The sequence below is a fragment of the Actinomadura gamaensis genome (genome assembly GCF_042652125.1).
In the GTDB taxonomy this organism is placed as follows: domain Bacteria; phylum Actinomycetota; class Actinomycetes; order Streptosporangiales; family Streptosporangiaceae; genus Spirillospora; species Spirillospora gamaensis.
In genome coordinates this window covers 57,268-113,645 of the sequence record NZ_JBHSIT010000003.1, presented here as the reverse complement: position 1 = coordinate 113,645, position 56,378 = coordinate 57,268, and the positions used below count along the sequence as shown (strand labels likewise).

Here is a 56,378-nt window from a genome sequence, read left to right as displayed (position 1 = left end):
CGATCGGCAGCATGACCAAGGTCATGACCGCCTACACGGTGCTGAACAGCGGCATCAGCCTGGACAAGGTCGTCACCGTCCAGCGCAAGCACGTGGAGTACATCACCAAGCAGCACACGGACGCCAGCCGCGCCGGGCTCGTCGCGGGCGACCGGCTGACCGTCCGTCAACTGCTGAACCTGATGATGGTGCCGTCCGGCTGCGACGCCGCGTACGTGCTCGCCGACACCGTCGGCCCGGGCTGGCAGAAGTTCGTCGCCAAGATGAACGCCAACGCCCGCAAGCTCGGGATGAAGAACAGCCACTTCGCCAACTTCGACGGGCTGAACTGGCCGACGGAGACCTCGACGTACTCGACGGCCTGGGACATGACCCGGCTCGGCTACTTCACGATGAAGAACGCCACCTTCCGGGCCATCGTGAAGCAGCCGCGCTACTACCTCGGCGCGACGAGCTCGCACCACGCCTACAGCCCGTGGAACACCAACCGGCTGCTCGGCTCCGGCAAGAACGCCTACAGGGGCGCGATCGGCATCAAGACCGGCCACACCAACGCGGCCGGATACTCGCTGCTGTTCGAGGCCACCCGCGGCAAGAAGACGCTGATCGGCGTGGTCATGGACAGCTCCAAGACCGTCGAGGCCGCCCGCTTCACGGACGCCGCGAAGGTCCTCAACTGGGGCTTCGGCGTCCGCTCCGCCGACGTCTGGGTCGTCCCGCCGGTCCCGGCCGGCGCGAACGTCGACTGACGCGACGCTCCACCACCGGAAGCCCCTCGCGCCGCCTCGGCGCGAGGGGCTTTCCCGTCCCGACGTCAGGACTTCCCCCCTTCTCGACAGCGGGCCTTTCTGCGTTTCGCCGAACCGGTTGCGAAGCCCCGGCGCGCCCGCGAAGCTGCATGAGCTTTCGTCGGACGAGCGAGACGGGGACCGCTGATGCGACGCACGGGACTGCTGGTGGGCACCATCCTCACGATTCCCCTGGTCGCAGCGCCGCCGGCCATCGCCCGGACGGCGACTGACGAGCCCAACGACGTCGCCGCCGTCCCGAGTGGCCTCTCCGATGCCGTGACGCCGGGCAACCCGATCAGCGGCACCAACCCCCGCACACTCTCCAGCGCGGACATCCCGGACGCGCTGACACGCGACGCCGTTCGCTCCGGCACCGGCTCATCCCCCGCCACCGCCCCGGGCACCACCGCATCCCGCCCCGCCGATCGCGGCACCGGCATACGCCGCCCCGGCGCCTCCGATGCTCTCGCGCCCGTCAATCTGGCAAGCGCGCCCGGCGGCTGGGGAAGCGCGGCTGACCGGCTGAGAGGGGGGCGGGGCGGCTCGGGGAGCGCGCTCGGGGACGGCCTGGCAGTCGTGCGGGGCGGGTTGGGGAGCGTGTCCGACGGTTTGGCGGTCGTGCGGGGTGGTTTGGGGGGCTTGCCGGGCGAGTCGGGGTCGGCGCCGGCGGGGGTTCGGGCCAGAGGGGCTTACCTGGCTGCGGGGAGGGCCTCGTGGAGTCACCGGGCCGATACCCGGCGGCCGATCGCCAGCGTGACGAAGCTGATGACGGCGCTCGTCGTGGTCCGCGCCGGACACCTCGACCGGACGATCACGATCAAGCAGAAGTACGTGGACTACGGGGTTCGGCACGGAGCGAGCATGGCCGGGCTGCGCGCCGGGGACCGGCTCACCGCGCGGCAGCTGCTGTACGCGATGCTGCTGCCGTCCGGGTCGGACGCGGCGTACGCGCTCGTCGAGTCGTACGGCCCGACCTGGCCCGCGTTCGTCGCGAAGATGAACGCCACGGCGAGGAAGCTCGGCATGTCGAGGACCCACTACGACAACTTCGACGGCCTGCCCTGGCCGGCCAAGACGGCCGACACCAGCACGCCGCGCGATCTCGTCGTGCTCGCTCGCAGGGCGCTCGCCACGCCGTCCCTCCGCCGCGTCGTCCGCACCCGGACGTACCGGATCGGCAAGTCGCCGACGCACGCCGCCTACGCCTGGACGAACACCAACCGCCTTCTCGGCTCCTACAAGGGCGCGGCCGGCGTGAAGACCGGATTCACGAACACGGCGGGATACTGCCTGCTCTTCACGGCCAGGCGCGGTTCGCGGACCGTCTACGGCGCGCTGCTCGGTGAACCGACGTCCGATGCGCGCTTCTCCGACGCGTCCCGGATGCTCGACTGGGGTTTCGGTCTGCACGCCACCCATGTCCCGCTGTTCCCGCCGACGTCCTCGGACCGGGACTGACATGGCGCGGCGCATTGGAGCCGGGCTCCGGTTCGGGCGCGCGGTGGTCGGCGCGGTGCTGCTGGCGGCGTGCTCGTCCGGCGTCGCGCACTCCCACTCCCCTTCCCACTCCCGCGACGCCACGCCCTTCACCGGGACCTGGCGGACGGATACGACCACGATGACCGTTGCGCCGGACGGCGGGCTCCGGTTCAAGAGCGCCGTCGACTGCTCCGGCCGCGTCGGGCGCGCGGCGTCCGGCGGATACCGGTTCGCGATGACCTGCGGGCCGTCCACGATGACCGGCACCGCGCAGGCGCCCGCCTCCGGGACGTTCACCATCACCTGGGCGGACGGCGACAGCAGCCAGTACACGCGCTGACCGCTGAGCCGAAACGAGCACCCGAGCACCCGAGCAGTCGGGCGGCCGGGCGGCCGGTGACGAAAGCCGGTTGTCACATCCGGCGGATCTCGATTGTCACCGAGTGCGGATCGGCACCCATCGGCGAGCAACACCGCACATGCTCACCGCGAGCCCAGCCCGTCGAGCCAGAACCGATCACACCGAACCAGGGTCGGGGCCGACGAGCCGGCCACTCGACCGTCCATCCAGAAGTTCTGCCGATCGAGCGCCGCGATCAAAACAGAACCGAAGGAGTACTAGCCGCTGGGCTCAGCGCGTGCGCCCCCACAGGCCTGGAAGACCGCCCCGGGCCGCCACGCGCAGCGGAGCGATCAGCGGCGGTTTGGCCGCCGGGCTCAGCGGTATGACCCCTGGGCCAGGTGGCCTCACCAGCGCATATGGCGGTGGGCGGGGTCAGGAGGCGGCTTCCAGGGGGAGGTCGGTGCCGCGCCAGGTGGCGGCCAGATCCTGGAGGGGAACGCCGAGGGCCTCGCCCAGGCAGACGATCGTGCCGAATCCGGGCGAGGGGAGGCGGCCGGTCTCGATCTTGCGCAGGGTCTCCGGCGAGATGCCGGCCGCCTGCGCGACCTCGGCCAGGTCGCGTCCCGCGCGCGCCTGGCGCAGCAGGGCGCCGAGGCGCCGGCCGGCTTCGATCTGCTCGGGGGTGAGCGGTTGGCGGACCATGGCTCCAGGATAGAGCTGGTATTACTATACCGCCACCGGTTAACCTGAAGGTATAGTAATACCGACATTGTGGGACGCGAGGTATTCGTGATCGAGTTGAAGACGCCTGCGGAGATCGAGCGCATGCGGGTGACCGGGCGCTTCGTCGCCGAGGTGCTGTCCGAGGTGGGGCGGATCGCCGACGTCGGCGTCAACCTGCTGGACCTGGAGAACCACGTCCGCGGCATGATCAAACGGCGCGGGGCGGAGTCGCGCTACTGGGACTACGCGCCGTCCTTCGGACGCGGGCCGTTCCGCAACGTGATCTGCCTGTCGGTGAACGACGCCGTCCTGCACGGGCTGCCGCACGACTACACGCTGCGCGACGGCGACGTCCTCACCGCGGACATCGCGGTCGGCATCGACGGATGGGTGGCGGACTCCGCCCGGACGGTCATCGTCGGCACCCCCGCCGAGGAGGACCTGCGGATCGTCCGCGCCACCGAGGACGCGCTGGAGGCGGCGATCGACAAGGCGCGCCCCGGCAACCGGCTGGGCGACATCTCGGCGGCGATCTGGGAGGTGGCCCGCGACTACGGCTACCCGGTCAACACCGAGTTCGGCGGCCACGGCATCGGCCGCACGATGCACGAGGACCCGCACGTCCCGAACCGCGGCCGGGCCGGGCGCGGGCTCGTGCTGCGCCCCGGCCTGACCCTCGCGCTCGAACCCTGGTTCGCCCGGACGACCGGCCGGATCATCTACGACGCCGACGGCTGGACCATCCGCTCGGCCGACGGCTCGCGCACGGCCCACTCCGAGCACACGGTCGCCGTCACCGAGGACGAGCCCCTGGTGCTCACCCGCCGCGAGACCTGAGGCGTCAACCGGGAGTTGACGACCGACTGTCGTCAACCTATGGTTGACGCATGAGCGAACTTCCGGTGCGGCTCGGTGACCTCATCGAGTACGTGAACAGTCAGCATCCGCAGGGCGGCCCGCTCGACCGGCTGTCGGACGCCGTGGTCGTGTCCGAGCAGATCGGCGAGGCCGCCGACCATCTGGTGGGCCACTTCGTGGACCAGGCCCGCCGGTCCGGGGCGTCCTGGACGGAGATCGGGCGCAGCATGGGCGTCACCAAGCAGGCGGCGCAGAAGCGGTTCGTGCCGAAGGCGGGCGGCGGGACCACCGAGGCGTCCGGGCCGTTCTCCCGGTTCACCAAGCGGGCGATCAACTCGGTGCTCGCCTCGCAGGAGGCGGCGCGGAGCGCCGGCAACGACGAGATCCGCCTCGCGCACCTCGTGCTGGGGCTGCTGGCCGAGCCCGAGGGTCTGGCGGTCAAGGCGATCGAGGAGCAGGGCGTCACGGTCGGCGAGGTGCGGGAGGCGGCGGTGCGGGCGCTGCCGCCTCGCGTGGACACGCCGATCCCCGAGAACATCCCCTACGCGCAGGACGCGGCGAAGGTGCTGGAGCGGAGCGTCCGCGAGGCGCTGCGCCTCGGCCACAACTACATCGGCACCGAGCACCTGCTGCTCGCCTACTTCGACGAGGGCAGCCCCCTGCTCGACGCGAACCTCGACAAGGACGAGGCCGAGGAGTGGATCAAGTCCGTCCTGGAGCAGTTCGCGAAGAACAAGAAGGACGGGAACGGCTAGCCCTCCGCCGCCCCGAACGCGCCCGCGAACGTCGGGCGCGGGCACGGAAGGCCGGACGCGGACGCGCCCGCGAACGTCGGGCGCGGGCACGGAAGGCCGGACGCGGACGCGCCCGCGAACGTCGGGCGCGGGCACGGAAGGCCGGACGCGGACGCGCCCGCGAACGTCGGGCGCGGGCACGGAAGGCCGGACGCGGGCCCGGGCGCGGGCTCTAGCGGTCCGCCGCCTCGCCGCGGACGCGGACGAGGGACTGCAGTTCGGAAAGCTGGCGCGCGGCCAGGTGCTTCTCGGCGCCGTTGATGCCCATCGCCCCGAGGGACGTGCCGTCCGCCAGGTCGAGGGTGGGCCAGGGCTCGCCGACGCTCATGGTCACGTCGACGATCTCGGCCCAGTCGAGGCGGCGGGTGCGGAAGGCGTTGACCACCGTCACCCCCGCCTCGTCGGCGGCGACCCGGCAGCGCGCCAGCATGTGCAGGATCCAGGCCACGAGCAGCCCGAACAGCACCATCATGGTGCGGTCGAACGCCTTGAACTGGGGCGCGACGAAGACGGCGAGCAGGACCATGCCGAGCACGCTCACGCCCGCCGTCACGTACGCGACGAGCCGGGTGGTGCGGGGGCGCCACACCACCGGCAGCGCGGGAACGTCAGTCAACGATCTTGCTGATCGGGATCTCGAGGATGTCGTGCGCGCCGGCCGCCTTCAGCGCGGGGATCAGGGTGTTCACCCCGCGCTTGGGGACGACCGACTCGACCGCGCTGGCCTCGCCGCCGGCGAGGGAGGTGACGGTCGGGGACGACATCGCGGGCATGATGTCGAGGACGGCCGCGAGGTCGGGCTGCGCGACGTTCAGCTTCAGCAGCACGTTGCCGCGGGCCCGGATCGCTCCCTGGAGCAGGAGCGCGATGTCCTCCATGGCGGCGCGCTTGTCGGCGTCCTCGTAGGCCTCGCGGTTCGCGACCAGCTCGGTGTAGCTGGTCAGCAGCGTGTCGAGGATGCGCAGGCCGTTCTTGCGCAGGGACGACCCGGTCTCGGTGAGGTCGACGATGGCGTCCACGATGTCGGGCACCTTCGCCTCGGTCGCGCCGTAGGACGGGACGACCTTCGCCTTGACGCCGTGCCGCTCCAGGAAGCGGCGGGTCATCTCCGGGAACTCGGTGGAGATGCGGACGCCCTCGGGCAGGTCGGCGACCGACTGCCAGGGCGCGTCGTTCGGCACGGCCATGATGACGCGGACCGGGTTGGAGGTGGCCTTGGAGTACTTCAGCTCGCCGAGGCCGACCACGTCGGAGTCGGTCTCGGTGATCCAGTCGCGGCCGGTGATGCCGAGGTCGAACAGGCCCTGTTCCAGGTAGGTCGGGATCTCCTGGGGGCGCAGCACGCGCACCCGGTCGATCCTCGGGTCGTCGATGGACGCGCGGTAGTCGCGGTCGGACGAGCGCCGGACGGTGAGGTCGGCGGCGTCGAACAGCTCCAGGGTCGCCTTCTCCAGCGAACCCTTGGGCAGGACGAGAGACAGCACAGCGGTGCCTTTCGGAGAGGTGGACGGTCTGACGGAACCGGGAGGCGCGCTCAGGAGCCCGAATGCTCCGCGCGATGCCCGGTGTGGCCGTGATGCCGCGAACCTCGCAGGGTCAGAACCGTGCCGAGTGCGGTCACCGTCGCCTCCCATCGCTTTGACATCGTCACCTGCTGTAGCAACAAATGACCCTACCATGCCGTCCGCGCGGTACTTCGCGGGCCCGCCGTCCGATAAGCGTTTCGGCGCCGTCCGGAAGACGTTCGCCCACGCGCCCGGCCTGCCCCTGAGGGGCGGCGGAACACCGAACTCGCCTTCCGGTGTGCCGAAGTCGCCTTCGGCACACCGGGAATTCAGCGGACGTTCGGAATTGTCCCGCTATTCGGTGGCCGCGCCGTGAAGCCGCAGCGTGCGCAGGGTGAGGGCGGTGTCGAGGGCCGCGACGACCGATTCCCAGCCCTTGTCCTCGGTGCTGTCGGGGAATCCGGCGCGCGCCATGGCCTGTTCGACGTCGTCGCAAGTGAGAACGCCGTTGCCGACCGGTGTCGATTCGTCCAGGGCGACGCGCGTCACGCCGGCGGTCACGGAATCGCAGACATAGTCGAAATGCGCTGTTTCCCCGCGAATGACCGCGCCGAGGGCGACCACGGCGTCCAGGTCGCGCGCCAGTTGCTGCGCCACGACCGGGATCTCCAGCGCGCCCGCCACCCGGACGACGACCGGATCGCTGACACCGCACTCCTTGGCGGCCTCGACCGCGCGCGCGAGCAACCGGTCGGTGATCGCCGCGTTCCAGCGGGTGCAGACGATGCCCAGGGTCAGCCCGGACGCGTCGACGGTGCCGTCCTCGGGACGTCCGTGGCCGCTCATGCGAGGTCTCCGATCCGGTGGCCGAGGCGGTCGCGCTTGGCGGCCAGGTAGCGGCGGTTGTGCTCGGTGACGACGACCGGCAGCGCCTCCCGGCCCCGGACGTCCAGCCCGAACCCGGACAGACCCGCCAGCTTGGCCGGGTTGTTCGTCAGCACCCGGACGGACCGGACGCCGAGGTCGCGCAGCATGTGCGCGGCGTTGGAGTACTCGCGGGCGTCGACGGGGAGGCCGAGCTCCATGTTCGCGTCCACGGTGTCGGAGCCGTTGTCCTGGAGGGAGTAGGCCCGGAGCTTGGCGAGCAGGCCGATGCCGCGCCCCTCGTGTCCGCGCAGGTAGAGGACGACCCCGCGGCCCTCCTCGGCGATGCGCTCCATGGCGGCGTCGAGCTGGGTGCCGCAGTCGCAGCGCTCGGAGTGCAGGACGTCGCCGGTGAGGCATTCGGAGTGGGCGCGGACGAGGACGTCCTCGCCGTCGCCGATGTCGCCGAGGACGAGCGCGACGTGCTCGCCGCCGTCCACGGCGCTGGAGTACCCGACCGCGCGCCACGCGCCGAACCGGTTCGGCAGCCGCGTCTCGACGGCGCGGGTGACCATGGGCTCGGTGCGCTTGCGGTACTCGACGAGCTGCTCGATGGAGATCAGCTTGAGCCGGTGCTCCTTGGCGAACACCTGGAGCTCGGGCAGCCGCGCCATCGTGCCGTCGTCGTTGACGACCTCGGCGAGGACGCCCGCGGGCGGCAGCCCGGCGAGGCGGGCGAGGTCCACGGCGGCCTCGGTGTGGCCGCGGCGGCGCAGCACCCCGCCGTCGTGGTAGCGCAGGGGGAAGATGTGCCCCGGGCGGACCAGCTCGGCGGGCTCGCTGCCCGGGTCGCACAGCACCCGCAGGGTGTGCGCGCGGTCGGCGGCGGAGATGCCGGTGGTCACGCCGTCGCGGGCGTCCACGCTGACGGTGAACGCGGTGCGCATGCGGTCGCGGTTCTGCGTGGTCATCAGCGGGATCTGGAGCCGGTCCAGGTCCGGGCCGGGCATCGGCGCGCAGATCACGCCGCTGGTGTAGCGGATGGTGAAGGCGAGCAGCTCGGGGGTGGCCTTCGCCGCGGCGAAGATGATGTCGCCCTCGTTCTCGCGGTCCTCGTCGTCCACCACGACGACGGGCTCGCCCGCCGCGATCGCGGCGAGGGCGTCCTCCACGGGGTCGAAGATGCCGGACCGCTCGGGGAAGATCGTCTGGTCGTCGCCGCTCATCGCGCGGTCACCGCCTTGTCGTTGTCGGATCGGACGGACGTCCCGCGCCGGGCCTCCCGGAGCCAGTTGCGGAACCCGGCCATCACCATGAGGAAGAACAGTCCGTAGACGGCCCCGGACACCCAGAGGCCGGACTTCAGCGCCAGCGGGACGCCGACCAGGTCCACCAGCACCCAGATGATCCAGAAGTCGACGAGGGCGCGGCTCTGCGCGAACGTCGCGGCCGCGCTGCCGACGAAGATGTAGGCGTTCGCCCACGGCGACCAGGCGACCTTCAGCCAGGTCAGATGGATGAAGACCTGCGCGACCAGGACGGTGCCGAGCGCGAGCGCGCCGAGCAGCACGGCCCGCTCGCGGCCGGTGGCCTTGCGGATGACGAGGGGTCCGCCGCCGCGCCGTCCGCGCGCCCACATGATCCAGCCGTACGCGCCGAGGAACACGAAGAGCGCCTGCTTGAGGGCGTTGCCGGGGACGTGCGCGTGCAGCGAGGCGGCCAGCAGCAGCGCCGCGCCGGCGATCTGGACGGGCCAGGTCCACAGCGTCTTGCGCATGGCGAGGTAGACGACGGCGAGGGAGAGGATGTTGCCGACCAGGTCCGTCCAGAGGACGTGTTCGCCGAAGAGCGTGAAGCTCGCGTTGAGCCAGTTCACGACGTTCCCTCCGCCGAGAGCGCGTCCTGAGCCGGGACCGGGACCGGAACCGCGGCGGTCGCGCGGTCGGCGGTGAGCATGCGCTCGACGTACTTGGCGACGACGTCCACTTCGAGGTTCACGACGTCGCCCGGGCCCTTGAGGCCGAGGGTGGTCAGGGCGAGCGTGGTCGGGATGAGCGCGACGCTGAACCGGTCGGCTCCGGCCTCGACGACGGTGAGGCTGATGCCGTCGACGGTGATCGAGCCCTTGTCCGCGACGTAGCGGGCGAGGCCGGCCGGGAGCGAGACGGTCACGACGTCCCAGCGCTCGCCGGGCTCGCGGGAGAGGATCGTGCCCACGCCGTCCACGTGGCCCTGCACGATGTGGCCGCCGAGCCGGTCCGACACCCGGACGGGCCGTTCGAGGTTCACCCGCGCGCCGGGCCGGAGCCCGCCGAGGCTCGACCGGTCGAGGGTCTCCTTGATGACGTCGGCGGTGAAGGCGCCGTCGGCGACGTCGACGACGGTGAGGCAGACGCCGTTGACGGCGATCGACGCGCCGTGGACGGCGTCGGACGTCACGAGCGGGCCGTGGATGGTGAGGCGGGCCGAGTCCCCTTCGGACGCGACCTCCCTGATCTCGCCGAGCTCCTCGACGATGCCGGTGAACATGTCCCGGGCCTCCCTTTCGGGGTCAGGCTCCGGGGTTCCTGCCAGCACGACGGTCGCGTACGGCGTGCGGCCCCTTCGCCGCCGGACCGGTCGCTCGACCGGGCCGCCGACGGGCAGGAGCCGTCCGCGCGCTGCCTCCCATCCGGACTTTCACCGTCGGTCCCGGAGTTCCACCGGGTCAACCGGCCGATGGTTTCGGCCGGGTCGCGGACTGTCACCGCCGGTTCGGACTTTCACCGACCCCGGAGCACGCGTTGCACTGCTGACAACCAGTGTGCCACGGCGGCTGTTCCCGAGGGCATGTGAGAACGCCCACGGCCGGATTTGGCCAACCAAGCGCTCGTTAGGGTGTAGGGTGACCGACCAGCGGACCGCGAAGCCGCACGGCACGTCGACCGCGGTCACCGGGTTGCGGATGCACGGCGGGCGGCCGCTCGACGAGCTGCGACCGCACGGCGCGGTGACCGGTCAGCGACCGCGGGCGCACGGCGCGGCGGCCGGTCAGCGGCTGCGGGCGCATGGCGCGGTGACCGGTCAGCGGCCGCGGGCGCACGGCGGGGTGGTCGCTCACTGGGCTGCGGTCGCGCGGTGCGCGAGCCAGCCCGCCATGGCGCGGACGCCGGCGCCGATGGCCCGCTCGTCCGGGTCGAAGGCGCCGAAGTGAGGGTAGGCAGTGGAGAGCTCCGCCCCCGGCCGCCGGACGCCGAGGAACGTGAACGTGCCGGGCACGCGGTTCAGGAAGAGCGCGAAGTCCTCGCCGCTGAACGGGAGCGCGGCGTGCAGGGTGGTGACGCGGTCCGCGCCGAGCATGCGCGACAGGTGGCGTCCGAGTTCGCGTCCCGGACGCGGCGGGCACACCATCGCGGGGAACGGGTCGTCCGGCGGGAACGTGGTCTGCGAGCCCGCGTACCGGCCGGCCAGGCGGCGCAGCTCGGCGCGGATCTCCGGGACACGCTCCTGCGGCCAGCAGCGGTACGCCGTCCGCACCTCGACGCCCCCGAAGACGGGCCGCGTCCCGGCCCGGACGAACACGAACCGGCTCAGCGGCCCGTGCGGCATCTGGAGCTCCCGGACGATCCGCTCCAGCTCGGCCGGCGCCTCGGGGAACGTGACCGTACCGAGCCGGGCGACGTCGGCGACGAGCCGTCCGGCCTGGTCGGCCGCGTCCGGGCCGGTCAGCGTGGTGACGCAGTGGTCCAGGCCGGGCAGTCCCGCGCCGGGCGTGACCGCGAACCCGCCGACCGGGAACGGGCCGCAGTGCAGCGCGTGGATCTCGTCCGGGCGCGTCCGCTCCAGGACGCCGGCGTCGATCATCGCGCGCGCTCCGGTGAGGGCCTCCTCGCCCGGCTGGAAGAGGAACACGAACCGGCCGCGTACCCGGTGCCGCAGCCGCGCCAGGACCTCGGCGACGCCGACGCCGATCGTGGTGTGCAGGTCGTGGCCGCAGAGGTGCGCGGGCGCCGGCCCGCCGTGGATCTGCGAGTCGGGCGGGACGGCGTCCATGTCGGCGCGATAGGCGACCGTCCGCCCCGCTCCCCCGCCCGCGCCGCGGCGTGCGCCGTCTCCCCCGCTCGCATGCGCGCCCGTTCCGCGGCCCGCGCCGCCGTCTCCCCGACCCGCTCCCGCGCCCGCTCCGCGCCGTGGGCCGTCTTCGCCGGGGGACGCCGTGCCCTGCAGGACGGCGACGACGCCGTGGCCGCCCACGCCCGTGGTCACCGCCAACCCGGCGGCGCGCAGGCGGGCCGCGACGAGCGCGGACGTGCGGGACTCGCCGCCCGCGAGTTCGGGATGCGCGTGGATGTCGCGGCGCAGCGCGATCAGGTCGGCGTCGAGCCGCCGGGCGGCGGTGTCGATCGCGCCTTCCAAAGCGCCCACCCCGCCCGACCCGCCGGAACCGGCGCGTCCGGCAGGTCCGGCGCCCCGAGCGGGTCCGTCGCGCCCAGCCCGCCCAGCGCCCCCAGCGGGTCCGTCGCGCCCAGCGCGTCCGGTGCCCCCAGCGGGCGGGCCGCCGGGTGCGGGTGGTTCGGCGGCGCCGGCGGGCAGCGCGGCCGTGAGGGCGCCTCCCGCGCCCAGCGCGGCCGCGACGCCGAGCACGCTTCTGCGGGACAGAGCCGTCTTCTCGTTTCGCTGTTCGGTCACGTCCGGGACGCTACGGAGCCGCGGCCCGGGATCCGATGGACCTAGGTTCCGTCCCGGGGTGTACCTGGCGACACCGGCGCGGCGACCGACAGGCCGCCGGGCACGGCGGTGACGTGCGTCAGGTCGGGGACGACGACGTCCGCCTCGGTCAGCTCCGACGCGTCGTGGCTGGTCGTGACGGCGAGGACGGTCGCGCCGGCCGCGCGGGCGGCGCGGATCCCGGCGGGCGCGTCCTCCACCACCACGCACGCGGACGGCTCGACGCCCAGCTCCCGCGCCGCCAGCAGGTACCCCTGCGGGTGGGGCTTGCCGTGCTCGACCCGCTCGGCGGTGACGACCACGGGCGGGAGCGGCACGCCCGCGGCTTCCGTTCGGATGCGGAGCTGCCCGAGGTCCATCGAGGTGACCACCGCCCACGGCAGGCCGTCCAGCGAGGCCAGCAGGCGGACGGCGTCCGGCAGCGCGGTGATGCCGTCGGCGCGGGACGCCTCCAGCTCGTCCAGCCGCGCGGTCGCGGCGGCGACCCGGTCGGCGGGCAGGTACTCGGCGACGCGGTCGGAGGTCCGGCGGCCGTGCGCGCCGGACATGAACTCCTCGGGATCGATGCCGTACTCGGCCGCCCACTCGCGTCCGGCCCACTCGACCAGCGGGGTGGAGTCGACGAGCGTGCCGTCCACGTCGAACAGGACGGCCGCGCAGGGCAGGAAGGTCATCAGCGGGAGGACCAGGGGGCGGCGGCGGTCGCGGCCTCGGCCTGCGCGCGCAGGTTCCGGACGGCCTCGGCCGGGTCGTCCGCGCCGTAGACCGCGCTGCCGGCGACGAACACGTCCGCGCCCGCCTCGGCGCAGCGCTCGATCGTCTCGGCGCTGACGCCGCCGTCCACCTGGAGCCAGACGTCCAGGTCGCGGCCCTTGATCAGGTCGCGGGCGCGGCGCACCTTCGGCAGCACGACGTCGAGGAACTTCTGCCCGCCGAAGCCCGGCTCGACGGTCATCAGGAGCAGCATGTCGATCTCGCCGAGGATGTCCTCGAACTGGTCGACCGAGGTCGCCGGGTTCACGCCGAGCCCCGCGCGGGCCCCGGCGGCGCGGATCGTGCGCAGCGTGCGGATCGGCGCGGACGCCGCCTCCGCGTGGATGGTGACGCTCTTCGCCCCGGCCTCGGCGTACTGCGGCGCCCAGCGGTCCGGGTCCTCGATCATGAGGTGGCAGTCGAGCGGCAGCCTGCTGGTCTTCAGCAGCGCCTCGACGACGGGCGGCCCGAGCGTGAGGTTCGGGACGAAGTGGTTGTCCATCACGTCGACGTGCACCCAGTCGGCGGCGTCGGCGATCCGCTCGACCTCGGCGCCGAGGGCGGCGAAGTTCGCGGACAGGATGCTGGGAGAGATCTGCGGAGCCATGATGGCCCCAGCTTAGGGAAGCCCGCTGAACCCGCGCGCGGCAGGGCCGGACGTCGCCGCCCGGCCCCCGCCGCGAGGCGCGCTACCGCCCGCGTAGCAGCGCCGTGCGGAGCAGCGCCGGGGATTCGGCGAGGGCGGAGCGGCGCCAGGGGCTCAGTGCTTGCGGAGGAGCGCGAGGAACATCGCGTCGGTGCCGTGGCGGTGCGGCCAGAACTGGGCGTACGGGGTGTCCCCCACGCGGACGCCGTCCAGGGACGGGGCGATGCCGGTCAGGACGTCCGGGGCGTCGAGGCGGTCGACGTCGTCGCGTCCGCGCAGGACGTCGTCCACGACGACGCGGGTCTCGGCCAGGTGCGGCGAGCAGGTCACGTACGCGACGACGCCGCCCGGACGCAGCGCCTCCAGGGCCTTGCGGAGCAGTTCGCGCTGGAGCGGGCCGAGTTCGGCGACGGCCTCCGGGCCGCGGCGCCAGCGCGCCTCGGGACGGCGGCGGAGCGCGCCGAGGCCGGTGCACGGCGCGTCCAGCATGATCCGGTCGAACGAGCCGGGACGCCACGCCGGGACGGTCCCGTCGGCGACGACCACGCCCGCGCGGTCGTCCACGGCGCGGGTGACCAGGGCGGCGCGGTGCGGGGTGACGTCGGCGGCGAGGAGCCGGGCGCCGCGCTGCGTCGCGACGGCCGACAGCAGGCCCGCCTTGCCGCCCGGACCTGCGCAGACGTCGGCCCAGAACGCGTCCCGGCCGTCGATGCCGGCGGCGGCGAGGGCGAGGGCGACGAGCTGGCTGGCCTCGTCCTGGACGGCGGCGCGGCCGTCGCGGACGGCGGCGAACGCGGCCGGGTCACCGTCCGGCAGGACGGCACCGACCGGCGAGTACGGCGCGGGTTCGGTTCCGGCGAGCTCGTCGAGGGCGGCGCGGCCGGGCCGGGCGACGAGGGTCACGCGCGGACGGTCGTTGTCGGCGGCGAGGAGCGCGTCGATCTCGTCCCGGTCGGGGCCGAGCGCGTCGCGCAGCGCGGACACGATCCACTTCGGGTGGCTGCGCCGGATGGACAGCCTCGTGGTGGCGTCCAGGTCGTCCGGCGCGACGATCTCCAGCCAGGCGGCGAGGTCGCGCCCGGCGACCTTGCGCAGCACCGCGTTGGCGAACTTCGACTGGCCCGGCCCGGTCACGTCGCGGGCCAGCTCGACGGCCGTGCCGACGGCGGCGTGCGGCGGGATCCGGGTGGCGAGCACCTGGTGCGCGCCGAGCCGCAGCACGTCCAGCAGCGGACGGTCGATGCGGCGCAGCTCGCGGTCGCTGCACAGCGCGAGGATCGCGTCGTAGGTGCCGCGGCCGCGCAGCGTGCCGTAGGTCAGCTCGGTCGCGAGGGCGGCGTCCCGGCCGGTCAGGCCGCGCTCGCGCAGCCGCGACGGCAGCAGCAGGTTGGCGTAGGCGTCGCGGGTGTCCACGGCCCGGATGACGTCGTAGGCGGTGCGGCGGACGAGGTCCTGCGGGCGGCCGGTGCGGCGCGGCCCGTCCGGGCGGCGGTTGGCGTTGCTCCGGCCGCGGTGGTGGCGGGTGGGCGGCATCAGGCGAGCGTGTCCTTGTCGGTGAGGGAGACCCCGCGCGCCCAGTCGGCGGCGGGCATGCGGCGCTTGCCCTGCGGCTGGACCTCGCCGAGCGCGACCGGGTGTGTTGCGGTGCCTACCAGCACCTCGTTCTTGCCCGCCCGGATCTCGCCCGGGGCGAGCGCCGGGCCGTCCGCGTCCGGGACGGGCCGGACGGGGAACAGCTTCAGCCGGGTGTCGCGGAACGTCGTCCACGCGCCGGGCGCGGGCGTGCAGGCCCGGACGAGCCGGTCGACGTACTGCGCCGGGGTCGTCCACTCGACGCGGGCGTCCTCCGGGGTGAGCTTGGCGGCGTGCGAGACGCCCTCGGCGGGCTGCGGGCGGGGCTCCAGCACCCCGGCCTCGATGCCGTCCATGGTGTCGGCGAGCAGCCGCGCGCCCGCGACGGCGAGGCGTCCGAGCAGGTCGCCGGAGGTGTCGGTGGGCAGGATCGGCTCGGTCAGCACCCCGTAGACCGGGCCGGTGTCCAGCCCCTCCTCGATCTGGAAGGTGGACGCGCCGGACATGTCGTCCCCGTGCAGGATCGCCCGCTGCACCGGCGCCGCGCCGCGCCAGGCGGGCAGGATCGAGAAGTGCAGGTTCACCCAGCCGTGCCGGGGGATCTCCAGCGCGGCGGGCCGCAGGATCGCGCCGTAGGCGACGACGGGGCAGCAGTCCGGGCCGATCGCGCGCAGCCGGTCCAGGAACTCGAGGTCGGACGCCTTGGCGGGCTTCAGCACCTCGACGCCGGCCGCGGCGGCGGCCTCGGCGACCGGGCTCGGCACGAGCCTGCGGCCGCGTCCGGCGGGCGCGTCCGGGCGGGTGACGACGGCGGCGACCTCGTGCGAGGACGCCAGCAGCGCCTCCAGCGAAGGGACGGACGTCTCGGGCGTTCCGGCGAAGACGAGGCGCATGGTCAGATCGCCTTCCCGAGCGTGCGGTGCGGGGACACCTTCACCTGCGGGACCGGGTCGCCGAACCACTCGGCCTCGCGGATCGCCTTCATCGCGGCCTTGCGCTGCTCGGGGTCCATCCGGTCGATGAAGATGATCCCGTCCAGGTGGTCGGTCTCGTGCTGGACGCAGCGGGCCAGCAGGTGCGTGCCCTCGACGGTGATCGGCTCGCCGTGCATGTTGAAGCCCTTGGCGACGGCCCGGACGGCGCGCGGCGTCGGGAAGGCCAGGCCGGGAATGCTGAGGCAGCCCTCGTCGCCGGTCTCCTGCTCGTCCGACAGGTCCAGGGTCGGGTTCACCAGGTGGCCGAGCACGTCGTCCACGTAGTAGGTGAACACGCGCAGGCCGACGCCGAGCTGCGGCGCGGCCAGGCCCGCGCCGGGCGCGTCGATCATGGTGTCGGTGAGGTCCTTGACGAGCTGCCGCAGCTCCTTGTCGAAGTCCCTGACCGGCTCGGCAGGGGTGCGCAGCACGGGGTCGCCGAAGAGGCGGATGGGCTTGACGGACAAGGAGGACTCCGTTTCCAGATGCGCGCCGTCCAGGGTGCGCTGTCGCGTTCAGTCTACGAACCGACCAGTCTAAGATCCCCCACCGCCCGGCGTGGCCCGGACGCCGGACCTTCCGGACGGCGGCGGGACCTCCCGGACGGGGGTGGCCGTTCGGCGGCGGGCTTCGGCGGCGGGGCTTCGGCGGGCGTCAGATCAGCTCCAGCGGGTCCATCTGGACGCGGACGTACTCGGGGGCGCGGCGGGCGCTGCGGACGCCCTGCCCCGCCTGGAGCTCCCGGGCCAGCGGCAGGCCGTCCGCGCGCGGCACGCGGACGAGCGCGCGCTCGCGCGGTCGCTGCCCCGGCTGCGGCTGCTCGTTGAGCGGCACGGGCCCGAGGACCTCGGCGGACGCGGGCAGCCGCGCGTCGTCGAGGAGCTCGCGGATCGCGGCCGGGGTCGCGGTCAGCGACGCCATCCGGAACGCGGGCGGGAACCCGGCCTCGCGGCGCTCGGCCAGCTCCCGCTCCGCGAAGGTGACCGGGTCCCACCGGATCAGCGCCTGGACGGCGGGCAGCGCGCCGTCCGCCGCGACGACGACCGGCCCGCCGGGACGGACGAGCGCGGCGGCGTTCATCCAGCGGCGCAGGGCCTCCTCGGCGGCGCGCAGGTCGGCGCGGCCGAGCAGCGCCCAGCCGTCCAGCAGGAGCGCGGCGGCGTAGCCGTCCTCGGCGACCGGTTCCGCGCCCGGCGTGGACACGATCAGCGCCCTCCCGTCGCCGACCGTGTCGAGCACGCCGTCCCGGCCGGAGGTCTTCACGACCGCGCCGGGGAACGCCCGGCCCAGCTCCTCGGCGGTGCGGCGGGCCCCGACGACGACGGCGCGGAGCTGGAAGTGGCCGCACTCCGGGCAGTGCCAGTCCCCCGCGATGCGCCCGCACCAGCGGCAGTACGGCGCGGCGTGCGCGGACGTCAGCGCCAGCGGCCCCTGGCAGGACGAGCAGTGCGCCATCGTCCGGCACCGCTGGCACGCCAGGGCGGGCAGGTAGCCGCGCCGGGGCACCTGGACCAGCACGGGCCCGTGCTCCAGGGCCCGCCGGGCCGTCTCGAACGCCACGTGCGGGAGCCGCGCGGCGCGGGCGGCCTCGTCGCGGGCCATGTCGAAGTCGTCCCCGACCGGCCGGACGCGCGGCATCGCCGCCCGGACCGTCTCCCGGTCGGCGGTCAGGGCGTGCGCCCAGCCCGTCTCGACCAGGACGGTCGCCTCGGTCGTCCGCGTGTAGCCGCCGATCAGCGCGCCCGCCCCGGACCGGTGCGCGCGGAGCGCCAGCACCTCGCGCGGATGCGGGTAGGGCGCGTGCGGCTCGGCGTGGACGTCGTCCCCGTCGTCCCACAGGACGGCCAGGCCGAGATCGTGGACGGGAGCGAACATCGCCGCGCGCGTCCCGACGACCGCCTTCACCGCGCCGCGCCGGATCGCCAGCCAGCGCCGGTACCGCTCGGTCGGGCCGAGGTCGGCGGTGAGCGCGACATGGCGTCCGTCGCCCAGCTCCTCGGTGAGCGCGGCGTCCATGCGGGCCACGTCCCGGCCGTCCGCGAGGACGACCAGCGCCCCGCGGCCGGCGGCGAGGGCCGTGCGGACGGCCCGCGCGATCGCCGCCGTCCGCTCGGGGCCGGGCAGGGCCGTCCAGACGGCGCGGGGCGCGCGGCCCGCGGCGAGCGCGGTCAGGAACGACGGACCGGCCGGGTACCGTGACCAGGGGCCGGGGTCGTCCGGCGGCTCCGGCGGGGTCGCCGCCTCGCGCGGCGGCTCGCCCTCCGCCTTGGCGTGCCGGGGCGGGATCGCCAGGCGCAGCACGTCGGCGAGCGTCCCGGCGTACCGGTCGGCGACCTCGCGGGCCAGCGCCGCCATCTCCGGGGCGAGGACGGGCTCGGGCGAGGTCACCCGCTCCAGGAACGACAGCCGCCCCTCGTGATCGCTCTCCTGGACGCGGTCGAGGAGCAGGCCGTCCACGAGCTGCCCGGCGAAACGGACACGAACCCGACATCCGGGCACGGCCTTGGCGTCCAGTTCGTTGGGTACGAGGTAGTCGAAGGGCCGGTCGAGATGGGGAAGCGACATGTCCACGGCGACCCGGGCGACGGGGAGGTGCTCGGGCGGGACGCGCGCGCCCTTACGGGCTCCCCTGGACGCGGCCCCCGCGGCGGGTTTGACCTTCCCTTTGCCTCGCTCCGCGGCCTTCCGCACGGACTTTCCGGGCGCGGCGGTCGTGCCGGACGGTACCGTCGTGCCGCCGGAGGCGTCCGGAAGCGCGTCCAGCCCCGGGATCAGCCCGGTGTCTCCGCCGTCGTTGCTCACAGGATCGTCCTACCAGATCAGGGGGTGCGCCAGTCCCGTGGAACCGAGCGTGACCGGTTTGAACTCGGCCGGGGTTCGGTGGATCATTGGCCGGTGCCCCCCGGGCCCCGACCGTCCCTCCGGATCCAGTAGGCAGCGTTGACGACCGCATCGGCCTCCGCGCGGGTGGGCTCCGCCCCGGCCGCCCCCTCGACGCCGCCCGCGCCCGGGCCGCGCTGGCGGCGCTGGGCGAACCCGCGCAACCCCGTCCTCGCGGCGACCGCCGTGGCGTTCGTCCTGCACATGGTCTGGGCGCTGTTCCTCGCCACCGACGGCGGCGACCTGTCCGCCCAGGCCGCCTGGACGCACTTCGTCGGGCACTACCCGTGGGCCGCCTACAACCTGTCCTGGTACGGCGGCATCCACGTCGCCTCGTACAGCGTGATCTCGCCGTTCCTGATGGCCTGGTTCGGGATCCGGACGGTCGCGGTGATCAGCGGGACGCTGTCGGCGACGCTCGCCGCGATGATGCTCGTCCGGTTCCGCGCGCCCGTCGCCCTGCCCGCCGCCGTGTGGGCCGCGTTCGCGATCTCCTGCAACTCGGCGTCCGGGCGCACCACCTTCGGCCTCGGCCTGCTGTTCGCGCTCGCCGCCGTGATGTGCGCGTTCACCTCGCGCGGGACCCCGTTCCTGCGCGCCGCCGGGATGGTCGGCTTCGGCCTGCTGGCGACCTTCGCCAGCCCGGTCGCCGGGCTGTTCCTGCTGGTCGTCGGGGCCGCGATGTTCCTCACCGGACGCCGCCGCGCCGGGATCGCGATCTGCCTCGGCATGCCGCTGGTCGTCGGGACGACCACGCTGCTGTTCCCCTTCACCGGCGTCCAGCCGATCTCGCTCCTGGCGATCGTGCTGCCCGCGATCGCCAGCGTCGTGGCCGTGCTGCTGTGCGCGCCGAAGGACTGGAAGATCATCCGGGTCGGAGCGGGCGTCTACCTGCTGGGGATCACGCTGACCTGGCTGATCCCCTCGCCGGTCGGCAGCAACGTCGAGCGGATGTCGCTGGTGTTCGGCGGCGTCTTCCTGCTCTGCGCCGTCGGCCGCGTGACCGACCGGCGCAAGCTGGCCGTCCTCTGCGCCGCGTTCATCGTGACCGGCGTCTGGCAGGTCGTGAAGCCCATGGACGACCTGATCCACACCACCCCCGCCGCGACCGCCGCCGGCCAGTCCCGCGACCTGATCGCCCAGCTCAGGCAGCGCGGCGCGAACCGCGGGCGGGTCGAGGTCGTGCCCCTGCGCTCGCACTGGGAGGCGTCCGGGCTGAGCCGCCAGGTCATCCTCGCGCGCGGCTGGAACCGCCAGGTGGACGCCGAGCGCAACGCCCTGTTCTACGACGAGAAGCTCCTCAACGCCGACTCCTACCGCGACTGGCTGCACAAGTGGGCCGTCCGGTACGTCGTCCTGCCCGAGCAGGAGATCGACTGGTCCTCGCACCGCGAGGAGGTCCTCGTCCGGGCCGGGCAGCCCTACCTGACCGAGGTCTGGCACGACGCGCACTGGCGGCTCTACCAGGTCAACGACCCCGTCCCGCTCGTGCAGGACCCGGCGACCGTCCACCGGTTCCGTCCGGACAAGGTCGTCCTGAACGCGCCCAAGGGCGGCACGTACCTGCTCCGGATCGCCTACTCCCCCTGGCTGAGCGTCCACGGCCCCGGCTCGGGCGCCTGCGTCGCCCCGGTGAAGAGCGGACCGGACAAGGACTTCGTCCAGGTAAGGATCCCCGCGTCCGGCCGCTACACCGTCGGCGCCCGCTACGAACTCCCCCGCGGCACCCCCTGCAAGTAGCCCTCATGTGTGAGGCCCCCTGCTGAAGCAGGGGGCCTCACACATGTGCCGCTTGGGCCAGCCGCAATTCTCAGCCTGCGCCCGAGTGCGTGACCTGCGTCCCGGCCGCGACGGCGAAGCGGAGCGGCCGGGACGCAGATCGCGAAGCGATGCCGCACTCGCCCGGGTCTTCGGGCCCCGTCCGAGCCCTGGGCGAGGACGGGGAGCCGAAGGCTCAGGACAGGCCGGCGTGCTTGGCGAGGGCCTCGGCGCGGTCGGTGCGCTCCCAGGAGAAGTCGGGCTCCGGACGGCCGAAGTGGCCGTACGCGGCGGTCTGGGAGTAGATCGGGCGGAGCAGGTCGAGGTCGCGGACGATCGCGGCCGGGCGCAGGTCGAAGACCTGGGCGACGGCCTGCTGGATCTTGTCGACCGGGACCTTCTCGGTGCCGAAGGTCTCCACGAACACGCCGACCGGGTGGGCCTTGCCGATCGCGTAGGCGACCTGGACCTCGGCTCGGTCGGCGAGCTTCGCCGCGACGATGTTCTTGGCGACCCAGCGCATCGCGTACGCGGCCGAGCGGTCCACCTTGGACGGGTCCTTGCCGGAGAAGGCGCCGCCGCCGTGCCGGGCCATGCCGCCGTAGGTGTCCACGATGATCTTGCGGCCGGTCAGGCCCGCGTCGCCCATCGGGCCGCCGATCTCGAACCGGCCGGTGGGGTTGACCAGCAGCCGGTAGCCCTCGGTGTCGATGTCGAACTCGGCCAGCACCGGGTCGACGACGTGCTCCTTGACGTCCGGGGTGAGCAGCTCCTTGAGGTCGATGTCCGGAGCGTGCTGGGACGACACGACCACGGTGTCGAGCCGGACCGCGCGGTCGCCGTCGTACTCGATGGTGACCTGGGTCTTGCCGTCGGGACGCAGGTAGGGCACCACGCCGCCCTTGCGGACCGCCGACAGCCGGTGCGACAGCCGGTGCGCGATGGTGATCGGCAGCGGCATCAGCTCGGGCGTCTCGTTGGTGGCGTAGCCGAACATGAGGCCCTGGTCGCCCGCGCCCTGCCGGTCGAGGTCGTCCTGCTGGCCCTCCTCGCGGGTCTCGTAGGCGTCGTCGACGCCCTGCGCGATGTCGGGCGACTGCGCGCCGATGGACACCGACACGCCGCAGGAGTGGCCGTCGAAGCCCTTCTTGGACGAGTCGTAGCCGATCTCGAGGATCTTCTCCCGGATCACGCCGGGGATGTCGACGTAGGTCTCGGTGGTGACCTCACCGGCCACGTGCACCTGACCGGTGGTGATCATCGTCTCCACGGCGACCCGGGAGGTGGGGTCGTCCTTGAGCATCGCGTCCAGGATGGCGTCGCTGATCTGGTCCGCGATCTTGTCCGGGTGCCCTTCGGTCACGGACTCCGAGGTGAACAGGCGGCGAGACACGTACGTGAACTCCTTGCAGCGGCTGCTGACTGACGTCGCAGAACGGACTTGTGGTCTCTGTGGCGGGAGACGCCGCCCCCACCGCAGGCTTGCGCTTGAGTTTTCCGTCGGAGTCTATCGGGAATGACCTGGAATTCAGGTAGCCCCGCGCCCCGACCCCGGGTGAGGCGCGTCTCGGTCGTGCCCGCCGAGGCGCGCGGCGACCAGGTCCCACACGACGTCCGCCAGGTCCTCCTTGGGGCCGCGCGGGACGTCGGTCGCCGAGCCGTCCGCACCCAGCACGACCGCGGCGTTGTCGGGCCGTCCGAAGGTGAGATCGGCTCCGACCTCGTTCACCACCAGCAGGTCGCAGCCCTTGCGCTTCAGCTTCTCCCGGCCGTTGGCGAGCACGTCGTCGGTCTCCGCGGCGAAGCCCACCACGACCTGATCCGGACGCTTTCCCGCGCCCAGCTCGGCCAGGATGTCGGGGTTCTTGACCAACCGAATCGGCGCCGGCTCCCCGCCCGGAACCTTCTTGATCTTGGAATCCACGTACTCGGCGGGACGGAAGTCGGCCACGGCCGCCGCCATCACGACCGCGTCCGCGTCCTCGGCGGCGGCGAGCACCGCCTCGCGCATCTCCCGCGCCGACCCCACCGGGACGACGTGCGCGCCCGCCGGGTCCGGCAGCGACGCGTTCGCCGACACCAGCGTCACCCGCGCGCCGCGAGCCACGGCCGTCCGGGCGAGCGCGTACCCCTGGAGCCCCGACGACCGGTTCCCCAGGAACCGGACGGGATCGAGCGCCTCCCGCGTCCCGCCGGCGGAGACCACGACATGCCGTCCGGCGAGATCGAACAGCCCCAGCGCCCGCACATCGACCCGCCGCCCGGCCTCGACCACCGCCCCGGCCCCTCGCCCCGGCCCCGCGCCCGACACGGCGGCGTTTGGCGGCACGGCCTCGCTCGGAACGGCGGCGTCCGGCGACGCGGCCTCAGCCGAGGCGGCGGGGGGCCGGCTTCCGGGCGGGGCCGGCTCGGCGGCGCAGCGGGCCTTCTGCCAGCGGGTGAGGACGTGGCGGGCGACGTCGAAGAGCTCGGACGGGTCGGGCAGGCGTCCCTTGCCGGTGTCCTTGCCGGTGAGGCGACCGGAGGCGGGGTCGATGACGATCGCGCCGCGCTCGCGGAGCGTCGCGACGTTCGCCTGCGTGGCCGGGTGCTCCCACATCTCGGTGTGCATCGCGGGCGCGAACACGACCGGGCAGTGCGCGGTGAGCAGGGTGTTGGTGAGCAGGTCGTCGGCCAGCCCGTGCGCGGCCCGGGCGAGCAGGTCGGCTGTCGCCGGGGCGACGAACACCAGGTCGGCGGACTGCCCGATGCGCACGTGCGGAACGCCGGAAACCCCGTCCCACACGCGGGTGGAGACGGGGTTGCCGGACAGGGCGGCCCAGGTGGGCTCGCCGACGAAGCGCAGGGCGTCCTCGGTCGGCACGACGGTGACGTCGTGGCCGGACTCGGTGAGCCGTCGCAGCAGCTCGCAGACCTTGTACGCGGCGATCCCGGCGGCGACGCCGAGCACCACGCGGGGCTTGTCGGGGGCTGTCATACGGCCGACTCTAGGACGCGGTGATCCCCGCCCCGGACGCCGGGTCAGCCCTCGACGGGCTCGGCCTTCAGCAGGCCCTCGCGGACCTCGCGGAGCGCGATCGAGAGCGGCTTCTCCTGCACCTGGGTCTCGACGAGCGGGCCGACGTACTCGAGCAGGCCCTCGCCCAGCTGGGCGTAGTAGGCGTTGATCTGCCGGGCACGCTTGGCCGCGATGCTCACGAGACCGTACTTGGTGTCGACGACCTCGAGCAGGTCGTCGACGGACGGGTTGGTGATGCCGTCGTTGCTGGCTGCCACGCGGTGGCCCTCCACTAGATGACCGTCGTCGCGGGCCCGGACCCCCGGGTTCGGGGAGTCGGATGCGCGGCGCGGATGCTTACTGACGAACAGCCATCAAGACTAGCAGCTCGTCGACCACGTCCCGTACGGACGTGTTCACCAGCGTGACGTCGAACTCCTTCTCGGCGGCGAGCTCGACCCGGGCGGCCTCGAGACGGCGCTCGATCACGTCCGGCGGCTCGGTGCCGCGGCCGGTGAGGCGGCGGACCAGCTCGTCCCACGTCGGCGGGGCGAGGAAGACCAGCTGGGCCCCGGGCATCGTCTGCCGGACCTGCCGGGCGCCCTGGAGATCGATCTCCAGCAGCACGGGTTCGCCGCGGGCGAGGCGCTCCTCGACCGGGCGGCGCGGGGTCCCGTAGCGGTTGCCCGCGAACTCCGCCCATTCGAGGAGCTCGCCCTCGGCGACGAGCCGGTCGAAACCGGCGTCGTCGACGAAGTGGTACTGCACGCCGTCGGTCTCACCCGGTCGGGGGGACCGGGTGGTCACCGAGACCGACAGCCACACCTCGGGGTGGGCGAGCCGGATCTCGGCGACGACCGTGCTCTTGCCGACGCCCGACGGCCCGGAGAGGACCGTGAGGCGACGGACGAGCCGACCATGCGTCAGCTGGGAGCCGTCCGGCGCGGTCATGGGCGCACCGGAGCTGAGCGAGGTGGAGCCGGATCCGGGCATGCCCGGGCCGGCCGCGACGGCAGCACCGTCGCGCCCGCTCGCGGATCGGGGGTCAGCGGTTTCCACCGCCGCCGAACTCACGCTCCAGGGAGGCGCGCTGGTTGGCGCCGAGACCCCGCACGCGGCGGGATTCGGCGATGCCCAGACGCTCCATGATCTGCTTCGCACGGACCTTGCCCACACCGGGCAGGGATTCCAGGAGAGCCGACACCTTCATCTTTCCGATGACGTCGTCGGACTGACCCTCCTTGAGAACCTCGGCGAGCGAGGTCCCCCCGTGCTTCAGCCGGTTCTTAACCTCGGCACGCTCCTTGCGGGCCTTGGCAGCCTTCTCCAGGGCTGCGGCGCGCTGTTCGGGGGTTAGGGGCGGAAGAGCCACGCCGGGTCACCTCAGGTTTCCACTCGACGGAGTCGGACGGGACGGGAAACTAGCGAGTTCACGGCCCATAAGGCAACGTGAAGTGCCGTTTTACCCGCCACAAAATCACGAAAATCACTCCTTGGAGTGTCCTGAATACAGAGTGTACCCAACTCGGCCCCGCCGGGCGCCCCCACGCCCATCACCAGGACACTTACCCAAGATCGCAACTTTCCCCCCAAATCACCCCGAAAGTCGTCACTCTTCACCCCCACCCCAGATGATCTTGATCACGTTCCCTCCCCCATTCCCCCACCCTCCCACCGCCCCTTCGCCACCCCCCGCCGACCCCCCGAACCCGTCCGCCGGCCCTTCCGAGAAGCCCCGCCCCCGACCCGCCCCCGTCCCGCCCGCCGCCAATCGGGGCGTGCGGTCGGCGCGCAAGGTGTGCGGGCTGAGGTCTCGCCAAGCACAGACACGCGCACGACGCGGGACGGAGCCCTGTGGCTACCGCAAGCGTCGTCCTTGGGGACTCCGCAGGGCGGGCGCGATCTTCGGAGCGCGGGCTGCGCGCGGACGCGTGGTGGGCGCGCGAACGGTAGCAGGGGTGAGGGCCGCGAAACCGCCCCTGCAGGACGTGCAGGACCCGTGGGGCCACGCGCGGCACGCGCCGGGGCGACGCGCCGCACGCGCTGCGCTGGGGCCCACCCGCGCGGGAGGCCGGGGCTGAGGCCTTGCGCGCGGACGCGGGAGGCGTCGGGCTCCGCGCGCACGGGAGGCCAGGCGCTGAGGCCTTGCGCGCGGACACGGGACGCGTGGGACCCACGCGCGCGGGAGGCGGGGCGCTGAGGCCTTGCGCGCGGACGCGGGGCGCTGAGGCCCCTGCGCGCGGGGGGCGGGGCGGTGGGGCTTTGTGTGCAGGACGCGGGGCGCTGGGGTGCTGTGCGCGGGATGCGGGGCGCGTGCGGCGGGTTAGGGGGTGGGGGCGGTGTTGCGGCGGAGGGAGGCGGCGATCGTGGCGGCGGCGGCGCCGGGGTCGGCGGCGCCGGTGATGGGGCGGCCGATGACCAGGAGGTCGGCGCCGGCGGCGAGGGCTTCCTCGGGGGTGGCGACGCGGGCCTGGTCCTGGGTGGCGGCGCCGGCGGGGCGGACGCCGGGGGTGATCAGGGTGATGTCGGGGCCGACCTCGGCGCGGACGGCGGCGGCCTCGTGCGGGGAGCAGACGAGGGCGCGGGCGCCCGCCTCGACCGACAGGGCGGCCAGGCGGAGGACGGCGTCCGAGGCGGGCCCGTCCAGGCCGATGGCGGCGAGGTCGGCGTCGTCCAGGGACGTCAGGACGGTGACGGCGGCGATGCGGGTGTCCGGGGCGGCCTCGGCGGCGGCGCGGATCATGGCCGGGCCGCCCGCCGCGTGGACGGTCAGGTAGGTGGGCCGCAGCCGGGCGACCGCGCGGGTCGCGCCCGCGACGGTGGCGGGGATGTCGTGCAGCTTCAGGTCCAGGAACACCTGGACGCGGCTCGCCCCGCGGACGCTCGCGATCACGTCGGGGCCGTAGCGGAGGTAGAGCTCCAGGCCGACCTTGACGGTGCTGACGTGCGGGGTCACCTGGCCGGCCCAGCGCGCGGCGGTGTCCAGGTCGGGGGCGTCGAGCGCGACGGCGATGGGTGCAGCGGTCACGGGAGTCTCTCCTTGGTCTCGGCCGCGGCTGGATCGGAGGCCGGGGCGTCCTTGGCGCGGGCGCCGGAACGTTTGCGGGGCCGGCGGGCGCCGGACGCCGGCGTCCGGGCCCCCTCCCCCGCGCGCCCGGACGTCGGGTCCGGGCCGGTCGTGCCGTCATTGCTGTTCGAGCGGGCCTCCGCACCACCGCGGGCGCCCGGACGCTTGTTCCCGCCCTTGGCGACGCCGTCACGGGCGTGCGGACGGCCCTCCGCGCTCAGCCCAGGGCCTGCGGGAGCCTCAGGGCTGCCTCCGTCAGACGCGCCGTAGGAGTCGCCGAGCGGGCGTCCATACGCGCCTGCCGACGCGTCGGGCGCTGGGCCAGAGGCCGACGCGTCGGCGAAGGTACCCGCGAATGCTTCGGGTGAACTCGCAGCCGGGTCTGAGCCCCACGACGCGGCGTCCCCGGCGCCTGCGGCCAAGCGAGGCCCTCCGGACGCGGCGTCCCCGGCGCCTGCGGCCAACCGAGGCCCTCCGGACGCGGGGTCAACGGCGCCTGCGGCCAACCGAGGCCCTTCGGACGCGGGGTCAGCGGCGGCTGCGCCTGAAGGAGGCGCTTCGGAGGCGGCGCCTGCGGGAGGGCGCGGGCCTTGGTGCGGGGCGGTTGCGGGCGGCGCGGACGGCCCTGCGGCAGGGGCTTGGCGGCCTGACTCGGCTCCGAACGGGGCGTCAGCGGCCTTGCGGGGCGCCGGACGGGGCGTAGGGCGGGTCGGGCGTCCCGACGCGGCGTTCGGGCTCTCAGCCGCCGGGACGGGCGTCTCCGAAGGCTCGGGAGCGGCTTCCGGGGCGTCCGGGAGGAGGGGAAGGACGCGCGGGGGGACGTAACCGGCGGGCTTGTGGGCGAGGCCGATGGCGTCGGCGAGGTGCGCGATCCGGCGGGAGGCGAGGGCGTCCTCCAACTCGCGCAGGACGCGCAGCGGAGCCGCGGGCTCGTGGAACAGCGTGGTGCCGATGGCGACGGCGCTGGCGCCGGCGAGGAGGAACTCCAGGGCCGCGAGCCCGGAGTCGATGCCGCCGACGCCGATGATCGGGGTGTCGGGCAGCGCGGCGTGCACCTGGTAGACGCAGCGGACCGCGACCGGGCGGATCGCCGGGCCGGACAGCCCGCCCGACACGCCGGTCAGCGCGGGCCGCAGCGTGACCGGGTCGATCGCCATGCCGTCCATGGTGTTGATCAGGGTGAGGCCGTCCGCGCCCGCGTCGACGCAGGCGAGCGCGATGCGGGCGATGTCGGTGACGTCCGGGGCGAGCTTGGCGAGGACGGGCGTGCCGGGCCGCGAGTGCAGCCGGACGGCCCCGACCACGGCCGCCGCCGCGTCCGGGTGCCAGCCGAACATGCGGCCGCGGTCGGCGACGTTCGGGCAGGCGACGTTGACCTCGATCGCGGCGATGTTCGGCACGCCGCGCAGCCGCCGCGCGACCTCGGCGAACTCCTCGACGCTGTTGCCCGCGACGGACACGATCGTCCGGACGTCCCGCTCGACGAGCCAGGGCAGGTCGCGTTCCAGGAACGGCTCGACGCCGGGTCCGGGCAGCCCCATGGCGGTGAGGAGCCCGCTCGGCGTCTCGGCGGCGCGCGGGGTGGGGCGTCCGGCACGGGGCTGGGTCGTCACCGAGGCGGTGGTGAACGCGCCGATCCGGGTGAGGTCGAAGAACGGCGCGAGCTCGCGCCCGGAGCCGCCGCACCCGGCGGCGGTGAGCACCGGGTTCGGCAGCTCCAGCGACCCGATCCGCACGGTCATGTCGGTGGACGCGGCGCTCATCGGACGGTCCCCTCACACGACGGCACGAACGGCTGCGGAAGCGGCGGCACCGTCCGCGGAGAAGGCAGCGACGCCAGGCGCCCAGAGGACGCCGGGCGCGACGAACGCGGCGACATCGGGCGCGGTGAGAGCGGGGATGCCGGGGGTGGCGGGGGTTGCGGGAGGGGGGAGGCGGGGGTCATCGGTCGGCTCCTTCGGACGGGACGGCCGAGAGGACGCGGGGGGCGCCGAGCGCGTCGAACGGGATGGTGCCGAGGTCTCCCCAGCGGACGCGGTCGCCGCGCAGCACCGGGCCGTCGGCGCAGGCGCGGACCATGCGGGTGACGCCGTCGTCGCCGTGGAAGGGCAGGACGCAGGTCATGCAGACGCCGATGCCGCAGACGGCGGTCTGCTGGAGGAACTCCTCCACGAACACCTGGGACGGCAGGCCGAAGTCGCCCGCGACGCGGGTGACCGAGCGGAGCAGGGCGGTGGGGCCGCAGGCGTAGACGACGTCCGCGCCGGTCTCGTCGATGACGCGGGGCAGGACGTCGCGGACGAGGCCGCGCTCGCCGAGGGTGCCGTCCTCGGTGACGGTGACGGCGGAGTCGCCGATGCGCTGGGCCATCCGGGAGCCGAACACCTCCCGCGCGGACGCCCCGCCGAGCACGAAGTGGACCTTGCAGCCGCGGCGGGCGAGGGTGTCGGCGAGGGCGAACAGCGCCGCGCCCTGCGGGCCGCCGCCGACGAGCAGGCAGTGCACCGGGTCGCGGGGCAGCCGGAAGGGCCGGCCGAGGGGGCCGAGCAGGTCCACCTGGTCGCGGGAGCGGCGGGACGCGAGCCAGGCCGTGCCGGGCTCGGTGTCGGCGAACACGATCTCGATCGTCCCGCCGTAGTCGGACTTGACCTCGTACACCGAGAAGCAGCGCCGCACGAGCCGGCCGGAGTGCTCGCCGCCGACGGCGAGCGTCACGAACTGGCCGGGCCGGAACCGCTCGGCGACCGCAGGGGCCACCAGCGTCATCGCGTGGTAGTCCTGCACCTGGCGGACCGTCAGGACCGTCGCCGACGTCTGCACCGGTGAGTCGGACACCCGTCTCCCTCTCGTCCTCGTCCGGGCCGGCGGGCCGTCCCCCGACCGGGAGGACGGCCCGCCGGGGCCCGTTTCCTCAGCTCACCCCTGTCCGAGCACGCCGTGCGCGCCGCGCAGCCGCTCGGCGTGCTCCTGGAGGGAGCGGACGCCGACCTGGCCGCCGGCGATGGCCTCGATGCCCTGCACGGCCGCGGCCAGCCCCTGGACGGTGGTCACGCACGGCACGCCGCGCAGGACGGCGGCGGTCCTGATCTCGTAGCCGTCCAGCCGGGGCCCGGACTGTCCGGGGCTCCCGAAGGGAGTATTGACGATGAGGTCCACCTCGCCGTCGAGGACGCGCCGCACGATGGTGGGCTCGCCCCCGGCGCCGGGGCCGTCGCTGTGCTTGCGCACGATCTTGGCACGCACGCCGTTGCGGCGCAGGACCTCGGCGGTCCCTTCCGTGGCAAGAATCTCAAAGCCCAGGTCAGCAAGGCGCTTGACGGGGAAGATCATGTGCCGCTTGTCCCGGTTCGCCACCGACACGAACGCTCGGCCCTTGGTCGGCAGCGAGCCGTAGGCGGCCTGCTGCGACTTGGCGTAGGCGGTGCCGAACACCTCGTCGATGCCCATGACCTCGCCGGTGGACCGCATCTCCGGCCCGAGGACGGTGTCCACGCCCTGGCCCTTGGCGTTGCGGAACCGGTCGAACGGCAGGACGGCCTCCTTGACCGCGATCGGCGCGTCCAGCGGGAGGGCGCCGCCGTCGCCGGACGGCGGCAGCAGGCCCTCGGCGCGCAGCGCGCCGATCGTGGCGCCCATCATGACCCGCGCGGCGGCCTTGGCGAGCGGCACGGCCGTCGCCTTGGACACGAACGGGACGGTCCGGGACGCGCGCGGGTTGGCCTCCAGGACGTACAGGACGCCCGCGGACAGCGCGTACTGGACGTTCATGAGCCCGCGCACGCCGATGCCGCGCGCGAGCGCCTCGGTGGCCTCGCGGATGCGGCGCAGGTCGTCGTGGCCGAGGGTGATCGGCGGGAGCGCGCACGCGGAGTCGCCGGAGTGGATGCCGGCCTCCTCGATGTGCTCCATGACGCCGCCGAGGTAGAGCTCCTCGCCGTCGAACAGGGCGTCCACGTCGATCTCGATGGCCTCGTCGAGGAACCGGTCGACCAGGACGGGGTGCTCGGGGGACGCCTCGGTGGCCTTCGCCATGTACGACTCCAGCGTGGCGTCGTCGTACACGATCTCCATGCCGCGTCCGCCGAGCACGTAGGACGGCCGGACGAGGACGGGGTAGCCGATCTCGGCGGCGATCTCCAGCGCCTCCTCGTAGGAGGTGGCGGTGCCGTGCTTGGGCGCGGTGAGCCCGGCGCGGTGCAGGACGCGGCCGAACGCGCCGCGGTCCTCGGCGAGGTGGATCGACTCGGGCGAGGTGCCGACGATCGGGACGCCCGCGTCCTTGAGCTGCTGCGCCAGGCCGAGCGGCGTCTGCCCGCCGAGCTGGACGATCACGCCCGCGACCTCGCCGGAGCGCTGCTCGGCGTGCACGACCTCCAGGACGTCCTCCAGGGTGAGCGGCTCGAAGTAGAGCCGGTCGGAGGTGTCGTAGTCGGTCGAGACGGTCTCGGGGTTGCAGTTGACCATGACGGTCTCGTAGCCCGCCTCGGCGAGCGTGAAGGACGCGTGGACGCAGGAGTAGTCGAACTCCACGCCCTGCCCGATGCGGTTCGGCCCGGAGCCGAGGATGATCACCTTCGGCTTCCGCCCCGGCGGGACCTCGGTCTCCTCGTCGTAGGCCGAGTACAGGTAGGGCGTCTTCGCCGCGAACTCGGCGGCGCAGGTGTCGACGGTGAGGTAGACGGGCCGGACGCCGAGGGCGTGCCGCAGCTCGCGGACGACCTCCTCCGAGAGCCCGCGGATCTCGCCGATCTGCGCGTCGGAGAAGCCGTGCCGCTTGGCGTTGAGGATCTTGTCGCGGGTGAGCGCGTCCTCGGCGGTGCGGATCTCGTCGGCGATCTCGTTCAGCCCGGCGATCTGGTCGAGGAACCACGGGTCGATCCGGGTCGCCTCGTGGGCCTCCTGGATCGTCGCGCCCGCCCACATCGCCCGCTGGACGGCCCGGACGCGCCCGTCGTGCGGCTCGGCCGCCTCGGCGAGCCACCGGTCCTTGTCGCCGGGCGGGCCGGCCCAGGACAGCGCCGAGCCCTTCTGCTCCAGCGACCGCAGCGCCTTCTGGAGCGCCTCGGTGAAGTTGCGGCCGATGGCCATGGCCTCGCCGACCGACTTCATGTGCGTGGTGAGCGTGCCGTCCGCGCCGGGGAACTTCTCGAACGCGAACCGCGGCACCTTGACCACGACGTAGTCGAGCGTCGGCTCGAACGAGGCCGGGGTCTCGCGGGTGATGTCGTTCGGGATCTCGTCCAGCGTGTAGCCGACGGCGAGCCGCGCGGCGATCTTGGCGATCGGGAACCCGGTGGCCTTGGACGCCAGCGCCGAGGAGCGGGAGACGCGCGGGTTCATCTCGATGACGATCATCCGGCCGGTGCCGGGGTGCACGGCGAACTGGATGTTGCAGCCGCCGGTGTCGACGCCGACCTCGCGGATCACCGCGATCGCGACGTCCCGCATGTTCTGGTACTCGCGGTCGGTGAGCGTCATCGCGGGCGCGACGGTGATCGAGTCGCCGGTGTGCACGCCCATCGGGTCGAGGTTCTCGATCGAGCAGACGATGACGACGTTGTCGTTGCGGTCGCGCATCACCTCCAGCTCGTACTCCTTCCAGCCGAGGATGGACTCCTCCAGGAGCACCTCGCTGGTCGGGGACGCGTCGAGGCCCGCGCCCGCGATGCGGCGCAGGTCCTCCTCGTCGTGCGCGAAGCCGGAGCCCGCGCCGCCCATGGTGAAGGACGGCCGGACGACCACGGGGTAGCCGAGCTCGCCCGCCGCGGCGAGCACCTCGTCCATGGTGTGGCAGATGACCGACCGGGCGGACTCGGCGTTCAGGCCCTGCTCGCGTGCGACCTTGGCGACGACCTCCTTGAACCTCTCCCGGTTCTCGCCCGCCTGGATCGCGTCCACGTCGGCGCCGATCAGCTCGACGCCGTGCGCGGCGAGGACGCCGTTCTCGAAGAGCGCGATGGCGGTGTTGAGGGCCGTCTGGCCGCCCAGCGTGGGCAGCAGCGCGTCCGGCCGCTCCTTGGCGATGATCTTCTCGACGGTCTCGGGGGTGATCGGCTCGACGTAGGTCGCGTCCGCCATCTCCGGGTCGGTCATGATCGTCGCCGGGTTGCTGTTGACCAGGATGACCCGCAGGCCCTCGGCCTTCAGCACCCGGCACGCCTGCGTCCCGGAGTAGTCGAACTCGGCGGCCTGCCCGATCACGATGGGCCCGGAGCCGATGACCAGGACGGACCGGATGTCTTCCCTGCGCGGCATTACTTCCCGGCCTCCATGATCTGGACGAACTGGTCGAAGAGGCCCGAGGCGTCGTGGGGGCCCGCCGCCGCCTCGGGGTGGTACTGGACGCTGAACGCCGGGCGGTCGAGCAGCCGCAGGCCCTCGACGCAGCCGTCGTTCAGGTTCACGTGCGAGACCTCGGCCGGGCCGTAGGGGGTGTCGAACGGGCCGTCCTTGGGGGCGTCCACGGCGAACCCGTGGTTGTGCGCGGAGATCTCGACCTTGCCGGTCCGGACGTCCTGGACGGGCTGGTTCACGCCGCGGTGGCCGAACCGCAGCTTGTAGGTGCCGAGGCCGAGCGCGCGGCCGAAGATCTGGTTGCCGAAGCAGATGCCGAAGAACGGCCTGCCGGCCGACAGGACGCCGCGCAGGGCCGCGACCTGGTCGTCGGCGGTCTCCGGGTCGCCCGGGCCGTTGGAGAAGAACACGCCGTCCGGCTCGACCGCGAGGATGTCCTCGGCGGTGACCGTGGCGGGCAGGACGTGCACCTCGATGCCGCGCTCGGCCATCCGGTGCGGGGTCATGCCCTTGATGCCGAGGTCCACGGCGGCGACCGTGAAGCGCCGCTCGCCGATCGCGGGGACGACGTACGCCTCCTGCGTCGCGACCTCCTCGGCGAGGGACGCGCCGGCCATCTGCGGCGACTCCTGGACGCGCCGGAGCAGCTCGTCCACCGGGGCCTGCGCCGCCGGGCCGGAGAAGATCCCGGCGCGCATCGCGCCGCGGTCGCGCAGGTGCCGGGTCAGCGCCCGGGTGCCGGTGATCGCGATGCCGACGACGCCCTGCTCGCGCAGCGCCGCGCCGAGCGAGCCGGTCGCCCGCCAGCTGGACGCCACCCGCGCGGGCTCGCGGACCACGTAGCCGGCGACCTGGATGCGGCCGGACTCGGGGTCCTCGTCGTTCACGCCGGTGTTGCCGATGTGCGGGGCGGTCATCGCCACGATCTGCCGGGCGTACGAGGGGTCGGTGAGGGTCTCCTGGTAGCCGGTCATGCCGGTGTTGAAGACGATCTCGCCGAAGGTCTCCCCCTCGGCGCCGTAGGCGACCCCCTGGAACGTCCGTCCGTCTTCGAGAACGAGTAGAGCGGGGGGTGGGGTCACTGGAGCTTCCCTTCGAGGACGGTCGCCCGGCCGCGCAGGAACGTCGCGACGACGCGTCCGGGCAGCTCCATCCCCGCGTACGGGGTGTTGCGGCTCTTGGAGGCCATCGCGGTCGGGTCCACGGCGCGGCGCGGCGACGGGTCGTACAGCGTGATGTTGGCGGGCGATCCCGCCTCCAGCGGACGACCCTGTCCGGAGAGGCGGCCGATGCGGGCGGGGCCGAACGACATGCGCTCGGCGACGCCGGCCCAGTCGAGCAGGTCCGTCTCGACCATGGCCTCCTGGACGACCGACAGCGCGGTCTCCAGGCCGATCATGCCCATCGCGGCCACGGCCCACTCGGTCTCCTTGGCCTCGACCGGGTGCGGCGCGTGGTCGGTGGCGACGATGTCGATCGTGCCGTCCGCCAGCGCGTGCCGGAGCGCGGTGACGTCGTCGGCCGTGCGCAGCGGCGGGTTGACCTTGTAGGTCGGGTCGTAGGACGCGGCGAGCTCGTCGTTGAGCAGCAGGTGGTGCGGGGTGACCTCGGCGGTCACCTGGCACCCCTTGGACTTGGCCCAGCGGATGATCTCCACCGAGCCGGCCGTGGACACGTGGCACACGTGCAGCCGCGACCCGACGTGCTGGGCCAGCAGCACGTCGCGGGCGATGATCGCCTCCTCGGCGACCGCGGGCCAGCCGCGCATGCCGAGCGCGGCGCTCATCTCGCCCTCGTTCATCTGCGCGCCCTCGGTCAGCCGCGGCTCCTGCGCGTGCTGGGCGACGACGCCGTCGAACGCCTTGACGTACTCCAGCGCGCGGCGCATGACGACCGCGTCCGACACGCAGTGCCCGTCGTCGGAGAACACCCGGACGGCGGCGGCCGAGTCGGCCATCGCGCCCAGCTCGGCGAGCCGCTCGCCCCTGAGGCCCACGGTGACCGCGCCGACCGGCTGGACGTCGCAGTACCCGGCCTCGCGGCCGAGCCGCCACACCTGCTCGACGACGCCCGCGGTGTCGGCGACCGGGTCGGTGTTGGCCATCGCGTGGACGGCGGTGTAGCCGCCCATCGCGGCGGCGCGGGTGCCGGACTCGACGGTCTCGGCGTCCTCGCGGCCGGGCTCGCGCAGGTGGGTGTGCAGGTCGACCAGGCCGGGCAGGGCGATCAGGCCCTGCGCGTCCACGACCTGCGCGTCCACGACCTGCGCGTCCGCGGCGTCCAGGCCGGTGCCGATCTCGGCGATCACGCCGTCCCGCAGCAGCAGGTCGGCCGGCTCCCCGCCGAGCACCCGGGCGTTCTTGATGAGGTACGCGGTCACTGGGAGACCTCCTTGCCGATGGCGGGCTCGGACCCGCCGAGCAGCAGGTAGAGAACGGCCATGCGAGCGCTCACGCCGTTGGCGACCTGCTCGACGATGGTGGACCGGACGGAGTCGGCGACCTCGGCCGCGATCTCCACGCCCCGGTTCATCGGGCCGGGATGCATGACGATCGCGTGGTCGGCCAGGCGCGCCATGCGCTCGGCGTCCAGGCCGTAGCGGCGGCTGTACTCGCGGACGGTCGGGAAGTACCCGGCGTTCATCCGCTCGTGCTGGACGCGCAGCATCATCACGACGTCGCTCTTCGGCAGGACGGCGTCCAGGTCGTAGGAGACCTCGGCGGGCCAGGTGTCCACCGCGACCGGCAGCAGCGTCGGCGGGGCGACCAGGGTCACCTCGGCGCCGAGGGTGTTCAGCAGCAGCACGTTGGACCGTGCCACACGGCTGTGGAGGATGTCGCCGACGATGGTGACCTTGCGGCCCTCCAGGTCGCCGAGGCGGCGGCGCATGGTGAAGGCGTCCAGCAGCGCCTGGGTGGGGTGCTCGTGGGTGCCGTCGCCGGCGTTCACCACGCTGCCCCGGACCCAGTTCGCCAGCCGGTGCGGCGCGCCGGACGCGCCGTGCCGGATGACGACGCCGTCCGCGCCCATGGCCTCCAGGGTGAGCGCGGTGTCCTTCAGGCTCTCGCCCTTGCTGACCGACGAGCCCTTGGCGGAGAAGTTGATGACGTCCGCGCTGAGCCGCTTGGCGGCCGCCTCGAACGAGATCCGGGTGCGGGTCGAGTCCTCGAAGAAGAGGTTGACCACCGTGCGCCCGCGCAGCGTCGGGAGCTTGCGCACCGACGCCTCGGTCGCGCGGGCCAGCTCCTCGGCGGTGTCGAGGACGAGCAGCGCGTCGTCGCGGGTGAGGTCGGCGGCCGAGATCAGATGGCGCTTCACTTACTTCTCCTCCTTCGGACCGAGGAGGACGGCGTCGCGGCCGTCGTTCTCGTCCAGCAGGACCTTCACCGTCTCGCGCATCGAGGTGGGCAGGTTCTTGCCCACGTAGTCGGCGCGGATCGGCAGTTCGCGGTGCCCGCGGTCCACCAGGACGGCGAGCTGGACGGCGCGCGGGCGGCCGAGCTCGTTCAGCGCGTCCAAGGCGGCGCGCACGGTGCGGCCGGAGAACAGCACGTCGTCGACCAGCACGACGACCCGGTCCTCGATGCCGCCCCTGGGCAGCTCGGTGCGGCCGATCGCGCGCGGGGCGCGCAGGCGCAGGTCGTCCCGGTACATCGTGACGTCGAGCGAGCCCCACGGGACGGGCCGGCCCTCGACCTCGCGCAGCGCCGCCGCCAGCCGCTCGGCCAGCGTCACGCCGCGGGTCTGGATGCCGAGCAGGGCGACGTCCTCGCCGCCCTTGGTGCGTTCGAGGATCTCGTGCGCGATTCGGGTGAGCGCGCGCCGGATGTCCGGTCCCTCCAGAACGGCCTTCTGCCGGGGGTCGCCGGAGCCACGGTCGGTCACGCGCGTCTCGGCCGGATCGTCCGGCCGGTGGGCAGCATTCACCGCCTGAACCTCCTTTCCCGCCTCACGGGACGGGTCTTAAAGGACGCCTTGTCCCCGACAAGGTAGCAGGCCGCATCCGGTGGACCGAACCCCACCCCGTCACGAAATACCAGGTGAGAGCGGTCACACCGGGGCCGCGCGCGCCCGCGCGCGGAAGCCGTGCGGGAGGGTCGCGGAACGCCCGCCGGGCGGGACGTGCGGGCCTTCGCGACGATCCGGACGACCCGGATCGACACCTACGGATTCGACCGCTTTTTTCCAATCGGCTTGACCTGGGAGCGTCACCGTTTTACCGTCACTGTCCGTAACCATCCCTGGAGGGGGACTTCCGGGCCGTGACGGGCTCGGGGGACACCTCCCCCGACGCCGGACCGGCCGGTGCCGGGGCCATCCGAGAACGACGACGAGAGTGAGCCTGGGGGGCCGCGAAATGCCGTCTGAATACGCTAAGGCTCTCGGCGCGCGCCTGCGCGCCATCCGCACCCAGCAGGGGCTGTCCCTGCACGGTGTGGAGGAGAAGTCCCGTGGCCGCTGGAAGGCCGTCGTCGTGGGTTCGTACGAGCGGGGCGACCGCGCCGTCACCGTTCAGAAGCTGGCCGAGCTCGCCGATTTCTACGGCGTGCCGGTCTCCGAGTTGCTGCCCGGCGGAGCCGCGCCGAGCCCGCTCGGGCCAACGCCCAAGCTCGTCATCGACCTTGAGCGCCTGCAGCAGCTTCCGAAGGACAAGGCCGGTCCCCTCGCCCGCTACGCCGCGACGATCCAGAGCCAGCGGGGCGACTACAACGGAAAGGTCCTGTCCATCAGGCAGGAGGACCTGCGTTCTCTTGCCGTGATCTACGACAAGTCCCCGACCGAGCTCACCGAGGAGCTCATCGGCTGGGGCGTGCTGGACCCCGAGGCCCGCAGGGCCGTGGAGTCCTTCTAGCACCCCGTACCGCCGCCCGGAGAGCCTTCCGGACGGCGGCACGGACGCTCTTCACCGAACGGCCCGGCGGTCCCCCGACCGCCGGGCCGTTCGGCTGTTCGCGGCGACACCAGGCGATTCGCGCCGCCCACCGAAACTGCGGCGCGTGCGGACGCTGCGCCGGCGACCGGTCGCCGACGCCCGGTCGACGGCGCCCGGTCGACGGCGCCCGGTCGGCGGCGTTATGCGCGCCGTTTCGGCTTCGTGTCCGCGGTCGTGTTCGTGTTCGCGGTCGTGTTCGTGTTCATGTTCGTGTTGGGTTCACGCTGTGCTGTCCGGCCGGGTGTTAACGCTGTGCGCTGGGTTGTGCAGATGCACATTCATGCGGATGTGCATCGACGGCTTCCGAGGGCCTTCCGACGGGACGCCGTTTCGGAGCGGCGAGCGCGAGCGCGAGGACACCCGTCATCGCGACGGCGGTCACGGCGAAGCCCGTCGCGTAACCGCTCTCCCCCGGATGCCCGTGGACGGCCGACGCGGTGAGGATCACGGCGCTGACCTGCGTGCCGAGCGAGCCTCCGACCGTCCTCAGCAGCGTGTTGACGCCCGTGGCCACGCCTGTCTGAGCGGGCTCGACGGCCGCGACGACCAGGTTCGCGACCGCCGCGTAGGCCAGCCCGAGCCCCACGCCCCGCGCGGTGCCGCCGATGTAGAGCTGCCACATCGTCTCGTGCGCTATGGCGACGAACCCGTAGCCCAGTCCGGTCAGCACCGCTCCCACCACGAGCACGGCCCTCGAACCGACGCGATGGTGAAGCCGTCCGGCGGCGACGCCCGCGAGCGTCATGCCGATGCTCGCCGGAAGCTGCAACATCGCGGCCTGCGTGGCGCTCCCCGCGAACCCTGTAGGACGCGGCGCCTGCACCAGCAGCGGGAACAGCACGCCACCCGCCATCAAGCCGTAGCCCGCGAGCAGGGACGCCGCATTGGCCGTCCAGACCCCGCGCACACGCATGAGCCGCGGATCGACGAGCGGCTCGTCCACCCGCCGCTCCACGCACCACCAGACGACCGCCAGCGCCGCCGCGGCGCCCGCCAGCCCCAGCACCCCGGCGGACGTCCATCCCCACGCCATGCCCTGCGTGAGGGCCGTCAGGGCCGCCACCATCCACGCCGAGAACAGGCCCGCGCCCCACCAGTCGACGCCCGCTCCGGGCCGTCCGGGCACCTGCGGCACGACTCTCCACGCCGTGACGATCCCCGGGACCAGCCCGACCACCGGCAACCACAGCAGCCACCGCCAGCCCAGCAGGTCGATGACCGGCCCGGCCACGCACCACGACAGCGCCCCGCCGAGCCCCAGCATCGACGACATCAGCCCGACCGCCGCCGCCGTCCGTGCGGGCGGCAGGACGCTCCGGATGACCGTGTAGGCGAGCGGGAACACTCCCCCGCCGATGCCGGCCAGCGCCCGTCCGGCCAGCAGCACCCCCAGCGACGGCGCCACAGCCGAAAGGACCGTTCCAGCCGTCGCGACCGCGAGCACCACCAGCAGCACCCGCCGGGGACCGTAGAGATCCCCGAGCCGCCCCACCACCGGCGTCGCCACGGCCGCCGCCAGCATCATCGCCGTCAGCCCCCAGGCCGCACCCGCCGCACTGGTATGCAGATCCCGCTGCACGATCGGCATCGCAGGCGTCAACACGGCCATCGAAAGCGAATACCCGACCACCCCGAGAAACGCGAGCAACGCAGGCAGCCCCGCCCGCACCACCGGCTCCCCAGAAGCTCTCGCCTCCGCCCCGGAAGCCCCCTCCACAAACGTCGTCCGCCCCGCGCCAAGTCCCCCCAGCGCTCCCGACCCCGCCGACACCGCGCCCGGCAACACCTCCGACGCGCCCGACCCCGCCGTCGCCGCGCCCGAAGGCACTCGCAAAGCGTCCGACGCCGGTGAGCCGGCTCCGCGGAGCAGTTCTGAAGTGTCCGGCTGCGAGGCTTCGCCTGGCGGCTCGCTCTCGGTCCGAGGCGGAGGCACGCGGGACAGCGCTTCGGCGTCAGCCGTGCTGTCGCCCGCCTCCGACATCGCCCGCCCCCGGTCGGCGGCGTACTCACGCGCGGGCCGTCCTTTTCCACCTTTTCGCCGTATCGCCACAGGGACATTGTCGTCCACCAACAAACCGGCCCGCGCACTTCATAAACCACTTAGCCCCTGAAATAACCCGCCCACGACTCCGCCCCCGCCGGCGCATGACGCCCCCTGCGTCCGACACCGCGCGTGTTCACCGAGGCGGGAAGAGAACGCCCAAGCCGTGCCGGCAGAAGGTCCGGAGACGACGCGCCCACCGGGCCCTCAAGCCGAGCAGGCCGCCGCGCGCGGAGAGGACACAGTGCGATGGCCCAGCCCTCGGCCGCCCCTCGGGGCGCGACGACCGGGCGCAACCCGCGTGAAAGCGCGGACGAGCCGCTCGGCCTTCACGCCAGAACGTCAGCCCCGGAGGCGCGGCCCCGCAACACGCACCTCCGGGAGTCCCTACGCGCGCCCCGCCCGCGCGCCCCGCCCGCGCGTCTCTCGCGCGCGCCTCTCGCGCGCGCCTCTCGCGCGCGCCTCTCGCGCGCGCCTCTCGCGCGCGCCTCTCGCGCGGAGGCGCTCCTGCTCAGCCTGGTGAGCAACGCGGATATGGACGCGTTGCTCGCGCCCATCGCGTCCACGGCCTCCATCTGCGGCGTGGGCCTGCGGCGTGGCGCGACGGAGCAGGTGGTGGGCATCTGAGCGCCGTGCGGGTGGACCGGCGAGATCTGGGGGCGCTGGGCGGACGGAGATGGAAGATGGGGCGGAGAGGGCGGGTGGCTTCCGGGTTGGAGGGGCCGTCAGGCGGCTCCGAAGGTTCCGTGGTCGCCGCTGGACGGGTGGTTGGTCATCGGCAGGGCCTGCTGGGCCGGGATGCCGAGGGTGTCCTCGACGAGGGTGACGAAGATCTCGGCGTCGTGGAGGAGTTCGTCGGCCTCACGGGGGGTGACGGCGCGGGGCAGGCCGGCCTCGGCGGCGGCGCGCTTGTCGGCGCCGGCGGCGAAGTAGGCGGCCCACTCGCGCAGGGCCGGGTCGGCCTCCGGGAGCAGGACCCAGACGCTGCGCGGACGGGACCGGCGGCGGGTGAGGTCGAGCGGCTGGTGCGCGGCCAGGACGGCGGCGGCGGCGCGCAGCGCGGCCAGGTGCGCGCTGACGTACCGGACGGCCGGCGAGGTCGCCTCGGCGGCCTCGGCGAGGCCGACGCGGGCGGCGTGCAGCTGGCCGACGGCGGTGTGCGCCGGGCGCGGGGCGGGCAGCGCGCGGGGGCGCGGCCTCGGTGCCTCGTGCTGGGCGGCGCCGGAGATGTTATGGGCGGCGGAGCGGGCTCCGCGGGTGATGGTGTTCATGTTGCCTCCTTCCGGGGCGTCGGGCGCGGCCGGGCGGAGAGCTTCCCCTCTCTCCGCCCGGCCGTGCGCTCCCGCCGCGTCCGCGCGCTGGGCGCGGCGGGAGCGTCGCCCGTGGCACGGGCCGCGAGTCCCGCACCACGTCGAACATAAGTTCGACGCCTTCACAGTAAACCGCCTCCGTGACGGTTCGTCAATACGTTCGAACGCGTGTCGCCACTCACAGCGATCACCGCGATGATCGCGCAGGTCAGCGCCACGTGGACCAGTAGAACAAACGGGTCTGACAATCCTCGCGCGGTCAGCCGCAGGCAGCTGCGGTCAGCCGCAGGCAGGCGCGGTCAGCCGCAGGCAGGCGCGGTCAGCCGCGGTCAGCCGCAGGCAGTCGCGGTCAGTCGCGGTAGTCGTCGGCGAGCCAGTGGGACGGGTCGTCCGGCGGGGGCGGGACGGCGGCGGGCAGCAGGCGCAGGACGGCCCGCAGCGCGGCCGAGGTGTCGCCGGAACGCCAGGTCAGGCACCACGGGACGAGCGGGACGGGGTCCACGAGCCGGATCCGGTGCAGGCCCAGGTCGTCCGGGACGTCGATGCCCGCCTCCCCCAGCGCCACCGCCTGCTTCTCGCGCGCGACGAGCTCTCCGTAGTGCCACTGGCCGACGGCGGGTTCGACGAACCGGATCGGGATCCCGAACCGGTCCGCGAGGCGGCGCAGGAACGCCCGTGACTCGGACGCGACCGGGTCCGGCATGGCGATGCCCGCGTCGCGCAGTTCGTCCGGGCGCATCGTCGGACGTCCGGCGAGCGGATGGTCCGCGCCGACGAACGCGTGCATGGGCACCAGCTGGACGACCCGCGACGACAGTTCGGACGGCCAGCGTCCCGGCAGGTCCCTGGCCTGCCCGAACGCCGCGTCGATCTCGCCGGACAGCAGCGCCGGGACGGCCTGCTCGAACCCTTGCCGCATGCTCACCTCGACGCGCACGCGAGGCTCCTGGTCGACGAGCCCGCGCACGAGCGCCATCGGGCTGAACCGCTGGTCGTAGACGTCCACGCGCAGACGCGGCGGCTCGCCCCGGACGGCGCTGACGACCGAGTCGACGGCCGTCAGCGCCTCGCGTGCGCGCGGGAGGAGACGCCGTCCGACGTCGGTCAGCTCCACGCGGCGCGTGGTGCGTTCGAACAGCGGCGCGCCGAGCACGGACTCCAGCCGCCGGACGCGCTGCGACAGCGCCTGCTGGGTGAGGAAAAGCCGCTGCGCGGCCCGTCCGAAATGCATCTCCTCCGCGGCGGCCACGAAGGCCCGCAGCCCGGGAACGTCCACGTCCACGGTCCAAATGTGGGATCGACAAGCGCGCGTTGTCAAAGCGTCCGGAAGTCTTGTTGGACGCCGCGCCCGGGTCGCGGGTTATCTCGTCGCATGACCAACGAACCGCGCCAACCCTCTGACGACGTCTTCAAGCGCCTGCTCAGCGAGCGCATCGTCTTTCTCGGCCAGGAGGTGGACGACGCGATCGCGAACCGCCTGTGCGCCGAGATCCTTCTGCTTTCGGCTGAAGACCGGGAGCGCGACATCCACCTGTACATCAACTCCCCCGGCGGCTCGGTGACCGCCGGAATGGCCATTTACGACATCATGCAGTTCGTCCCGAACGACGTGGCGACGCTGTCGCTGGGATTCACCGCGTCGATGGGACAGTTCCTGCTCTGCGCCGGCGCGCCGGGCAAGCGCTACGCGCTGCCGCACGCCCGGATCGTCATGCACCAGCCGTCCGGCGGGATCGGCGGGACGGCGTCCGACATCAAGATCCAGGCGGCGAACCTGCTGACCACCAAGCGCCAGATGCAGCAGCTCATCGCCGCCCACACCGGCCAGCCCGTCGCGCGGATCGAGGCCGACTCCGACCGCGACCACTTCTTCACCGCCGAGGAGGCCCGCGACTACGGCTTCGTCGACCACGTGGTGAGCACCGCCCGCGCCATCCCCGCCGCCGCCTGACCACGCCCGCACCGCCCCTGGGCGGGTTCGGGACGGCTTAGGGTGCCGTCATGCACCCCAACGCGGAACGCGTCGCCGCCGCCCTGCGCGAGCGGGGCGCGGACGGAGAGATCATCGAACTGCCCGACTCGGCGCGCACCGCGCAGGCCGCCGCCGACCAGCTCGGCTGCGAGGTGGGCGCGATCGCCAACAGCCTGGTCTTCGACGCCGACGGCGCGCCGCTGCTCGTGCTGACCAGCGGCGCGCACCGGGTGGACACGGCGCGCGTGGCCGCGCTCATCGGCGCGCGGAAGGTCGGGCGCGCGACACCCGAGTTCGTCCGCGAGCACACCGGGCAGCCGATCGGCGGGGTCGCGCCGGTCGGGCATCCGGCCCCGATCCGCACCCTGGTGGACGTGTGGCTGGACAAGTACGAGCAGGTCTGGGCGGCGGGCGGGCACCCCCACACGGTCTTCCCGACGTCCTACGCGGAGTTGCTGCGCGTCACCGGGGGCGACGCCGCCGAGGTGGGAGACTAGGCGCATGGAGATCTGGCACAACCCCCGCTGCTCGAAGAGCCGCGCCGCGAAGGCGGCGCTCGACGAGGCGGGCGTCGAGTACACCGAGCGCCGCTACCTGGACGAGCCCCCGACCGCCGAGGAGTTCGACCGGACGCTCACCGCGATCGGCGCCGAGCCCTGGGACGTCGCGCGGCTCACCGAACCGGTCGCCAAGGAACTCGACCTCAAGAACCTGCCGCACGACCGCGCCGAGTGGATCAAGGTGATGGTGGCGAACCCGGTGCTCATCCAGCGTCCGATCATCGTCACGGACTCCACCGCCGTCGTCGCGCGCGACCCCCAGTCGGTCAGCAAGGCCCTGGACGGTTCCTGACCCACACCGCCGACCGGGCGCGGCGGTCACCCGACGACCGTCCGCGCCCAACGGCCTCTTCCCCGACGCATAGCGCGTGTGGTGTCTCGCCGGACGGCTGCTGCGATCTGCCGTCCACCGTCCTGACGCGTGCTGGGGTCGGCCCTGAGGGCGGACGGCCGTGGCCGCCGCGGTCGGAGGGTGACCGCTTTGTCCGTCATGCGGCCTGACCGTGACCGTCCTCCACTCGACATCGCCTGTTGCGAGTGTGATTCTGGGGAGTCGACCCCGGCGCGACGGCGCGACGGACCGAGGCAGCAACCCGGAGGGGCGATGACCGCTGAGATGCGCACCGGCCCGGCCAGCCGCGACGGCGACTTCCGGGGCATCGACCCGCCCGCGCTGGACCAGCTCCTCCGGCAGATCCAGCAGGCGAACACGGTGATCAGGGGCTGGCTGGCGGCGCACCGTCCGCCGCCCGGCGTCCCGGCCACGGGGTACCGGCAGGCCGAGCAGGTGGCGCAGTGGGCGTCCGACCAGATCGGCATGCTGTCCCGGCGGTACAACTTCGCGATCACGCATCCGGACACGGGCGGCGGAGTGCACGCGCCGCCCGCTCCGTCCCCGAGTCCCGGCCCGTCCGGCGGAAGCGGTGGAGGCGGCGGTGGCGGGACGACCGGACCCGGCAAGGTCACGCCTCCGCGCTCGCATCCGCGCCGGCACCGGACGACGCCGAACGGCGCGGGCGACCTGGGCGCGTTCAAGACGCCGCAGGCCGCCGCCAAGGCCGCCCGCTCGGACGCGCGCGGGATCAGCGACTCGCTCCAGCACCACCGGCCCGTCCCGCCCGAGGTGTGGAAGCACCTGACCGAGCACGCCGGCGACCCGGACTACACGCGCGCCCTCTACGAGCGGCTGGGTCCGAAGGGCGTCGCCGAGCTGATCAAGGCCGCCCACGGGAACGCCGCGCATCTGAAGGTCATCGAGCGGTCCCTGGGCGTCGCGAGCCACCACCTCACGATGAACGCCCGGTGGTTGGACGCCGTCCTGGACGAGTCGGAGCGCCTCGGCGACCACAAGACCGCCGTCCGCGTCCTCACGACGGCCGACATGAGCGCCCGCACCCGCGACGCGCTGAACAAGCTCGGCCTTCACCACGCGTCCGGGCACCCGGCATCCCCGTCAACGCACCACCCGCCGACGCACCGCTCACCGACGCATCACTCACCGACGCATCACTCACCTTCGTCCACGAACCCCCCGCACCACACGCCGCCGCCCGCACACGACGCCCCAACGCACCACACTCCGTCACACACACAGCCCGCCCCAGCACACCACGCGCCGTCCCCGCAGACGACGACGCCCGGGACGGGGCAGGTGCCGGAGCCGCCGCGGCATTCGATCCAGCCACCCGCGCACCCCTCCGCGCCCGCGCCGACGGCCGATCCCGGGAGTGGGCCGACGACGCTCGTCCATGAGACGATCCCGGCTCATCAGCCGGTCCACAGGACGGAGGGACCCGCATGAGCCCGCCTCCCCCGCCCGCGAGCCTCCCGCCACCGCTGGAAGGCGCCGCCGTCGCGCAGCTCTCCCCGCACGAGCAGCCGAACCCGGAGTACCGGGAGCTCTACCAGGCGTACCGCGACGCCTACGGCAGCATCGACGGGCTCCGCGGCGCCCTGGACGGCCCCGTCCGCACGCTGAACGGCACGGACGCGTGGATCGGTCCCGAGTCGCGGACGTGGGGCGGGCAGCTCGACACCCAGCGCGCCGCGCTGCGGAAGGCCGCCGACCAGATCCTCTGGGACATCTACAACCGCCTGGCGGCGACGCAGCGCACGGCCGTGCGGGTCTAGGCTCTCTCCGCGTGAGGAAGCCGAGGGAGCCGAAGCTGCGCCAGCTCGACGAACACGCGTTCCTGCGCCGCCTGGACCCGATCCTTCAGGTCTACGCGGCGGCGATGCGTCCGCCCGGGGAGCAGCTCCCCGGACGGCACTCGATCATGCAGCGGCACACCACCTACCCGCGGTTCCGCGCGTTCGTGGTGGAGCGGCCGAGGTCGCTGCCCGGGCTGCCGGGGAGCGTGCGCGGCTTCGCCTACGGCTTCCACGGCGAGTCCGGGCAGTGGTGGCACGACGTGGTGCGGCGGGCGCTGACCGAGCGCGGCGGCCCCGAGCACGCCGCCTACTGGCTGGACGACGCGTTCGAGGTCGCCGAGCTGCACGTCCACCCGGACGACCAGGGGCACGGGCACGGCCGGGCGCTGCTCAACGCGCTGTGCGAGGGCAGGCTGGAAACGACGGTGGTGCTGTCCACGCTCGACCTGGACCGCGAGTCGCCCGCCCGGCGCCTCTACCGCTCGGTCGGCCTCCGCGACCTGCTGACCGACTTCGACTTCCCCGGCGGCGGACCGCCCTACGCGGTGATGGGCGGGACGCTGCCCCTGGCGCCGTACCCGGCGGGTTCGAGCAGCTCGTAGACCTCGCGGGTCGCGGTCGACCGGTTGAAGGTGATGAAGTGGATGCCGGGCGCGCCCTGGTCGAGCAGCTCCCGGCAGAGGCCGGCGGCGTGCTCGATGCCGAGCCGCCGGAAGGCCTCCGGGTCGTCCCGGACGGCCTCGAACCGCTCCCGGACCTCTGCCGGGAACGGCGCGCCGGACAGCTGCTCGGACCGCTCGATCGTCCCGTACCGGGTCACCGGCATGATGCCGGGGATGATCGGCACGTCGCAGCCGGTCGCCGCGACCCGGTCGCGCAGCCGGAAGTAGTCGTCCGCGCGGAAGAACATCTGCGTGATCGCGTAGTCGGCCCCGGCGCGGCACTTCTCGACGAAGTAGCGGGTGTCGCTGTCGATGTCGGCCGAGCGGGGGTGCTTGTACGGGAACGCGGCGACGCCGACGCAGAAGTCCCCGTACGAGCGGATCATGCGGACGAGGTCGGAGGCGTACTCCAGGCCGTCCGGATGCTTGATCCACTCCCCCATCGGGTCGCCGGGCGGGTCGCCGCGCAGCGCGAGGATGTTGCGGACGCCGGCCGAGGCGAACCGCCCGATCAGGTGCCGCAGCTCGGCCTGGGAGTGGTTGACGGCCGTGAAGTGCGCCACAGGCGTCATGGTCGTCTCGGTGGCGATGCGCTCGACCACGTCGACGGTGTTGTCCCGCGTGCTGCCGCCCGCGCCGTAGGTGACCGAGACGAACGTCGGGTTCAGCGGCTCCAGCTCGCGGATGGTGCGCCACAGCGTGCGGGCGGCCTCGGCGGTCTTCGGCGGCATGAACTCGAACGAGAACGACGGCTGGCCGGTGGCGAGCAGGTCGCGGATCGTCGGTGCGCGATCGGGGTTCGGGCGTCGCATCCCGCGATCCTATCGACCCGGTCCGAAAAGATACGATCCCAGCATGCCCTTCAGCTCGTCCACCAGCCAGTTCCGCAAGGAGGTCGACGAGGCGCTGCACGCCTTCGTCGGCCGCCAGGCCCCCGGCCTGCTCGCCATCGGCGAGGACCTGCGGCCGATGATCACCGCGCTGACGGCGCTGCTGTCGGGCGGGAAGCGGCTGCGGCCGGCGTTCTGCTACTGGGGCTGGCGCGCGGCGGGCGGCGAGGACGTCCCGGAGATCGCGACGGCGGCGGCGTCCCTGGAGCTGCTCCAGGCCAGCGCGCTCGTCCACGACGACGTGATGGACGCCAGCGACACGCGGCGCGGCCAGCCGTCGGTGCACCGCCGTTTCGAGGCGCTGCACGCCGAGCACGCTTGGCGCGGGGACGCCGCGACCTTCGGCGAGGGCGCGGCGATCCTGCTCGGCGACCTGCTGCTGGCCTGGTCCGGGGAGATGTTCGAGACGAGCGGCCTGCCGGAGGACCGTCGCGCGCGCGGGCGCCGCGTCTACGACCTCATGCGCACCGAGGTCATGTGCGGCCAGTACCTGGACATGCTGGAGAGCACGCGCGCGGGCGGGACGGTCGAGTCGGCGCTGCGCGTGGTCGATTTCAAGTCCGCCAAGTACACGATCGAGCGTCCGCTGCACCTGGGCGCGGCGCTGGCCGGCGGCTCGGACGAGCTGACCGCGTCGCTCACCGGGTACGGGCGTCCGCTCGGGATGGCGTTCCAGCTACGGGACGACGTGCTCGGCGTGTTCGGTGACCCGTCCGAGACCGGCAAGCCCGCCGGGGACGACCTGCGCGAGGGCAAGCGGACCGTCCTGATCGCCCTCACGCTGGAGCGCGCGACCCCGGAGCAGGCGTCCACCGTGGATCGCCTGCTGGGCGACCCGGACCTGTCCGAGCTGGGCGTCACCGACCTGCGGGAGATCATCGCCGAGACGGGCGGCCTCGCGGCCTGCGAGACCATGATCGACCGCTTCGCGACCGAGGCGCGAACCGCCCTCGCCGCCGCCCCCGTCACCGGCGAAGCCCGCGAGGCCCTCACCGACCTCGCCACGGCCGCCACCGCCCGCACCTTCTGACCCGCCCCTCCAGGCGCCCCGTCCTCTCTCCGCCCACGCCCCCGCCCACGCCGCGCGTTCCCCGCCCGCGCAGCCCACCTTCCCAGCACGGCGTGGACGCACCTTTTGAGACTGATTGTCAATACCGTGACACGATGTGGCCAATGGGGCAGAGTGGGCTAGCACTGTCCCACTGATCGGTGGCAGAAAGTAGGACATGTCCGCCGACGCATCGTCCCCCGACACGCCGCCGCCCTCCCGCACGCCCCGCATCCCCCCGCCGCCGCCCTCCCGCACGCCCCGCATCCCCCCGCTGCCGCCCGAGGAGTGGGACGACACGCTGCGCGCCGTGGTCGCCAACCTCGGGCCGCTCAACGTCCTCACCACGCTCGCCCGGCATCCGGCGCTGTTCGCGGCCTGGATCGGGTTGGGCTCCAAGCTGCTGTTCGAGGGCACGCTGGACGGGCGCGTCCGGGAGATCGCGATCCTGCGCGTGGCGCACCAGCGCTCGTGCGAGTACGAGTGGGTGCACCATGTCCCGATCGCTCAGCTCGCCGGGCTGAAGGACGAGGAGATCGCGGCGCTGCGCGAGGCGCCCGGCGACCACCCGTGGTCCGCCGCCGACCGCGCCGTGATCGACGCGGTGGACGAGCTGAACGCCGACTCCACGCTCTCGGACGCGACCTGGGCGGCCCTCTCGGAGCGGTTGGACGAGCGCGGCCTGATCGAGCTGATCATGCTCGTCGGCCAGTACCACATGGTCGCGTTCGCGCTGAACACCCTGCGCGTCCAGAACGAGAACGACCACGCCCCGAACGAGCCCGGTCGCGTCGGAGACGAAGGCGACCACGCCCAGGACGAGCGCGGTCGGGCGCCGGGTGATCGGGGCGGTGGTCAGGCGGAGGATGAGCGGTGACGGCGTCGGCCACGTCCGGGCGGGGAAGGCGGCCTTCGGTCGCGTCCGCCGGCGTGAGGCCGGCGCGGATGTGGGGCGCGGGGGCGCTCGCATCGGCGCTGGTCGTGTCGCTGTGGTCGATCCCGTCGGCGGAGGCGCAACCTGGGCCGGGCGCGAAGAAGGCCGTCACGCGCTGCGGTGATCCGCTGAAGCGGCCCTGGTGCAAGAAGTCCCTCACACCGGACCAGCGGGTCGCGCTGCTGTTGCCGAAGATGACCGGGGACGAGAAGATCTCGCTCCTCGCCTCGGACGACCCGTTGGGCGGTCCGCTCGGCGGCCTCTCCGAGAACGCGCACGCCGACACGAGCGCGGGCATCGCGCGGCTGGGCATCCCGCCCGTCTACATGGCGGACGGACCGGCGGGCGTCCGGCAGGGCAAGGCGACCGCGCTGCCGGCGCCGATCGCGGCCGCGGCCTCGTTCGATCCGAACACGGCCCGCGACTACGGCTCGACCGTGGCGTGGGAGGCGCGGCACCGGGGCAACGACCTGGTCTTCGGGCCGACCGTGGACGTGCTGCGGAGCCCGCGCGACGGCCGGTCGTTCGAGGGCTTCGGCGAGGACCCGTTCCTGTCGGCGGCGACCGGCGCGTCCTGGGTCCGGGGCGCGCAGACGCAGGGCGTGCTGACCTCGGTCAAGCACCTGGCGGTCTACACGCAGGAGACCGACCGGATGGCGTTGAAGATGAAGGTCGATCCGCGCACGCTCCGCGAGATCTACCTGCCGCCGTTCGAGGCGGCCGTGAAGACCGGGAACGCCGCGACCGTGATGTGCGGGTTCGGGCAGCTGAACGGCCGGTGGGCGTGCCAGGACGGCGCGACGCTCAAGAAGATCCTGCGCGAGGAGTGGGGCTTCAAGGGGTTCGTCACGTCGGACCACACCGCCGCGCAGGACACGGCCGGGGCGGCCGACGGCGGGCTCGACCTCGAACTTCCTTACGGCTTCAAGTACAACGGTCTGGCGCTGAAGGGGGCGCTGGCCCAGAAGAAGGTCACCTGGGCGACGATCGATGCTCATGTGAGAGCGATCGTGCGGACGATGTTCGCTTTTGGGCTGTTCGATCGTCCGGCGTACCCGAACGATCTGACGAGGATCAGTCGAGCGGGCAGCGAGGCGACCGCGCAGCGGATCGAGGAGAGCGGGATCACCCTGCTCGAGAACGGCGGCGTGCTGCCGCTGAAAGCGCCGAAGAAGATCGCGTTGATCGGCGGCGCGGCCGGCGCGAACCCGAGCGGATTCGGATCGGCGCAGGTCCAGCCGTTCACGTCGGTGACGCCGCGCCAGGGCATCGCCAAGCGCGCGGGCGCGGGCGCCTCGGTCACCTACACCGACGGCCGGAACCACGGCGACGCAGCCCGAGCCGCCCGTGACGCGGACGTCGCGATCGTGTTCGCCACCGACAGCGAAGGTGAGTTCTTCGATCGATCGTGCTTGACGCTCAACTGCGGCGATCCGCTCAAAGGCGATCAGGACGGCCTGATTTCGACCGTCGCTGACGCTAATCCGAACACGATCGTGGTGCTGGAGACCGGCGGGCCGGTGCTCACGCCCTGGGCCGGCAAGGTCAAGGCCGTCGTGGAGGCCTGGTATCCCGGTTCGCGCGGCGGTGACGCCCTCGCGCGCGTCCTGTACGGGGACGTCGATCCGGGCGGTCGGCTGCCCTTCACCTTCCCCGCCGCCGAAAGCGACGCGCCCGTGGCCGGGAACCCGGCGCAGTACCCGGGCGTGAACAAGACGGTCACGTTCTCCGAGGGTCTCCTCGTCGGATACCGGCACTACGACGCCAAGGGCATCGCGCCCCGCTTCCCGTTCGGCCACGGCCTGTCCTACACGACGTTCCGGTACAGCGGCCTCAAGGTGTCGCCCACGTCGGTGCGCGTGACGGTCACCAACACCGGCCCGCGGACGGGCGTCGCGGTGCCGCAGCTCTACCTCGGACTGCCCGCGCCGAACGCGACGACGCCGCAGCCGCCACGCCAGCTCAAGGGCTTCCAGAAGCTGACGCTCGCGCCGGGGACGAGTTCGACCGTGACCTTCCCGATCACCGACCGGTCGCTGGCCTACTGGGACACGGCGGCGAACCGGTGGAAAGTCGCGCCGGGCTGCTACCGGGTCCAGGTGGGCGATTCGTCCCGCGACGCGGCTCTGACCGGGGCATTCGCCCGGGGCGGAGGGAGCTGCCGGCCATAAAGATCAACCTTCCGGCCCCGCGCCGGGCCGGCACACGGTATTAAAGAGGGAAACTTCCACTCGCCTCCCCGCCGAGCCGGAGCCCGCTTTGCCCCCAACCTCCTCCCCCGGGAGCACGCTGGACCCCTCGTCCAGCCGTCCCGGCCTGCCCCTGGGCCCGGACGACCCGCGCCGCCTGGACGGCTACCGGCTGCTGCGCCGCCTCGGCGAGGGCGGCCAGGGCGTGGTCTACCTCGCCGTCCCCGAGGGCGGCGCGCCGGTCGCGCTGAAACTGCTGCGCGGCGGCGCCGCCGCGACGCCCCGCGCCCGCGCCCGGTTCGTCAAGGAGGCGAACGCCGCCCGCGAGATCACCAACCGGCACGTCGCGCGCGTGCTGGACGCGGACGTCACCGGCGACCGCCCCTACATCGTCAGCGAGTTCGTGGACGGGCCGTCCCTCCAGGAGTCCGTCGAGGAGGACGGCCCGCTCACCGCCGGGCAGCTGCGCCGGGTCGCGCTCCGCTCGGCCGCCGGACTCGCCGCGATCCACCGCGCGGGCGTGGTGCACCGCGACTTCAAGCCCGGCAACGTCCTGCTCGGCCCGGACGGGCCGAAAGTGATCGACTTCGGCGTCGCGCGGACCGCCGACGCGACGCCGGTCACCACGAGCGGCGCGGTCGGCACGCCCGCCTACATGGCCCCCGAGCAGATCGAGGACGAACCGGTCGGCCCGCCCGCCGACGTGTTCGCCTGGGCCGCGACGGTCGTGTTCGCCGCGACGGGCCGTCCGCCGTTCGGCGGCGGGCCGAGCGCGGCGGTGATGCGCCGCATCGTGACCCGCCCGCCCGACCTCGGTGACCTGTCCGGCGAGCTGCGCGACCTGGTCACGCACTGCCTGAACAAGAACCCGGCCGCGCGCCCCACCGCCCGCCAGATCGTCCGCGCCCTCCGCGACGGCGAACCCCCCGCCCCGCGCCCCCGCCCGAAGCAGATCCCCCGCTACCGCTGGCGGATGATGCTGGCCCTGACCGCCGTGGTCCTGACAGGCTTCCTCCTGGGCATCCTGCTCTAACCCGACCCGTCCCCCTTCGACCGAAAACGCTGGGGGCGGGCGGGCCGTGGTCGGCGTTGGTGGTTACCAGTGCGGCGGGCGTTCCTCCAGGAGGTAGGAATCGTCGTCTCCGCCGCCGCCGCGCCACTCGCCCCAGCCGGTGTCGGTGTCGTCTCCGGTCTGGTCGGGCAGGACGGGCAGGTCGTCGTCCTCCAGGTCGACCACGCGGTCGTCGTCGGGTGAAACGCTCATGAGTCCATTGTCGGCCATGCGGAGGATCACTGGTGACCGCCGGGCGTCCGGAGGGTTTCGGCGGGTTGGCTTTCCCTGGTCGATCGGTCAGGCGGTGCCGCGGAGGCGGGCGGTCAGGCGGTGCTGCGGAGGCGGGCGGTCAGGTCGGCGGCGGCCGCGGCCGGGTCGGGGGCCTCGGTCAGGGCCCGGACCACGACGACGCGGTCGGCGCCGGCGCCCAGGACCTGCTCGAGGTTGCCGGTGTCGATGCCGCCGATCGCGAACCACGGGCGCGTGGGGCGCTGGGCGGCGGTGTGTTCCAGGAGCGGGAGGCCGGGGGCGTGGCGGCCGGGCTTGGTCGGGGTGGGCCAGACGGGGCCGCAGCAGAAGTAGTCGACGCCCGGTTCGGCGGCGGCGGCGTCGGCCTGGTCGGTGGAGTGGGTGGAGCGGCCGATCAGGACGTCCTGGCCGACGATCGCGCGGGCCGCCTCGACGGGCAGGTCGTCCTGGCCGAGATGCAGGACGTCGGCCTGGACGGCGTGCGCGATGTCGGCGCGGTCGTTGACGGCGAGCAGGGCGCCGTGCCGGACGCAGGCGTCCCGGAACACCTCGAGGAACGCGATCTCCTGCCGGGCCTCCAGCCCCTTCTGCCGGAGCTGGACGATGTCCACCCCGTTCGCGAGCACCGCGTCGAGGAACTCGGGGAGGTCGCCCTGCTTCTCCCTCGCGTCCGTGCAGAGGTAGAGGCGGGCGCGGCCGAGCCGGGCACGCAGGTGGACGGCGCGGTCGGAGGGCAGGTGCCTGGACAAGGTGTGCGGGGTCCTTCCGGAACGGGACGCGGGTCACGCGCGCGGGCGTCCGCGCGCGTGACCCGCATCATGTCACGTGCTCAACAGGCGATTTCGACGGCCTGCGGCCGGGTCAGAAGGCCAGGGCCTGGGCGCGGCGCCGGACCTCGGTGCCGCGGTTCTCCGCGAGGGCCTGGACCGGCGTGCCGGGCAGGGTGTCGTCGGCGGTGAACAGCCAGCGCAGGGTCTCGACCTCGTCGAAACCGGCGTCCGACAGGAGCGTCAGGGTGCCGGGCAGGCCCTTGATGACCTGGCCGTCGGCGATGAACGCCGCGGGCACCATGGGGTGGCCGCCGCGGCGGACGGCCAGCAGCTTGCGCTCGGCGAGGAGCTGCTTGATCCGGTTGAACTTGAGGTCGAGGCGCTCGGCGGCCTCGACGAGATCGATCCACTCGCCCACCAGGGCGTCCGTGCGGGGGTCGAGATCGCTCTCTACGGTTGCGTGCGTCTGCGTCACGCCCCCTTGCTACCACGCCCCCGGCGCGCTCAAACCCGCGCGTGGCCGCCGCGACTTCTTCCGTTGATCTTCCCGATTTCGTCAGGACTTCACCGAGCCGCGCACCGGGACGGCCGGATCGGCCAGGAGCGCGGCGTCCACGGGCGTTCCCGCGGCGATGATCCGCTTGGCCTGGACGAGGTCGCGCGGGCGGTCGACGGTGAGGATCGCGTCGAGCCGGTCGCCTGTGAGCCATGCCACAGCCCAGGCGCCGTCCTCGGGGGCGCCGCGTCGGACCATCCGTTCCGCCCCGGCGTGGTGCCCCGCGTACTGGACGAACCGGTCGAACTGCTCGGACCAGAAGTACGGCGCGACGTCGTACTCCGCGTCCTGACCGAGGAGGCTCCGGGCGGCGGTCTCGGGGGCGTTGAGCGCGGTGTCCCAGTGCTCGACGAGCAGCCTGCGCCCGTACCGGTTCGACCACCAGGCGGCGCAGTCCCCGACCGCGACGACGTCGTTCCGGACGGCGCCGTCCGCGGACGCGCGGAACGACGCGTCGGTGAGCACGCCGAGCTCGACGTCCAGGCCCGAGCCGTCCAGCCAGGCGACCTCGGGACGGACGCCGACACCGGTGATGACGAGGTCGGCGGGGAGGCGCTCGCCGCCGGCCAGCGCGAGGCCGTCCGGCTCGACCGAGGCGACCTTGAGGCCCGTCCGCAGATCGACGCCCGCTTCGGCGTACCAGGGCGCGGTGAGCGCGCCGAGCTCGGGGCCGAGGGCGTGGGCGAGCGGAGCGTCGGCGGCCTCGACGACGGTCACGGCGCAGCCCGCCTTGGCCGCCGTGGTGGCGACCTCCGCGCCGATCCAGCCCGCTCCGATGATCACGACGCGGGCGTCCGGGACGAGCCGGGCCCGGACCTCCAGCGCGTCGTCCAGGGTGCGGATGACGTGCTGCGGGCCGTCCCCGGGCAGCCGGACCGGCGTCGCCCCGGTCGCGATCACCAGCCCGTCGAAGCGCAGCTCGCCGGCCGTCGTGACGAGCGTCCCCCCACTTTCCGGGTGGAGGCGGAGGCCGGTGGAGCGGGTGCCCTGGAGGACGTCGGCGTTCAGGGCGGCGAGGTCCGTGTCGAGGGCGGGGAAGTCCGTCTCGCCCTTGAGGACGGCCTTCGAGAGCGGTGGACGGTCGTACGGCGGATGCTCCTCCGCGCTGATCACCGTCAGCCCGCCCTCGTATCCGTGCCCGCGGAGCGATTCCACCGCGCGCACGCCCGCCAGCCCGCCGCCCACCACGATCACCCGGTCCATGCCCGCAGGCTAGCCGGTGTCCGAATCGCCGTAAGCTAAGGGGGACAAGTGCGCGGGAGCCCGGCCGGACCGGGCTGAGAGGGCGGCTACGGACGGGCCGCCGACCGCCTGAACCTGATCCGGGTCATGCCGGCGAAGGGAGCCGCCCGTGAACGTCGTGATCCTCGGTGCCGGGGTCGTCGGCCTCGCCACCGCCTGGCGCTGCGCGGCGCGCGGCGCGGACGTCACCCTGGTCGACCCGGCGCCCGCGAGCGGCGCGTCCGGCGTGGCGGCCGGGATGCTGACGCCGGTGAGCGAGCTCGACTACGGCGAGGAGCCGCTGCTGCGGCTGGGCGTCGCGTCCCGCAACCTGTACCCGGCGTTCGTCGCCGAGCTGGAGGAGCTGACCGGCCTCGACACCGGGCACCGGACGGACGGCCTTCTGGAGGTCGCGTTCGACGCCGACGACCTGCGCGTCCTCGCGGAGGTGAAGCGGTTCCAGGAGTCGCTGGGGGTGCCGACCGAGGCGCTCGACCGGCGCGAGTGCCGCAGGCTGGAGCCGATGCTCGCGCCGGCCGTCCGGGGCGGGCTGTACGCGCCGGAGGACGGCTCGATCGACCCGAGGCGGCTCACCCCCGCGCTGCTCGCGGCGGCGGAGAAGCTCGGCGCGCGGCTCGTCCGGCGCCGGGCCGTCGAGGTGCTCGTGCGCGGCGACGCGGCCGTGGGCGTGCGGCTGGACGACGGCACCGAGCTGCCCGCCGACCGCGTCCTGCTCGCTGCCGGGCCGTGGTCGAACGAGATCGGCGGCGTCCCGCCGGGCGTCGTGCCGACCGTCCGGCCGGTGAAGGGGCAGGTGCTGCGGCTGCGCACG

At 73.5% G+C, this 56,378-nt stretch carries 53 protein-coding genes and 2 riboswitches (2 of these 55 only partly in view); of the genes, 18 read left to right on the top strand and 35 right to left on the bottom strand.

The features are described 5' to 3' along the window. The 3 genes from ACFPCY_RS10985 to ACFPCY_RS10975 all read left to right on the top strand — a co-directional run. Positions 1 to 749, top strand: the 3' portion of a protein-coding gene (locus ACFPCY_RS10985) for a D-alanyl-D-alanine carboxypeptidase family protein (protein ID WP_378253975.1). Its footprint begins 220 nt before the window's first position; only the last 749 of its 969 coding nucleotides appear in the window; its start codon lies beyond the left edge, outside the window; its stop codon occupies positions 747 to 749. Between the two features lie 639 nt (positions 750 to 1,388). Next, positions 1,389 to 2,249, top strand: coding sequence for a D-alanyl-D-alanine carboxypeptidase family protein (locus ACFPCY_RS10980; protein ID WP_378253974.1), 861 nt, complete (start codon positions 1,389 to 1,391; stop codon positions 2,247 to 2,249). A gap of 1 nt (position 2,250) precedes the next feature. Continuing rightward, positions 2,251 to 2,610 carry a hypothetical protein gene (locus ACFPCY_RS10975; protein WP_378253973.1) on the top strand — a complete coding sequence of 120 codons (360 nt, stop codon included), beginning with the start codon at positions 2,251 to 2,253 and terminating at the stop codon, positions 2,608 to 2,610. Between the two features lie 435 nt (positions 2,611 to 3,045). On the opposite strand, the gene ACFPCY_RS10970 is transcribed toward ACFPCY_RS10975, so the two are convergent. Further along, entirely contained in the window at positions 3,046 to 3,315 is a 270-nt protein-coding gene (locus ACFPCY_RS10970) for a helix-turn-helix domain-containing protein (protein WP_378253971.1), read from the bottom strand. Positions 3,316 to 3,402: 87 nt separating this feature from the next. Here ACFPCY_RS10970 and map point away from each other — a divergent pair, with 87 nt between their 5' ends. Continuing rightward, positions 3,403 to 4,173 carry a type I methionyl aminopeptidase gene (map, locus tag ACFPCY_RS10965; RefSeq protein ID WP_378253969.1) on the top strand — a complete coding sequence of 257 codons (771 nt, stop codon included), beginning with the start codon at positions 3,403 to 3,405 and terminating at the stop codon, positions 4,171 to 4,173. Between the two features lie 50 nt (positions 4,174 to 4,223). Next, positions 4,224 to 4,949 (top strand): Clp protease N-terminal domain-containing protein, encoded by a 726-nt coding sequence (locus ACFPCY_RS10960; protein WP_378253967.1) that lies wholly within the window; start codon positions 4,224 to 4,226, stop codon positions 4,947 to 4,949. 211 nt (positions 4,950 to 5,160) lie between these two features. On the opposite strand, the gene ACFPCY_RS10955 is transcribed toward ACFPCY_RS10960, so the two are convergent. From ACFPCY_RS10955 to ACFPCY_RS10895, 13 genes are all read right to left on the bottom strand, one after another. Further along, complete coding sequence (locus tag ACFPCY_RS10955) at positions 5,161 to 5,604, bottom strand: PH domain-containing protein (protein WP_378253966.1); 444 nt, start codon at positions 5,602 to 5,604, stop codon at positions 5,161 to 5,163. Then, on the bottom strand, positions 5,597 to 6,472 hold the full coding sequence (gene hisG / locus ACFPCY_RS10950; RefSeq protein WP_378253965.1) for an ATP phosphoribosyltransferase: 876 nt from the start codon (positions 6,470 to 6,472) through the stop codon (positions 5,597 to 5,599). The genes ACFPCY_RS10955 and hisG overlap by 8 nt, the downstream gene beginning before the upstream one ends. A gap of 375 nt (positions 6,473 to 6,847) precedes the next feature. Next, positions 6,848 to 7,339: a 6,7-dimethyl-8-ribityllumazine synthase gene (gene ribH / locus ACFPCY_RS10945; RefSeq protein WP_378253964.1), complete on the bottom strand. Its 492-nt coding sequence runs from the start codon at positions 7,337 to 7,339 to the stop codon at positions 6,848 to 6,850. Continuing rightward, positions 7,336 to 8,583 carry a bifunctional 3,4-dihydroxy-2-butanone-4-phosphate synthase/GTP cyclohydrolase II gene (locus ACFPCY_RS10940; protein WP_378253963.1) on the bottom strand — a complete coding sequence of 416 codons (1,248 nt, stop codon included), beginning with the start codon at positions 8,581 to 8,583 and terminating at the stop codon, positions 7,336 to 7,338. The genes ribH and ACFPCY_RS10940 overlap by 4 nt, the downstream gene beginning before the upstream one ends. Beyond that, positions 8,580 to 9,233, bottom strand: a complete 654-nt coding sequence (locus ACFPCY_RS10935) for a nicotinamide mononucleotide transporter family protein (RefSeq protein WP_378253961.1) — start codon at positions 9,231 to 9,233, stop codon at positions 8,580 to 8,582. Before ACFPCY_RS10935 ends, ACFPCY_RS10940 begins: the two co-directional genes overlap by 4 nt. Beyond that, on the bottom strand, positions 9,230 to 9,886 hold the full coding sequence (locus ACFPCY_RS10930) for a riboflavin synthase (protein WP_378253959.1): 657 nt from the start codon (positions 9,884 to 9,886) through the stop codon (positions 9,230 to 9,232). Before ACFPCY_RS10930 ends, ACFPCY_RS10935 begins: the two co-directional genes overlap by 4 nt. A 126-nt stretch (positions 9,887 to 10,012) precedes the next feature. Continuing rightward, a riboswitch (FMN riboswitch) is annotated at positions 10,013 to 10,141 on the bottom strand. A gap of 312 nt (positions 10,142 to 10,453) precedes the next feature. Further along, the gene (locus ACFPCY_RS10925) at positions 10,454 to 12,025 is read right to left on the bottom strand and encodes a M20/M25/M40 family metallo-hydrolase (protein ID WP_378253957.1); all 1,572 of its coding nucleotides are present in this window, start codon (positions 12,023 to 12,025) and stop codon (positions 10,454 to 10,456) included. A gap of 41 nt (positions 12,026 to 12,066) precedes the next feature. Next, complete coding sequence (locus ACFPCY_RS10920; protein WP_378253955.1) at positions 12,067 to 12,738, bottom strand: HAD-IA family hydrolase; 672 nt, start codon at positions 12,736 to 12,738, stop codon at positions 12,067 to 12,069. Next, complete coding sequence (gene rpe / locus ACFPCY_RS10915) at positions 12,738 to 13,424, bottom strand: ribulose-phosphate 3-epimerase (protein ID WP_378253953.1); 687 nt, start codon at positions 13,422 to 13,424, stop codon at positions 12,738 to 12,740. The genes ACFPCY_RS10920 and rpe overlap by 1 nt, the downstream gene beginning before the upstream one ends. A gap of 153 nt (positions 13,425 to 13,577) precedes the next feature. Further along, positions 13,578 to 14,996 (bottom strand): RsmB/NOP family class I SAM-dependent RNA methyltransferase, encoded by a 1,419-nt coding sequence (locus ACFPCY_RS10910; RefSeq protein WP_378253952.1) that lies wholly within the window; start codon positions 14,994 to 14,996, stop codon positions 13,578 to 13,580. Further along, positions 14,996 to 15,928, bottom strand: coding sequence for a methionyl-tRNA formyltransferase (gene fmt / locus ACFPCY_RS10905; protein WP_378253950.1), 933 nt, complete (start codon positions 15,926 to 15,928; stop codon positions 14,996 to 14,998). The genes ACFPCY_RS10910 and fmt overlap by 1 nt, the downstream gene beginning before the upstream one ends. A 2-nt stretch (positions 15,929 to 15,930) precedes the next feature. Further along, the gene (gene def / locus ACFPCY_RS10900) at positions 15,931 to 16,476 is read right to left on the bottom strand and encodes a peptide deformylase (protein WP_378253948.1); all 546 of its coding nucleotides are present in this window, start codon (positions 16,474 to 16,476) and stop codon (positions 15,931 to 15,933) included. A 187-nt stretch (positions 16,477 to 16,663) separates the two neighbouring features. After that, positions 16,664 to 18,700 carry a primosomal protein N' gene (locus ACFPCY_RS10895; RefSeq protein WP_378255110.1) on the bottom strand — a complete coding sequence of 679 codons (2,037 nt, stop codon included), beginning with the start codon at positions 18,698 to 18,700 and terminating at the stop codon, positions 16,664 to 16,666. A 249-nt stretch (positions 18,701 to 18,949) separates the two neighbouring features. Here ACFPCY_RS10895 and ACFPCY_RS10890 point away from each other — a divergent pair, with 249 nt between their 5' ends. Then, positions 18,950 to 20,629, top strand: a complete 1,680-nt coding sequence (locus ACFPCY_RS10890) for an MFS transporter (protein ID WP_378253946.1) — start codon at positions 18,950 to 18,952, stop codon at positions 20,627 to 20,629. 214 nt (positions 20,630 to 20,843) lie between these two features. Here the strand turns inward: ACFPCY_RS10890 and metK are convergent, their stop codons facing one another. From metK to pyrR, 13 genes are all read right to left on the bottom strand, one after another. Then, positions 20,844 to 22,040, bottom strand: a complete 1,197-nt coding sequence (gene metK, locus ACFPCY_RS10885) for a methionine adenosyltransferase (protein WP_378253944.1) — start codon at positions 22,038 to 22,040, stop codon at positions 20,844 to 20,846. 135 nt (positions 22,041 to 22,175) lie between these two features. Then, the gene (locus ACFPCY_RS10880; protein WP_378253942.1) at positions 22,176 to 23,624 is read right to left on the bottom strand and encodes a bifunctional phosphopantothenoylcysteine decarboxylase/phosphopantothenate synthase; all 1,449 of its coding nucleotides are present in this window, start codon (positions 23,622 to 23,624) and stop codon (positions 22,176 to 22,178) included. Between the two features lie 44 nt (positions 23,625 to 23,668). Next, on the bottom strand, positions 23,669 to 23,923 hold the full coding sequence (gene rpoZ, locus ACFPCY_RS10875) for a DNA-directed RNA polymerase subunit omega (RefSeq protein WP_117359693.1): 255 nt from the start codon (positions 23,921 to 23,923) through the stop codon (positions 23,669 to 23,671). A 79-nt stretch (positions 23,924 to 24,002) separates the two neighbouring features. Further along, positions 24,003 to 24,596, bottom strand: a complete 594-nt coding sequence (gene gmk, locus ACFPCY_RS10870; RefSeq protein ID WP_378253941.1) for a guanylate kinase — start codon at positions 24,594 to 24,596, stop codon at positions 24,003 to 24,005. A gap of 94 nt (positions 24,597 to 24,690) precedes the next feature. Continuing rightward, positions 24,691 to 25,017 (bottom strand): integration host factor, actinobacterial type, encoded by a 327-nt coding sequence (gene mihF / locus ACFPCY_RS10865; RefSeq protein ID WP_026411631.1) that lies wholly within the window; start codon positions 25,015 to 25,017, stop codon positions 24,691 to 24,693. Between the two features lie 951 nt (positions 25,018 to 25,968). Then, positions 25,969 to 26,673: an orotidine-5'-phosphate decarboxylase gene (pyrF, locus tag ACFPCY_RS10860; protein ID WP_378253939.1), complete on the bottom strand. Its 705-nt coding sequence runs from the start codon at positions 26,671 to 26,673 to the stop codon at positions 25,969 to 25,971. Beyond that, positions 26,670 to 28,475 carry a dihydroorotate dehydrogenase gene (locus ACFPCY_RS10855; protein ID WP_378253937.1) on the bottom strand — a complete coding sequence of 602 codons (1,806 nt, stop codon included), beginning with the start codon at positions 28,473 to 28,475 and terminating at the stop codon, positions 26,670 to 26,672. Before ACFPCY_RS10855 ends, pyrF begins: the two co-directional genes overlap by 4 nt. 178 nt (positions 28,476 to 28,653) lie before the next feature. Beyond that, positions 28,654 to 29,547 carry a dihydroorotate dehydrogenase electron transfer subunit gene (locus tag ACFPCY_RS10850; RefSeq protein ID WP_378253935.1) on the bottom strand — a complete coding sequence of 298 codons (894 nt, stop codon included), beginning with the start codon at positions 29,545 to 29,547 and terminating at the stop codon, positions 28,654 to 28,656. An 81-nt stretch (positions 29,548 to 29,628) separates the two neighbouring features. Continuing rightward, on the bottom strand, positions 29,629 to 32,967 hold the full coding sequence (gene carB / locus ACFPCY_RS10845; RefSeq protein ID WP_378253933.1) for a carbamoyl-phosphate synthase large subunit: 3,339 nt from the start codon (positions 32,965 to 32,967) through the stop codon (positions 29,629 to 29,631). After that, complete coding sequence (gene carA, locus ACFPCY_RS10840; RefSeq protein WP_378253931.1) at positions 32,967 to 34,088, bottom strand: glutamine-hydrolyzing carbamoyl-phosphate synthase small subunit; 1,122 nt, start codon at positions 34,086 to 34,088, stop codon at positions 32,967 to 32,969. The genes carB and carA overlap by 1 nt, the downstream gene beginning before the upstream one ends. Next, positions 34,085 to 35,386, bottom strand: coding sequence for a dihydroorotase (locus tag ACFPCY_RS10835; protein WP_378253929.1), 1,302 nt, complete (start codon positions 35,384 to 35,386; stop codon positions 34,085 to 34,087). The genes carA and ACFPCY_RS10835 overlap by 4 nt, the downstream gene beginning before the upstream one ends. Next, the gene (locus ACFPCY_RS10830) at positions 35,383 to 36,324 is read right to left on the bottom strand and encodes an aspartate carbamoyltransferase catalytic subunit (protein WP_378253927.1); all 942 of its coding nucleotides are present in this window, start codon (positions 36,322 to 36,324) and stop codon (positions 35,383 to 35,385) included. The genes ACFPCY_RS10835 and ACFPCY_RS10830 overlap by 4 nt, the downstream gene beginning before the upstream one ends. After that, positions 36,325 to 36,891 (bottom strand): bifunctional pyr operon transcriptional regulator/uracil phosphoribosyltransferase PyrR, encoded by a 567-nt coding sequence (gene pyrR / locus ACFPCY_RS10825; protein WP_378255108.1) that lies wholly within the window; start codon positions 36,889 to 36,891, stop codon positions 36,325 to 36,327. A 472-nt stretch (positions 36,892 to 37,363) separates the two neighbouring features. On the opposite strand from pyrR, the gene bldD reads away from it, so the two are divergent. Continuing rightward, the gene (bldD, locus tag ACFPCY_RS10820; RefSeq protein ID WP_021597992.1) at positions 37,364 to 37,858 is read left to right on the top strand and encodes a transcriptional regulator BldD; all 495 of its coding nucleotides are present in this window, start codon (positions 37,364 to 37,366) and stop codon (positions 37,856 to 37,858) included. A 325-nt stretch (positions 37,859 to 38,183) separates the two neighbouring features. Here the strand turns inward: bldD and ACFPCY_RS10815 are convergent, their stop codons facing one another. The 3 genes from ACFPCY_RS10815 to ACFPCY_RS10805 all read right to left on the bottom strand — a co-directional run bounded on the left by ACFPCY_RS10815 (position 38,184) and on the right by ACFPCY_RS10805 (position 42,572). Then, positions 38,184 to 39,569, bottom strand: coding sequence for an MFS transporter (locus tag ACFPCY_RS10815; RefSeq protein WP_378253925.1), 1,386 nt, complete (start codon positions 39,567 to 39,569; stop codon positions 38,184 to 38,186). Positions 39,570 to 40,705: 1,136 nt separating this feature from the next. Continuing rightward, positions 40,706 to 41,251, bottom strand: a complete 546-nt coding sequence (locus tag ACFPCY_RS10810; RefSeq protein ID WP_378253923.1) for an SAV_6107 family HEPN domain-containing protein — start codon at positions 41,249 to 41,251, stop codon at positions 40,706 to 40,708. A gap of 388 nt (positions 41,252 to 41,639) precedes the next feature. Continuing rightward, positions 41,640 to 42,572: a LysR family transcriptional regulator gene (locus ACFPCY_RS10805; protein WP_378253921.1), complete on the bottom strand. Its 933-nt coding sequence runs from the start codon at positions 42,570 to 42,572 to the stop codon at positions 41,640 to 41,642. Positions 42,573 to 42,662: 90 nt separating this feature from the next. Here ACFPCY_RS10805 and ACFPCY_RS10800 point away from each other — a divergent pair, with 90 nt between their 5' ends. The 6 genes from ACFPCY_RS10800 to ACFPCY_RS10775 all read left to right on the top strand — a co-directional run bounded on the left by ACFPCY_RS10800 (position 42,663) and on the right by ACFPCY_RS10775 (position 46,575). Beyond that, positions 42,663 to 43,241 (top strand): ATP-dependent Clp protease proteolytic subunit, encoded by a 579-nt coding sequence (locus ACFPCY_RS10800; RefSeq protein WP_378253918.1) that lies wholly within the window; start codon positions 42,663 to 42,665, stop codon positions 43,239 to 43,241. A gap of 50 nt (positions 43,242 to 43,291) precedes the next feature. Further along, positions 43,292 to 43,759: a YbaK/EbsC family protein gene (locus tag ACFPCY_RS10795; protein ID WP_378253916.1), complete on the top strand. Its 468-nt coding sequence runs from the start codon at positions 43,292 to 43,294 to the stop codon at positions 43,757 to 43,759. Between the two features lie 4 nt (positions 43,760 to 43,763). After that, the gene (locus ACFPCY_RS10790; protein WP_378253914.1) at positions 43,764 to 44,114 is read left to right on the top strand and encodes an arsenate reductase family protein; all 351 of its coding nucleotides are present in this window, start codon (positions 43,764 to 43,766) and stop codon (positions 44,112 to 44,114) included. A gap of 312 nt (positions 44,115 to 44,426) precedes the next feature. Further along, positions 44,427 to 45,623 carry a hypothetical protein gene (locus ACFPCY_RS10785; protein WP_378253912.1) on the top strand — a complete coding sequence of 399 codons (1,197 nt, stop codon included), beginning with the start codon at positions 44,427 to 44,429 and terminating at the stop codon, positions 45,621 to 45,623. Next, on the top strand, positions 45,620 to 45,952 hold the full coding sequence (locus ACFPCY_RS10780; RefSeq protein ID WP_378253910.1) for a hypothetical protein: 333 nt from the start codon (positions 45,620 to 45,622) through the stop codon (positions 45,950 to 45,952). Before ACFPCY_RS10785 ends, ACFPCY_RS10780 begins: the two co-directional genes overlap by 4 nt. A gap of 11 nt (positions 45,953 to 45,963) precedes the next feature. Continuing rightward, entirely contained in the window at positions 45,964 to 46,575 is a 612-nt protein-coding gene (locus ACFPCY_RS10775) for a GNAT family N-acetyltransferase (RefSeq protein WP_378253908.1), read from the top strand. On the opposite strand, the gene metF is transcribed toward ACFPCY_RS10775, so the two are convergent. Continuing rightward, the gene (metF, locus tag ACFPCY_RS10770; protein WP_378253906.1) at positions 46,512 to 47,447 is read right to left on the bottom strand and encodes a methylenetetrahydrofolate reductase [NAD(P)H]; all 936 of its coding nucleotides are present in this window, start codon (positions 47,445 to 47,447) and stop codon (positions 46,512 to 46,514) included. The genes ACFPCY_RS10775 and metF overlap by 64 nt on opposite strands. A 43-nt stretch (positions 47,448 to 47,490) precedes the next feature. On the opposite strand from metF, the gene ACFPCY_RS10765 reads away from it, so the two are divergent. From ACFPCY_RS10765 to ACFPCY_RS10750, 4 genes are all read left to right on the top strand, one after another. Beyond that, the gene (locus ACFPCY_RS10765; RefSeq protein WP_378253904.1) at positions 47,491 to 48,555 is read left to right on the top strand and encodes a polyprenyl synthetase family protein; all 1,065 of its coding nucleotides are present in this window, start codon (positions 47,491 to 47,493) and stop codon (positions 48,553 to 48,555) included. A 196-nt stretch (positions 48,556 to 48,751) separates the two neighbouring features. Next, the gene (locus tag ACFPCY_RS10760) at positions 48,752 to 49,450 is read left to right on the top strand and encodes a carboxymuconolactone decarboxylase family protein (protein WP_378253902.1); all 699 of its coding nucleotides are present in this window, start codon (positions 48,752 to 48,754) and stop codon (positions 49,448 to 49,450) included. A gap of 53 nt (positions 49,451 to 49,503) precedes the next feature. Further along, positions 49,504 to 51,678, top strand: a complete 2,175-nt coding sequence (locus tag ACFPCY_RS10755; RefSeq protein ID WP_378253900.1) for a glycoside hydrolase family 3 C-terminal domain-containing protein — start codon at positions 49,504 to 49,506, stop codon at positions 51,676 to 51,678. A gap of 88 nt (positions 51,679 to 51,766) precedes the next feature. Continuing rightward, positions 51,767 to 52,729: a serine/threonine-protein kinase gene (locus ACFPCY_RS10750; protein WP_378253898.1), complete on the top strand. Its 963-nt coding sequence runs from the start codon at positions 51,767 to 51,769 to the stop codon at positions 52,727 to 52,729. Positions 52,730 to 52,792: 63 nt separating this feature from the next. Here ACFPCY_RS10750 and ACFPCY_RS10745 read toward each other — a convergent pair whose 3' ends face one another. The 4 genes from ACFPCY_RS10745 to ACFPCY_RS10730 all read right to left on the bottom strand — a co-directional run bounded on the left by ACFPCY_RS10745 (position 52,793) and on the right by ACFPCY_RS10730 (position 55,528). Continuing rightward, positions 52,793 to 52,960 (bottom strand): hypothetical protein, encoded by a 168-nt coding sequence (locus ACFPCY_RS10745; protein ID WP_378253896.1) that lies wholly within the window; start codon positions 52,958 to 52,960, stop codon positions 52,793 to 52,795. A gap of 113 nt (positions 52,961 to 53,073) precedes the next feature. Beyond that, entirely contained in the window at positions 53,074 to 53,748 is a 675-nt protein-coding gene (thiE, locus tag ACFPCY_RS10740) for a thiamine phosphate synthase (protein WP_378253894.1), read from the bottom strand. A gap of 112 nt (positions 53,749 to 53,860) precedes the next feature. Then, complete coding sequence (locus tag ACFPCY_RS10735; protein ID WP_378253892.1) at positions 53,861 to 54,244, bottom strand: Rv2175c family DNA-binding protein; 384 nt, start codon at positions 54,242 to 54,244, stop codon at positions 53,861 to 53,863. A gap of 81 nt (positions 54,245 to 54,325) precedes the next feature. Next, positions 54,326 to 55,528, bottom strand: coding sequence for an NAD(P)/FAD-dependent oxidoreductase (locus ACFPCY_RS10730; protein WP_378253889.1), 1,203 nt, complete (start codon positions 55,526 to 55,528; stop codon positions 54,326 to 54,328). Between the two features lie 42 nt (positions 55,529 to 55,570). Continuing rightward, positions 55,571 to 55,687, top strand: a riboswitch (TPP riboswitch). On the opposite strand from ACFPCY_RS10730, the gene thiO reads away from it, so the two are divergent. Next, positions 55,677 to 56,378, top strand: partial view of a glycine oxidase ThiO gene (thiO, locus tag ACFPCY_RS10725; protein ID WP_378253887.1) — the 5' portion only. 420 nt of this gene lie beyond the right edge of the window; 702 of the gene's 1,122 nt are visible here — the first part of the coding sequence; the start codon lies at positions 55,677 to 55,679; its stop codon lies off the right edge, out of view. It overlaps the preceding riboswitch by 11 nt.

Excerpts from the sequence above, each read along its gene's own strand:
- ACFPCY_RS10975 (WP_378253973.1), top strand. The coding sequence starts at position 2,251 with ATGGCGCGGCGCATTGGAGCCGGGCTCCGGTTCGGGCGCGCGGTGGTC.
- ACFPCY_RS10970 (WP_378253971.1), bottom strand. The coding sequence starts at position 3,315 with ATGGTCCGCCAACCGCTCACCCCCGAGCAGATCGAAGCCGGCCGGCGC.
- ACFPCY_RS10960 (WP_378253967.1), top strand. The coding sequence starts at position 4,224 with ATGAGCGAACTTCCGGTGCGGCTCGGTGACCTCATCGAGTACGTGAAC.
- ribH (WP_378253964.1), bottom strand. The coding sequence starts at position 7,339 with ATGAGCGGCCACGGACGTCCCGAGGACGGCACCGTCGACGCGTCCGGG.
- ACFPCY_RS10940 (WP_378253963.1), bottom strand. The coding sequence starts at position 8,583 with ATGAGCGGCGACGACCAGACGATCTTCCCCGAGCGGTCCGGCATCTTC.
- ACFPCY_RS10930 (WP_378253959.1), bottom strand. The coding sequence starts at position 9,886 with ATGTTCACCGGCATCGTCGAGGAGCTCGGCGAGATCAGGGAGGTCGCG.
- ACFPCY_RS10920 (WP_378253955.1), bottom strand. The coding sequence starts at position 12,738 with ATGACCTTCCTGCCCTGCGCGGCCGTCCTGTTCGACGTGGACGGCACG.
- rpe (WP_378253953.1), bottom strand. The coding sequence starts at position 13,424 with ATGGCTCCGCAGATCTCTCCCAGCATCCTGTCCGCGAACTTCGCCGCC.
- ACFPCY_RS10910 (WP_378253952.1), bottom strand. The coding sequence starts at position 14,996 with ATGCCGCCCACCCGCCACCACCGCGGCCGGAGCAACGCCAACCGCCGC.
- fmt (WP_378253950.1), bottom strand. The coding sequence starts at position 15,928 with ATGCGCCTCGTCTTCGCCGGAACGCCCGAGACGTCCGTCCCTTCGCTG.
- ACFPCY_RS10880 (WP_378253942.1), bottom strand. The coding sequence starts at position 23,624 with ATGACAGCCCCCGACAAGCCCCGCGTGGTGCTCGGCGTCGCCGCCGGG.
- gmk (WP_378253941.1), bottom strand. The coding sequence starts at position 24,596 with ATGACCGCGCCGGACGGCTCCCAGCTGACGCATGGTCGGCTCGTCCGT.
- ACFPCY_RS10855 (WP_378253937.1), bottom strand. The coding sequence starts at position 28,475 with ATGAGCGCCGCGTCCACCGACATGACCGTGCGGATCGGGTCGCTGGAG.
- carB (WP_378253933.1), bottom strand. The coding sequence starts at position 32,967 with ATGCCGCGCAGGGAAGACATCCGGTCCGTCCTGGTCATCGGCTCCGGG.
- bldD (WP_021597992.1), top strand. The coding sequence starts at position 37,364 with ATGCCGTCTGAATACGCTAAGGCTCTCGGCGCGCGCCTGCGCGCCATC.
- ACFPCY_RS10810 (WP_378253923.1), bottom strand. The coding sequence starts at position 41,251 with ATGAACACCATCACCCGCGGAGCCCGCTCCGCCGCCCATAACATCTCC.
- ACFPCY_RS10800 (WP_378253918.1), top strand. The coding sequence starts at position 42,663 with ATGACCAACGAACCGCGCCAACCCTCTGACGACGTCTTCAAGCGCCTG.
- ACFPCY_RS10795 (WP_378253916.1), top strand. The coding sequence starts at position 43,292 with ATGCACCCCAACGCGGAACGCGTCGCCGCCGCCCTGCGCGAGCGGGGC.
- ACFPCY_RS10790 (WP_378253914.1), top strand. The coding sequence starts at position 43,764 with ATGGAGATCTGGCACAACCCCCGCTGCTCGAAGAGCCGCGCCGCGAAG.
- ACFPCY_RS10785 (WP_378253912.1), top strand. The coding sequence starts at position 44,427 with ATGACCGCTGAGATGCGCACCGGCCCGGCCAGCCGCGACGGCGACTTC.
- ACFPCY_RS10780 (WP_378253910.1), top strand. The coding sequence starts at position 45,620 with ATGAGCCCGCCTCCCCCGCCCGCGAGCCTCCCGCCACCGCTGGAAGGC.
- metF (WP_378253906.1), bottom strand. The coding sequence starts at position 47,447 with ATGCGACGCCCGAACCCCGATCGCGCACCGACGATCCGCGACCTGCTC.
- ACFPCY_RS10765 (WP_378253904.1), top strand. The coding sequence starts at position 47,491 with ATGCCCTTCAGCTCGTCCACCAGCCAGTTCCGCAAGGAGGTCGACGAG.
- ACFPCY_RS10760 (WP_378253902.1), top strand. The coding sequence starts at position 48,752 with ATGTCCGCCGACGCATCGTCCCCCGACACGCCGCCGCCCTCCCGCACG.
- ACFPCY_RS10745 (WP_378253896.1), bottom strand. The coding sequence starts at position 52,960 with ATGAGCGTTTCACCCGACGACGACCGCGTGGTCGACCTGGAGGACGAC.
- ACFPCY_RS10730 (WP_378253889.1), bottom strand. The coding sequence starts at position 55,528 with ATGGACCGGGTGATCGTGGTGGGCGGCGGGCTGGCGGGCGTGCGCGCG.